We start from the raw sequence: 56752 nt of genomic DNA, 5'->3' as shown, positions 1-56752 counted from the left end.
ATAGAATTCCAGGATCCCGGAACGGTCCTTGACGATGGCCTCGTAAACCTGCGGCAGGAACTCATCCTCCAGCGCGCAGTCGCCCTGCTGCGTCGCTTCCGTCACCACCGTCTGGAAGCCGGTGCCCAGATCGGTGACCAGAGCCGCTGGAATACGGTCCGCCTGCGCCTTGCGCAGGGCATCGAAGGTCCGGCGCTTCACGTTACCGCCTCCACATAGACCTGGAGTTTGCCGCCACAGGCAAGACCAACCTCCCAAGCCATCTCATCCGTAACGCCGAAGCTGAGCATCCGTGGTTCCTGCTCCGCCATGACGGCCTGCGCCTCGTGCACCACAGCGCCCTCGATGCAGCCGCCGGAGACGGAACCGGCCATACCGCCCTGATCGTTGATCGCCATCAGGCTGCCGACCCGGCGGGGGGCGGAGCCCCAGGTGGCCACGACGGTGGCAAGCGCGACCTGCCGGCCCTCGGCAAGCCAGCGCTCCGCCTGCTCCAGGATCTGGGCGGCGTCTGCGGATTGCGTGCTCATTCCTCTGTCCTTCTAGGCTGCGGCCATCCGGCGCCAGCCTTCCAGGTCGCCATCCATCCGGCGTGGGCCGGGATCGGCCAGCGCGTCGGCCAACTGCTCCAGGCTACGCAGATTATGCACCGGGCGGAAGGCGTCTACATGGGGGAGGATCGCCCTGGCTCCGTTGGTCCTAGGCTGGAACCCCTCCCAACGCAACAGCGGGTTCAGCCAGATCAGGCGGCGGCAGCTCTTATGCAGCCGCTCCATCTCGCGTTCCAGCCCTTCGGCTCCGTTCCGGTCCAGCCCGTCGGTGATCAGCAGGACCACGGCCCCTTGGCCCAGGACGCGGCGTGACCAGAACCGGTTGAAGTCGCCAAGGCAGGCCCCGATGCGGGTGCCGCCGGACCAGTCCTGTACCTGCGCGCCCACCTTGGCCAGGGCGGCATCCACGTCGCGGGTGCGCAGGGAGCGGGTGATGTTGGTCAGGCGGGTTCCGAAGACGAAACTGTGGACCCGGTCGCGGTCGCTGGTCAGCGCGTGCAGGAAGTGCAGCAGCATGCGGCTGTACTGGCCCATAGAACCGGAGATATCGCAAAGGACGACCAGCGGCGGCATCCTGGTTCGGGCACGCTTCGGTACAAGGTCGATCACATCGCCTCCCGCCCTAAGTGATCGTCTCAAGGTGGCGCGGAGATCGATCCGGCTGCCGGACTGGCTGGGCTGGAAGCGGCGGGTCGGCGCCTCCATCCGGGGCAGGCGCATGGCGGCAATAGTCCGTTTTGCCGCCTCCACTTCCCCCGCCGACATCTTCTCGAAATCCAGGCTTTGCAGCCGTTCCTCGTCGGAGACTGTCAGAGTGGCATCCACCTTCACCTCCTCCGTTCCGGGCTGGTCCTGCGGCAGATCGGGCTGACGACCGCCGCGGAGCGCATCCGCCACCCGGCGGGACAATTCCGCTGAGTCGGGAGCCAGCTCCGCCCTTACGGAGGGAAGCAGCAGGTCCAGCATCCGTTCCAGGATCTGCGGATTGCGCCAGAAGATATGGAAGGTCTGATCGAACAGGTCGCGCTGGTCGCGGCGGGTGACGAAGACGCTGTGCAGCGCCCAGTAGAAATCCTGCCGGGATGAGAGACCCACCGCCTCCACGGCCTCCAGCGCCCGCAGCAGATGTCCCGGCCCAACCGGCAATCCCGCCGCACGGAGGGCTCGGGCGAAATGCATGAGGTTGGGGAGAAGGCGGGAAGGCATGTCGGCGTTACCGCATGCCGGCAGTCATCAATTCGGCCTTCACCTGTTCCAGGATGCGTGCCGCTTCCGATCCCTGGATCTTTGCGATGTCGTCCTGGTACTTCAGCAGGGTGCCCAGCGTGTCGTTGATGGTGGCCGGGTCGAGCTCCAATTTGTCGAGCTGGACCAGGGCGCTGGCCCAGTCCAGCGTTTCCGCCACGCCGGGCATCTTGAACAGGTCCTGCTTGCGAAGCGCCTGGACAAATCCAACGATCTGCGCTGCCAGCCGCTCATCCAGGCCAGGGGCCTTGCGGTGCAGGATGTCCAGCTCCCTGGCGGCCGTGGGATAATCCACCCAGGCATAGAAGCAGCGGCGCTTCAGGGCATCATGGATTTCCCGCGTGCGGTTGCTGGTCAGGATCACGATGGGCGGCTGCTCGGCCTTGATGGTGCCCAGTTCCGGCACAGTGACCTGCCAGTCCGACAGCACCTCCAGCAGGAAGGCCTCGAACGGTTCGTCCGCCCGGTCCAATTCATCGATCAGCAGCACCGGCGGGCCGGCGGGGTGGAGCCGCAGGGACTGAAGGATCGGCCGCTCGATGAGGAAGTCGGAGGCGAAGATGTTCCTCCCCAGCGCCGCCCTGTCCGCCCCGCCTGCTGCCTCCGCCAAGCGGATCTCAATCATCTGGCGGGGATAGTTCCACTCGTAGACGGCACTGGAGACGTCCAGCCCTTCATAGCATTGCAGCCGGATCAGGTGGCGCCCCAGGGTTTTCGCCAGGACTTTTGCGATCTCCGTTTTTCCGACCCCTGCTTCGCCCTCCAGGAACAATGGCCGATTGAGCTTCAGCCCCAGGAACACGGCCGTGGTCAACGACCTGTCGGCCACATAGTCCCCGGACTGGAGCAGGGCCATGGTCTCATCGACGGAGGCGGGAAGGGCGCTGGGCATGCATTTAGCCGTAGGTCGCATGGAGCGGAGCGGAATGCGACGTTGCTGTGGGAAGGGGAAGGTCGCGCCCCGCTCCCCGCAACATCCGAATTAGATTGTCGCCACCGCCCGTTTTGTCATCACGCGGACCAGATGGGCGCGGTACTCGCCGCTGGCATGCAGGTCGCTGTTCAGGTTGTCCGGGTCCAGCATCAGGCTGTCCAGCGCGTCGGGCGACCAGTTGGCGGTGAGGGCCTGTTCGGCCTCTCTCCAGCGGAAGGCGGTCGGGCCGGCGCCGGTGATGGCGACGCGGATTCCTCCGGCCGTCCTGGCCACGAAGGCTCCAGCCATGGAGTATCGGCTGGCGGGATTCGCGAACTTCACGTACTTGGCCTGCTCCGGCCGGGGAAAGTGGACGGCCTTGATGATCTCATCCGGTTCCAGCGCCGTCTCGAACATGCCGGTGAAGAAGGCGTCGGCAGCCACCTCCCGTTTGCTGGTCCGCACAGTCGCTCCCAGCCCCAGCAGCGCGCCGGGATAATCGGCCGCCGGATCGTTGTTGGCGATGGAGCCGCCCAGCGTACCGCGGTTGCGGACCTGCGGGTCGCCGATCATGCCGGCCAGTTCGGCCAATGCAGGGATCACGCGGCGAACGGCTTCGCTGAAATGCACGGCCGCATGCGGCGTCATCGCGCCGATTGTGATGCCGCCGGCCTCCTCCGTGATGCCCTTCAGTTCCGCGATGCCGGACAGGTCGATAACCCCGCTGGGCATGGCCAGACGCTGCTTCAGCGTCGGGATCAGAGTCTGGCCGCCGGCCAGCAGCTTCGCATCCTCATCCCCCGCCAGCATGGCGGCGACATCTGCGACGGAGGAGGGGCGGTGATAGTCGAAGGCGTACATGGGTCTCTCCTCACTCCGCGGCCTGGGGAACACGGGCGGACTGGATGGCGCGCCAGACCTTCTCCGGCGTTGCCGGCATGTCGATGTGCCGGATACCGAAGGGACTCAGCGCGTCGACCAACGCGTTCATGATGGTGGCGGAGCCGCCGATCGTCCCGGCCTCTCCGCAGCCCTTCACGCCCAGCGGATTGTGGGTGCAGAGCGCGTGCTCGTTCGTCACCACCCTGAAGCTTGGGACATCGTCCGCCCGCGGCATGCAATAATCCATGTAGGAGCCGGTCAGGAGCTGCCCCGAATCCGGATCGTAGACGGCATGTTCGAACAGGGCCTGACCGATGCCCTGGACAATGCCGCCATGGACCTGCCCCTCGACCACCATCGGATTGATGATGCGGCCGAAATCGTCCACGGCCATGAAACTCAGAATCTGCGTCTTGCCGGTGTCCGGATCGATCTCCACCTCGGCGATCTGGACGCCGTTGGGATAGGTGAAGTTCTTCGGATCATAGAAGGCCTGCTCGTCCAGCCCGGGCTCCAATTCTTCCAGCGGGTAGTTGTGCGGGACGTAAGCGGCCATGGCGACATCGGCGATGCCGACGGACTTGTCCGTGCCGGCCACGGTGAAGCGTCCGTCCCGGAACTCGATGTCGGCGGCGGCGGCCTCCATCAGGTGGGCGGCAATCTTCGTGGCCTTGGCCACCACCTTGTCCACCGCCTTGACGATGGCGGAGCCGCCGACGGGCAGAGAGCGGGAGCCATATGTGCCCATGCCCATGGCAACCTTCGCCGTGTCGCCATGCACCACCTCCACCTTGTCGAAAGGTACGCCCAGCCGGTCCGCCACGATCTGGGCGAAGGTGGTCTCATGGCCCTGGCCGTGGCTGTGGGCACCGGTGAAGACCGTGACCGAACCTGTCGGGTGGAACCGGACCTCCGCCGATTCATAAAGGCCCGCCCTAGCGCCAAGCGCTCCCGCCACATTGCTGGGGGCGAGGCCGCAGGCTTCGATATAGGAGCAGAGGCCAAGACCACGCAGCTTGCCCCTGCGCGCACTTTCCTCGCGCCGCGCGGGGAAGCCGGCATAGTCGGCGAGCTTCAGGGCATGCTCGAGATTGGCGGCGAAATCCCCGCTGTCATAGGTCAGCGCCACCGGCGTGGCATAGGGCATCGCCTCCTTCGGGATCAGGTTGCGGCCGCGGAGTTCCGCCCGGTCGATCCCCATCTCCCGCGCCGCCGTATCCACCAGCCGCTCCAGCAGGAAACAGGCCTCCGGCCGCCCGGCCCCACGGTAGGCATCCACCGGAACCGTGTTTGTGAAAAGCGCCTTCACTTCGGCGTAGATCGCCGGCGTGGTGTACTGGCCGGCGAGCAGCGTGGCGTAAAGGTACGTCGGGATGGAGGTGGAGAAGGTTGAGAGATAGGCCCCCATATTGGCCTTTGTGGAGACCCTCAGCCCCAGGAACCTGCCGTCCGCGTCCAGCGCAAGTTCGGCGCGCGTGACATGATCCCTGCCATGGGCGTCGGACAGGAAGGCTTCGGACCGTTCCGATGTCCATTTGACTGGGCGGCTTAGCTTGCGGGCGGCCCAAGTGACAATGGCCTCCTCCGCATAATGGTAGATCTTGGCGCCGAACCCGCCGCCCACATCGGGGGCCACAACCCTGAGCTTGTGCTCCGGGATGTTCAGCACGAAAGCGCCCATCAGCAGGCGGATCACATGGGGGTTCTGGCTTGTGGTCCAGAGCGTGGTGTCGTCGGTCGCCCGGTCGTACTCGCCGATATAGGCGCGCGGCTCCATCGGGTTGGGGACGAGGCGATTGTTGACGATATCCAGACTGGTGATGTGGGCCGCCCTTGCGAACGCGACTTCCGTCGCCTCCTTGTTGCCGAGGTGCCAGTCGTAGCAGGTGTTCCGCGCGACACTGTCATGGACCAATGGCGCGAACTCGTCGTCGGCGTCCGCGACGGAGACGATAGCCGGCAGCTCCTCATACTCCACATCCACCATCTCGGCGGCGTCGCGGGCCTGGGCGCGAGTTTCTGCGATCACTACGGCTACTTGATCGCCGACATGGCGGACCTTGTCGGCCACCATCGGCGGATGCGGCGGCTCCGCCATCGGCGTGCCATCCTTATTGTGGATCAGCCAGCCGCAGGGCAGGCCGCCCACATTGTCGGCCGCCATGTCCCTGCCGGTATAGATCGCCACCACGCCGGGTGCCGCGCGGGCCGCCTCTGTATCGATGGAGAGGATGCGGGCATGCGCGTGCGGGCTTCGCACGATCCAGGCATGAAGCTGGCCGGGCCGGTTGATGTCGTCCGTATAGGTGCCGCGGCCGGTGAGGAAACGCAGATCCTCCTTGCGGCGGACGGCGGCGCCGATCCCGGTGGAGGCGGGGGTAGGGGCGTTCATCAGGCGTGTCCTCCCTGAAAGGACTTATGGCCCGGATGCCTCTTTGACGGGCTTTGGGGCCGGAGACGTTTGTCGTAGCCGGATCGCGTCGGCTATTCCGCTGCCAGCGGCTGCGCCTTCATGGCGTCGGCGCAGGCGAGCACGGCCCTCACGATGTTGTGATAGCCGGTGCAGCGGCAGATATTGCCCTCCAACCCCTCGCGGACCTCCTTCTCGGTCGGATCGGGATTGTGCTTCAGCAGGTCGATGGCGCTCATCACCATGCCCGGCGTGCAGAAACCGCACTGGAGCCCGTGATAGTGCCGGAAAGCCTCCTGCATGGGATGCAGCGTGCCGTCGGGCGCCGCGAGGCCTTCGATGGTCATGACATCGGCGCCATCGGCCTGGGCCGCGAGCATGGTGCAGCTCTTCACCGAGGCACCGTTCACATGAACGACGCAGGCGCCGCACTGGCTGGTGTCGCAGCCGATATGGGTGCCGGTCAGGCCGAGCTGGTCGCGCAGGAGCTGAACCAGGAGGGTGCGCCCCTCCACCTCCCGCGTCACTCTGGACCCATTGACGGTAAGGGTTACGGATATCGGCATCTTGTCCTCCCGGAACCTGATTCTTCAGGATCGCCGCGGAGGCGTTTCGCATGACGTCCCGGCTTGGTCCCGCCAGGTTCGGATGCCGCCAAATCCGCCGCGAAAATCCCTGGCTTTCAGCCTTTTGGAGAAGGGTACCGGCCACGCCAGGACGGGTCAAGGCCGCCCGAATCACTCCTCAGAGGATCATCCAAAGGGCGAGTGCGAGGACCACCACCAGCACCGGTATCCAGACCATCGGCCCAATGCTCGCACGTTGCCCCGTCACGTCCGGGCTACTGCGCATCGGGGCGGCATGAGCGTCGGAATACGCGCCCGACAGTTCCATGGGCGGCGCGTTTCCGCCCGTGATGCCCGGCGTGAGCGCATCGCCCGGAACCGCAGCGGCCGGTCCGGCGAAAGGCATGTCCGCGGGCTCCGGCCGCGGGGCCGGGGGAACAGTCATTCCATCGGGCCCTGGATCAGTCGTGTGCAGCATCGGATCTTCCTGATCCGGCCTTGTCGGCGTGACGCCCGGTGCAACGCCGCCCCCGACAACCGCGGAAAACTTCGCGAAGAAGTCGTCGGCCATCTTCCTGGCGGTGCCCTGGACCAAGCGGGAGCCGATCTGAGCCAGCTTTCCGCCCACCTGTGCCTCGGCCGTGTAGGTGAGCAGCGTGAATCCGGGTCCTTGCTCGGTAAGAGCTACGCGAGCGCCCCCTTTTCCGAATCCGGCCGCCCCGCCCTGGCCCTCGCCCGTGATGGTATAGCCGTTCGGCGGATCGAGATCGGACAGCAGCACCCGCCCGGTGAAGCGGGCATTCACCGGGCCGACCTTCACTTTCGCCTTCGCAGTGAACTCGGTATCGGAAACCTTCTCGATCTCCTCGCAGCCGGGGATGCACTGGCGCAGGATCTCCGGATCGTTCAGCGCCTTCCACACGGTCTCGCGCGGCGCGGCGATGTGGTACTCCCCCGACATGTCCATGGGCTTGTTCCTCCCGATTGGTGTTCACCAGACGGTAGATGTCCACTGCTCGGGCGGCAATCACCCTCCCGGAAGTTCCACCAACGGAGGAACGGTTGCGTCTGGAAGACTTTTCCAGGACATTAGCTGCGAAAACAATAGACTGGGCGCCCGTCGTCCGAGCCCGCCATTTCGGAGGGCAGGTTGCGGCGGGCGCCTCTCACTGGCTAGGGAGGTCCCCTGAGATGACTCAGATTTCACGGCGCGGATTCGGCGCGCTGACCCTCGGCGTATCCGCGGCGGCCCTGACCGGCGGCATTCCGGCCGCTTTTGCCCAGGACTTCATCACCGTTCTGACCGGCGGCACCAGCGGCGTCTACTATCCCCTGGGCGTGTCCCTGGCGAAGATCTATGCCGACAGCATCAAAGGCATCAACACCAACGCCCAGGCCACGAAGGCCAGCGTGGAGAACCTGAACCTGCTGCAGGCCGGCCGGGGCGAAGTCGGCTTCGCGCTGGGCGACAGCGTCGCCGATGCATGGGCGGGCAACAAGGAAGCCGGCTTCCCGCAGAAGCTGGACAAGCTCCGCGCGATCGGCGCGATCTATCCGAACTTCATCCAGATCGTCGCCCGCAAGGATAGCGGCATCCAGTCCCTGGCCGATCTGAAGGGTAAGCGCGTTTCCGTCGGCGCCCCGCGGTCGGGCACGGAGCTGAATGCCCGCGCGGTTTTCTCGGCCGCCGGCCTCAGCTACGACGATCTCGGCAAGCTGGAGTATCTGCCCTTCGCCGAATCGGTGGAGCTGGTGAAGAACCGGCAGCTCGACGCGACCCTCCAGTCCTCGGGCCTCGGCGTGGCCTCCATCCGCGACTTGGCGTCCCATAACGAGATCGTGATCGTTCCGGTCCCGCAGGATGTGGTCACCAAGATCGGCAATCCGGTCTACATCTCCGCGACGATCCCCGCCAACACCTATGACGGGCAGACCGAGGACGTGCCGACCGCTGCCGTCGTCAATATCCTCGTCACCCGCGAAGGGCTTGAGGACGATCTGGTTTACCAGATGACCAAGGCGATGTTCGAGCAGAAGGCCCAGCTGGTCGCCTCCCATAATGCGGCCAGCGCGATCGGGAAGGCCAACGCCGTTCAGGGCCTGCCCATCCCGCTGCATCCGGGAGCGGAGCGCTACTACAAGGAAGAAGGCGTGTTGAAGTAATCAGGCCTTCGTAACGCCGTGCCGGCCCGGAGCCATGTGGCTCCGGGCCTTGCCACATCCAGTCAGTCCGTCGCCAGAGGATGCCATCCGGAGATGAGCAATTTGGAACGGGAGGTCCTGTCTCCCGAGCAAGGGCCGCAGGAAAGCAGCATTTTGCATGTCGGGCCAACGGACAGGTCGACCACTACAGGATGGGTGATTTTCATCATCGCGGTCCTGTTTTCGATCTTCCAGATCTACACCGCGTCCTATACCCCGCTGTCCAGCTTGGTGACCCGGGCTCTCCATGTGGGATTTCTCCTGCTGCTGACCTTCGCGCTCAGCGCATCCCTCAAGAAGCGGGGCGGATCTGGATACTGGTTCGACTGGTTGCTCGGCATCGCGGGCTTCGGCGTGGCGATGTACCAGCTCATCTTCGAGCAGGATCTCTATTTGCGCTCGGGTCTTCCGAACACGACCGACATCATCATCGGCTGCATCAGCTTGGTGCTGGTCTTCGAAGCGGCACGGCGGATCATGGGGTTGGCGCTTCCGCTGATCTGCGCCGCCTTCCTGGCCTATTGCCTGTTCGGTCAGTACGCGCCAGGCGCCATCCGGACCCGCGGCTATGATTTCGAGCAGGTAATCGAATATATGAGCTACGGGACGGAGGGGATCTACGGCATCCCGATCTTCGTCTCCTCAACCTATATCTTCCTGTTCATCCTGTTCGGCAGTTTCCTGGAGCGGGCGGGCATGATCCGCCTCTTCACCGACTTCTCCATGGGCACGGTCGGACATACTCAGGGCGGCCCGGCCAAGGTCGCCGTCGTCTCCTCCGGGCTGATGGGCACTATCAACGGCTCCGGCGTGGCGAATGTGGTGACCACCGGCCAGTTCACCATCCCGCTGATGAAGCGGTTCGGCTACAGGCCTGCCTTCGCCGGCGCAGTCGAGGCTACCGCCAGCATGGGCGGCCAGATCATGCCGCCCGTCATGGGCGCGGTGGCCTTCATCATGGCGGAGACGATCAACGTCCCCTATGTGGAGGTGGTGAAGGCCGCCCTTATCCCGGCGCTTCTCTATTTCGGCACCGTTCTCTGGATGGTTCATCTGGAGGCCGGGCGGCTGGGCCTGCATGGGATGAACAAGGCCGAACTGCCGAACCCATGGAAGGCGGTGGTGCAGAACTGGTACCTGCTGATCCCGCTTGGCATGCTGGTCTATCTGCTGTTCAGCGGATACACGCCCCTGTTCGCGGGAACCATGGGACTGGGCCTTACGGTCCTGCTGATCTTCGGCTCCACCATCGCCTCCTGGCTCGGCGTCATGGCCTACCGGGTGATCTTCTGGATCGCGCTTGGCGTCGCCGCATCCGCTTTCTTCCAGTTCGGCATCACGGCCATCTACCTGCTGATCGGGCTGCTGATCGTGGTCAGCTTTGTGAAGCCGGGCGGGCGTATGACGCTGAGGGACGCTATCGACAGCTTGGCTGAAGGCGCCCGCAATGCGCTCAGCGTTGGTGTTGCCTGCGCCCTGGTTGGCGTTATCATCGGCACCATGACCCTCACGGGCCTGGGCAGCAACTTCGTCCGGGTGATCGTCAGTCTTGGCGGTGAAAGCCTGATCCTGAGCCTGATCCTGACCATGCTCACCTGTCTGGTGCTGGGCATGGGCATTCCGACGATCCCCAACTACATCATCACCAGTTCTCTCGTCGGGCCGGCGCTGCTGGAGCTGGGCGTTCCGCTGATGATCAGCCACATGTTCGTGTTCTACTTCGGCATCATGGCCGATCTGACGCCGCCGGTGGCGTTGGCTGCCTTTGCCGCCAGCCCGATCGCAAGGGCATCCGGCTTGGTCATCGGCCTGAACTGTATGCGTATCGCAATTGCCGGGTTCGTGGTGCCCTTCATGGCCGTCTATACCCCGGCGCTCATGCTTCAGGATGGCGGTCCGCTGGCCGAGGCAATCGGCTATTGGCCGGCCGTGGCCTATGTGGTCATCAAGGCGGTGTTGGCGGTCGGTCTTTGGGGGGCGGCTGCCATCGGCTTCCTGCTCACACGGCTCGCATGGTGGGAGCGGATCTGGGCGACCGTTGCCGCATTCATGATGATCGTTGCGCTGCCCATCACCGATGAGCTCGGTTTCGCCCTCGCAGCCGGTTTCATCGGCTGGACCTGGTGGCGGTCTCGCAGCCAGCGGACCGAACCGCCGACCGCCCAGTCGGTCTGAGGACGGGATGAGCGGGCCTGCTCTGTCCCTGTGCATCGCATTGATCGGCGGGGACCCTGTACGGGTCCCCGCCGTCGCATTCGAACTGCGCTGGACGCACTCAGTCGAAAAAATTGAATGGCAGGAGGATTGGCGGGCGACGCCCGCCGGTCTCAGAGTCGTGTCCGCACGTATCCGCGGCAGCGGCGCCGGAATGGAACCACCGGACGACGCACGGCTTGAGGATGGATGGTGGGTCTACACGCCCGGAATCGGGCCGCAGGAACGCGTTGTGCTGGCGGCGTCCGATTTCACGGCCGATCATATTCTGTGTGCAGGCGGAAGCTGCAAGGAACTGTCCGACTGGGTCCACCGGCCGGCAGGTGATGACCGGCCGGTGGAAATGTCTGTCTGCTCTAGATGAACATCAAGACGGTCAGCAGGATGAAAATCGGAATCAGGATGGCCACTGACCAGGCCATATAGCCGAAGAAGCTCGGCATCCGGATCTTCTGCTCCTCGCAGATCGACTTCACCATGAAGTTCGGCGCATTCCCGATATAGGTGTTGGCCCCCATGAACACCGCACCGGCAGAGATGGCGACCAGCACGTGGTTCAGCGGCCCCATCAGGGTCTGGGCGTCGCCGCCGGCCAGGTTGAAGAACACCAGATAGGTGGGCGCGTTATCCAGGAAGCTGGACAGGACGCCCGTAAGCCAGAAATACGCAGCCGGCACAGGGCTTCCGTCGGGCCCGGTGGTGAAGGCTGCAAGACCGGCCATTGCCCCTTCGGTTCCAGCCCGCAGAATGGCCAGCGCCGGGATCATGGTCAGGAAGATGGCGAAGAACAGGATCGCCACCTCTTGAATGGGCTCCCATGCAAAGGCGTTTTCCACCCGGATCGTAGGCTTTGTGATCTTCAGCGAGATAAGAGCGATGGTGATCAGCACCAGATCGCGCACGAGCCCGGACACCTTGAACTCCAGGTGCCATAGATGGACGGTGCCCGCGTTCCAGGTGCCGGTCGTCACCACCGCGATGATGACCGCTGCCAACAGGACGATGTTGCCAAGGCCCTGGATGCGGATGTTCCGCGGCATGCGTGACGGCTTGTCGCGCGACATGGCCTCCTTGTTCCAGGCCCGCAGGTCCAGCACATAGAACAAAGCCAGGAGAATGCCGGCGGTAACAGCCATGGGCAGGGCCATATGCTCCACCGTCCAGCCGAACTCCACCCCCTGTAGATAGCCGATGAAGAGCGGCGGGTCTCCCAGCGGGGTCAGGGCGCCGCCGACGTTGGAAACCAGGAAGATGAAGAACACAAAGACATGTGTCTTGTGATGCCGGCTGATATTGGCGCGCAACAGCGGGCGGATCAGCAGCATGCTTGCGCCGGTGGTGCCGATCATGCTGGCGGTTAGCGTGCCGAAGGCCAGGATGCCGGCATTCGTCTTCGGCGTCCCGATCAAGTTGCCGGAGATGTAAATCCCGCCCGAGACCACGAACAGCGTGAAGATCAGGATGATGAAGGGCAGGTACTCCAGCAGCAGCGTTTCCGCCACTGCGAAGCCGGCGATTTCCGCCCCCTCGACGACGGCGAAGGGAGCGATGAAGATCACGGCCCAGAACAGGGCCACCTTGCCGAAATTGTGATGCCAGAAGCTGGGCGCCATCAACGGCATGAGGGCGATGGACAATAGAATCCCGGCGAACGGGATCGTCCAGTACAGACTCAAATCCGCGCCGTGAATATGCGGGGCGGTTTCGCTGGCGAAGGCTGGGCCAGCCGCCAGGAAGGCAAGGCCGGCGGCCAGCGCCGCAGCCGATGGAAGACGCACGGGGCTCTCTCCACTCCAAGGGTAGGGCCCATGGGAAAGGCCGGCACCATGCGGAGCGGGCCGCCGCCATGGGCGCCGGACGGGAATCACCCCACGCGCCGTGGGGTGATATCGTTTCCCGTGCGGACAGTACAAAGTCAAGTCTCTGCTGCGGCGCGGCGAAGCGGGTACGACGGCATTCAGAGCGGACATTGACCAGATCGGGTGCCGGCTCTACTTCACGGATCATGCAGATCCCGAATCCGGCCGTCGGCCGCTCCGCGCAGCCCCCACTTGACCGGCCCATGTTCCTGGGCAGCGAGGTCTATCGCAATTCCACTTACGGGAAGAAGCATCCGCTTTCCATTCCCCGGGTCTCGACAGCGATTGACCTGTCGCGCGCCATGGGGTGGTTGCCCGACAGTTCCTATCTGGACAGTCCGATCGCTACTCCGGACCAGCTTGCCCGCTTCCATGAGCCTGACTACGTTGCGGCAGTGATGCGTGCGGAAGCGGAACAGAGGGTCGATGCAGACACCATGGCCCGCTTCAATCTCGGAAAGCTGGAAAATCCGGTGTTTCCTGAGATGTTCCGCCGGCCTGCCACGGCCTCCGGCGCTTCGATCCTCGCCGCCGACATGGTCCTGGGCGGCGGGATCGTCTACAGCCCTGCGGGCGGCACCCATCATGGCCGGCCCGGACGGGCCAGCGGCTTCTGCTATTTCAACGATCCGGTGCTCGGCATACTGCGTCTGCTGGATCGGGGACTGGACCGGATCTACTACGTGGACCTGGATGCCCACCACGGAGACGGCGTGCAGGACGCATTCCATGCGGATGAGCGGGTCTTCACCCTTTCCATCCATGAAGGCGCGCGCTGGCCGCATACCGGAAAGCTCGATGACCGGGCAGGGGGCATGGCAAGGAACCTGCCCATGCCGTCCGGCTTCAACGACACGGAGTTGCGCTTTCTGATGGAACAGGCCGTGCTTCCGCTGGGAGAGCTGTTCCGGCCACAGGCCATCGTGGTGCAATGCGGCGCAGATGCGCTTGCCGACGACCCGCTCAGCCGACTGGAGCTTTCGAACCGGGCACTCTGGCAGGCGGTGGCGGAGTTGGCGGCCCTGGCCCCTCGCGCCCTGGTGCTTGGCGGCGGCGGTTACAATCCGTGGTCCGTAGGTCGATGCTGGGCGGGAGTCTGGGCGACGTTGAACGGCATCGATCCGGACGTGCCGCCCAATGCGGAAGCGGAAGCAATCCTGCGGAGCATCACCTGGAACCGGCGGGAAGGGCGCAACCCGCCGGAACGCTGGTTCACCACCATCGCCGATGACCCCCATGAGGGACAGATCCGAGAAGAGGTGAGGGAGATCGCCGCCGCGGTGATGTCGCCGTGAGCGCTACCCGTTTACAGCCGCCTCCGCCTGCGCTAACGAATCCGCTATGAACAAGATCATCCGCCCGCTCCTCATCCTTATCGCCCTGCTGTTGCCCGCCCTTCCGGCCGGGGCGGAGCTGGCCCGCGATCGTCTCACTGTCGAAACCGCCAAGGGAGGCAGCCACGACTTCGAGGTGGAGATCGCCCGGACCCATGCGGAGCAGGCGCGTGGCCTGATGTACCGGGAAAGTCTGGCTGAGGATGCCGGCATGCTGTTCCTCTATGACGAACCGCAGCCGCTGAGCTTCTGGATGAAGAACACGCTGATCCCTCTGGATATCATCTTCATTGGCAGGGACGGGCGCATCCTGAATATCGTGACCGCCAAACCACTGGACCTTACGCCAGTAAGTTCGGAAGGACGCGGAACGGCGGTTCTGGAGATCAACGGAGGACTCGCGGCCAAGCTGGGCATCGCCGCGGGCGACCGGGTGGTGCATCCCCATTTCGGGACGGACGCACGCTGAACATCCGGACTTCAGGCGGGGGCCTGGAAAAATGTCACCCGCACAACAATCGGGTAGCTGGAAAGTCGGGCCGCGACTAGCTTCTGCCGTCCTCCGCCGGCGAGCGGCCGGTTCCAGTTCCGCCCGTGTGTCCGCATGTCCAGCAATACAGTTCTTTACGCCGCAGCAGTCCTGATCTGGGGTTCGACCTGGTTCGGCATCAAGTTTCAGCTCGGCATCGTGGACCCGGCGGTAAGCATCGCTTACCGCTTCACCCTGGCTGGCGTGCTGCTGCTGGTATGGCTGGCGGTCCGGCGGCAGCCGCTGATCCCTGCGCGGGCTGCCTGGTCGAACATCGCGCTTACGGGGCTGTTCAGCTTCTGCCTGAGCTACCTCTGCTCCTACGCCGCCACAGGGCTGCTGACCTCCGGACTGGTCGCCGTTGCGGGATCGGCCCTCAGCGTCATGAATGTCCTCAATTCCCGCATCTTTCTGGGCCAGCCGGTGAAGCCGCGGGTCCTGTTGGGCGGCAGCATCGGCGTGTTCGGGGTGCTGCTGCTGTTCCTGCCAAGCATCAGCCTTGAAGGGCTGGGCGGGGCAAGTGCCCTCGGCCTTGCCATCATCATGCTGGGCAACTACTTCGCATCTGCCGGCAACATGGCGGTCGCCAAGGCGCGGAAGGCCGAGGTGCCGCTGCTCCCGGCGACGGCCTGGGGCATGCTGGCCGGCGCGGGGCTGACCGCACTGACGGCGACGATGCGGGGCGCGGAGTTCACCTTCGACCCGTCGCCGGCCTATGTGCTGTCGCTGCTCTACCTGACGCTGTTCGGGTCGTTGGCGGCTTTCCTGTCCTACTTCACCCTGCTGGGACGGATAGGGGCCGACCGGGCGGGCTACGTGGCTGTCATGGTTCCGATCGTGGCGCTGATCATCTCCACCCTGTTCGAGGGGTACCAGTGGACCATGCTGAGCGTTCTGGGACTGGGCTTGGCGGTCGGTGGGAACCTGCTGGTGATGACGCCTCCCGGATGGCGTCTGCCGGGGCGGCTGGCAGCGGCAGTGAAGCCAGGGCAGCCCTGACGAACCGAAAGGGGCGGTCATGTGCGGCTATGCTTGCCGGCCGCGCCTGTCCTGGTGTATCTCCAACCCACGGACGGAGCGTAGCGCAGCCAGGTAGCGCATCTGCTTTGGGAGTGCGCCCGTGAGGCGTAGGAATCGTTGCCGGTTTGTCCGGTCCTAGCAATGGAGGTCTAGGTAAATCAGCGGCTTACCTGAGGGGGAAATCCCCAAGGGGACTAGCGCATGCCGCAACAAAGGAGGGGTGAGGCCCGGTGGTTGGGACAAGAAACCTCTTCAGATAGGCCAACTATGGTGAACCCTATACTGGGTAAAGGACAGTTGATCGTCGTGGAACAGCAGGACCAAGTGGGTATCCACCTATATCCCCACTTTCCGATCCTCCGGAAGAAGGTTCCCAAGTATTCCGGACTCCATCGAATCGGACGACAGGCCAATGAGGCACCAGCTTATCAACGAACGTCCCACCTACCGTTGGACCACGGTTCCTATGAGACGCGGGGATGGCCTAAAGGGAGTGATCCCCATGGTCACGGAATCATCGTAGTACCTGCCCTGTTCGAATGACAACGAAGTACCTACTTCCTTGAATGGAAAACAGGATACGGCCCCGGTAACGCGGAGAGAAAGGGAAGGATGATAGGTGTCGATGCCATAGACAAAGAGAGCCCGATCCGGATGGATCACAAGGGGCTATTGCGTCTACGGCAATTGGAAACCCTCAACGCGAATCCAACCTGGGTTAATCGCGACCTCTACCGCCTGATGTATCAGGAAGACCTGTACATCACGGCCTATGAGCGTATCAAGAGCAACCCCGGTAACATGACACCCGGTGTCGATGGATCTACTCTGGATGGCTTCTCTCTTGAAACCATCCGGACAACTATCGACTCGATGCGAGATGAGAGCTTTCAGTTCTCCCCCGGTCGAAGGATTAATATCCCGAAGGCCAACGGTAAACTACGCCCACTCACCATCGCTCCTCCGCGGGAAAAGGTCGTCCAGGAAGTCATCCGGATGATTCTGACCGCCATTTATGACGGTCAGGTTCACCCCAGCTTCCTCGACTCCAGCCATGGATTCCGCGCGAATAGGGGAACCCACACGGCTCTGCGAGAAATCAGTCTCTGGAAGAACGTGGTATGGTTCGTTGAAGGCGACATCAAAGGATGCTTCGACAACATCGACCACCACCGCCTGATAGAACTGGTTAAGAAGCGGGTCAGTGACTCCCGTTTCCTGAATCTCCTATGGAAAGCCCTAAAGGCTGGTCATATGGAATTCCGGAATACGTTCTCCATTAACCTATCTGGTACACCGCAGGGGAGTATTGTTTCGCCAATCTTGGCAAACATATACCTCCACGAACTGGACTGCTTCGTCACAAAACTAAAGACGGAGTACGAACGGGGCGAAAAGCGACGGCCTAACCCGTTTTACCGGCGAGTGGCCAATCAGATCGATTATTGGCGGAAGAAGGGAGACATTGATAAGGTCCGGGAACTGGAGAAGGCTCGCCGCCAACTCTCGGTTTATGATGTGAATGACCCCAATTACGTCCGTATCCAATACATCCGCTATGCGGACGATTGGATCATGGGAGTGACCGGTCCGAAGCATCTCGCCGAAGAACTGAAGTCGCGAATCAGGACGTTCCTTGCGGACGAACTGAAACTCGAACTCAGTGCGGATAAGACCTTCATCAGACATACCCGAACTGAAGAAGCCTTCTTCCTGGGCACGGTCATCCGTGGTCAGGGGGGCGAGGCGAATGTTTCAACCGTGAAGCGTAACGGTATGACATACCGCGCCCGCACCACCGGCTGGAACCTTAACCTCTTAGCCCCCATTGGAAGGATTGTGGACCGCTTGCGTGCTAAAGGATTCTGCGATCACGCCGGAAAACCCAAACACGTCAGTGGATGGATTCACCTCGACGATGGCGAAATCCTGGAGCAATACAATGCAGTGTTATGGGGAATTCTGAACTACTACTCCTTCGCGGCTAACTATAGCCGATTAGGAAGTGTCCAGTCTATTCTCCAGCTGTCCGCCGCTAAGACCCTCGCAGCAAAGCACCGTTCAGGCTCAATACGTCGATTGTTCCGTGTCAAAGGTTCCGCTCTAAAATTCGAGCGAAAGACCGATGACACTGTACACATCGCTTCTTTGAGACTGAATAGAGATTGGCGTAGGCAACCCGGTCGCTTCTTGGTCGGAGCCAACCCGACGGGTGATATTTACACGCAATTCACACGTAAATACACTCGTAGCAAACTCGGAATGGTGTGTGCCATTTGTGGGAGTTCTGATGGGGTGGAGATGCACCATCTCCGCCATGTTAGGAAGAGGAACCTGAAACTCAAGGGCATCAACGCCCTCATGGCCCAGGTGAACCGAAAGCAAATTCCTGTTTGCAAGGCGCACCATAGGGAGATACATGGAGGGCTATATGATGGCCAGGGGTTATCGGAACTCTCCCTGACTCATATGGACTGGGTGTAGCGCAGCCTGGTAGCGCGCCTGCCTTGGACGCAGGAGGTCGCGAGTTCGAATCTCGCCACCCAGACCACCATTGGGACTAGCAATCGACACTGGAGAGCCGTGTGCTTGGAAACTTGCACGCACGGTTCGGAGGAAGACCATTGATAGGGTGTTTGCGAGAGATGACTTTGGTCACTCCCTCTGCTAACTACTCCTCGGTGGTCGATCCTACGCAGAGGGCCCCCGGTTCGAATCCGGGCGCTCCGACCACCATATTCGTTGACGATGGAAGTGACGGGTTTGCCATGAGGGTGCGGATCTATCAGCCCAGCAAGACCGCGATGCAGTCCGGCCGTGCCAAGACTCATTCATGGCTGCTGGAATATGAGATCGAGACGCCCCGCCGGCCCGAGCCGCTTATGGGCTGGATCAGCTCCGGCGACACGCTGAACCAGGTGAGGCTGCGCTTCAAGACGAAGGAAGATGCCATCGCCTTCGCCGAGAAGAAGGGCTGGGACTATGATGTCGCCGCCCCGCAGGAGCGTAAGGTTCTGCCCAAGAACTATGCCGACAATTTCCGTACCGACAGGCCACGCATCGGACGGTTCTGACGTCCGTCAGGACGACCGGATCAGCCATCCGGGCGTTTCCTTCCACGCAGATCAGGCCCCTTAGCTCAGCTGGATAGAGCACTCGCCTTCTAAGCGAGCGGTCGCAGGTTCGAATCCTGCAGGGGTCGCCATTTTCCATGACCCGGGCGGTGGAAAGATGAAAGCGGGTACGGGCGTGCGCTTCGTTATCCAGGTTCTGATCGCTTGTCTGCTGGTCGGGCTCTTCCTGTCCTGGTTTTCCATCGATCCCAGAACGATCCTTCAGGATAGCTGGAAAGCGATCAAGGACGTGGCAGGGCTGGCGGTCGATTTCGTGGACTGGGCCATTCCCTATATCCTGACCGGCGCGGTGGTCGTGGTGCCCGTGGTGGCTGTTACCGCCGGGCTTAAACTTCTACGCGACCGGCGCCCGCCGCCACCGCCGCCGGCCAGCGAATAGACGGCTCAGCCGCCGGCACCGCCCACGCCTTCTGCGATGGTCGCAGTGATCAGCCGCGCCCCCTTCTGGAAGTTCATGGTGACCATCAGCGTTGCCCGCCCCTTGATCAGATGCACGGCTTTGTCGGCATCCACGGGCAGCGGAACGTTCCGGGACATGCAGAAGGCGACCAGGGCGGCCTGAAGCTCCTGCTCGCCGATCTTCAACTCGGGGCCGGTTGTTACCCGTATACGCGCCGTCAGCCCGCCCTCACTGGGAACCAGGTCAACGGCGCTGATATCCCCCTCGGGAAGCGTGTCGCGGAGCTTGCGCCGCCGGTCGAGAATGGCGGTGACGACCTCTCGGTCGGTGAAGACAATGCAGCGCAACTCCTTCATCGGAGAGCCCCTTCCTGAATAGAAGAAGCAACCTAAGCCGAAATTGCGGATATCGCCAGAGACATCGCCAATGACCGGTCCGGCAGAGCCGACTCTGCGGCGAGGCAGGTCCGGCTCAAACGGCGCGCCTTCGGCAGAAAGAATGCGAACACAGAAGAAGGCCCAGCTTGAACCGGGCCTTCCTCAACCAATCTGGACGAATGCAGGGCTTCCATCCGGAGACAGGTCCCGCACGTCTTCCGGTAGGCTCAGTACTTGCGGATCAGCCCAACCAACCGGCCCTGGACGCTGACCCGGTCGGCACCGAAGACACGGGTTTCATAGTTCGGGTTGGCGGGTTCCAGCGCGATCGAGTTGCCCTTGCGGCGCAGCCGCTTCAACGTGACCTCGTTCTCATCCACAAGCGCCACGACGACGGAACCGTTCTCTGCCGTGTCGCAGCGCTGGATGATGACAGTGTCTCCATCCATGATTCCGGCCTCGATCATCGAATCGCCCGCAACCTCCAGCGCGTAATGCTCTCCCGTGGCGAGCATGGCTGCGGGGATATCGATGCTGCTCGAATTATCTCGCAGCGCCTCGATGGGGAGACCGGCGGCGATGCGGCCGTAGAGTGGAAGCGAAACGGCCTCCGCCTCTGGCTGGCTTTCCCGGCCGGTCAGAGCCCCACGGAAGTCGCCGCGGATGACGTTGGGACGGAATTTCGGCGTCGTCTCTGCCTTTGATGCGGGAGAAGCCACCTGGTCCGGAAGACGGGTCACTTCCAGCGCGCGAGCGCGGTGGGGGAGGCGGCGGATAAAGCCGCGCTCCTCCAGACCGGTGATCAGGCGGTGAATGCCGGACTTGGACTTGAGCCCAAGGGCATCCTTCATTTCATCGAAGGAGGGAGACACGCCGCCGGCCTGCAGCCGCTCATGAATAAAAAGCAGCAGCTCCTGTTGCTTGCGTGTCAGCATTTCGCCTCTCCCGGCCGGTGGACCACAAAATCTAGAACAAACCTGGAATGTACCGCCTCTGTTCTAGTCTTGTTCGCAACGTTCGTCAAGGGCGGCTGCTTGAACTACCCCGGACGGCTCAGCATCGTTCGGGTCACAGATCGTCGAGGGGGATGATGACGGCTTCCGAACCGGCAGGAGCTGCCGGGGCGAGTGGAGGGCGGACGATCAGGCAGTCTGCCGCGGCAAGCCTGCTCAGCATGCTGCTGTCCTGCTGCGGGAAGGGGGTCGCGATGTCCGTTCCATCGCTATCGCGCTGCGACGTTGCCCGCATGTAATCCTCCCGTCGGTCATTCGCCGGCAGGTCCGCACCCAACCGGGCGCGACGGGTCACGGGCCCGGTCTCGGCCAAGCCCTGCATGGCCATGAGCAGCGGACGGGCGAATAGAACGGAACAGACCAGGGACGAGACCGGATTGCCGGGTAGGCCGATGACCGGCATCTCGCTAATGCGGCCGAACATCAGGGGCTTGCCGGGGCGAAGGGCGATTTTCCAGAAATCCAGTTCCATTCCCTGGGTGCCGAGAACGCCCCTGACCAGATCATGTTCTCCGACGGAAACGCCCCCGGTCGTCAGCAGAAGATCGCATCCGGCAGCGCCCCGCATATGCTCGAGCAAGCTGTCCGGCGTATCGCGGGCAACGCCCAAATCCACGGGTTCGCCTCCACTGCGGCGGACGAGGGCGGCCAGGGTAAGGCCGTTGGAACTGACAATCTGCCCTGGTCCCAGCGGCTCACCGGGCATGTTCACCTCATCCCCGGTGGCCAGAATAGCGACGCGCGGGCGGCGGCGGACCATCAGCCAGGGCACGTTCATGGCGGCCGCCAAGGCCAGCCCACGGACGCCGACACGTTGGCCCGTCCTCAAGCCGATATTTCCCTGCCGGAAATCCAGCCCCTCCTTACGTATCCACCGTCCAGGACCGGAGCCTTCCCGGATCACGACGCTGCCGCCCAGTTCCTCACAATCCTCCTGGATGACGACCGTGTCCGCGCCGGCGGGGATCTGGCCGCCGGTGAAGATGCGTACCGCCTCGCCGGGGCCGACTGACCCCGTGAAGGGCCGGCCGGCAGGAGATTCTCCAATGCGGCGCAGAGTCACCGGAAGAACGGAAATATCCGCCGTCCTGACAGCCCAGCCGTCCATGGCGGAGACATCCGCGGGAGGCTGTGAGAGTCGGGCGACGACATCCGCAGCAAGCACCCTGTCGAGCGCGTCGGGGAGGGCCACCTGCTCCGCCGGGAGAAGCCGAGCCTGGGCAAGGATGCGGGCACGGGCCTCCGCGACGGAAATCATGGGGCGTCCGTAGCACCTGCGGCATTCCAGGTGCCGCTCTTTCCGCCGGATTTGTGGACCAGACGTATGTCACCGATGCTCATCCAGCGGTCCACCGCCTTGCACATGTCGTAGATGGTAAGGGCAGCAACGCTGACAGCGGTCAGCGCCTCCATCTCCACGCCGGTCCGGCCCTTCAGCTTCACGGTGGCTTCAATGTCGACTGCGCTGTCCTCTTCAGCCAGCTCGAACTCCACCGCAGCCTTGGAGATGGCCAGCGGATGACAGAGCGGGATCAGGTCCGAGGTCTTCTTGGCGGCCATGATGCCGGCCAGACGCGCCACAGCCAGCACGTCGCCCTTCTTCATTCCGCCGTCACGGATCAACGCAAAGGTTTCCGGCCGCATCGAGACCCGACCGCGCGCCGTCGCCACACGCTCCGTCTCATCCTTGGCGGACACGTCCACCATGGCGGCATTGCCCTGGGCGTCGAAATGGGTGAGGCGGGAATCCTGCTGGTCTGTCATTGCTTTACGCCGCGTCATGCAGGCTGGCGGAGAGGAGGGTGCGGGTCGCTGCGGCCACATCGGGCTGCGACATCAGACTCTCACCTACCAGGAAGCGGCGGGCACCCGCCTTCGCGAGACGCGTCACGTCGTCTGGAGAATGTATCCCGCTCTCCGCCACCAAGGCGCGGCCGGCCGGAACCATGACGGCCAGTTTCTCCGTCGTGGAAAGGTCGACAGACAAGGTCTTGAGATTCCGATTATTTACGCCCAGCAGGCCGGTAGGGAGCTTGAGGGCGCGCTCCATCTCCTCCGCATCGTGAACTTCAATCAGGACGTCCATACCGTGCGCCACGGCGACATCATGGAGCTCGGATGCCTGTGCGTCACTGAGCGCGGCCATGATCAGCAGAATGCAGTCCGCGCCCAGAACACGGCTTTCAACGACCTGGTAGGGGTCGATCATGAAATCCTTGCGGAGGGCCGGAAGGTCCACCGCGTCCCGCGCCTCGGCAAGGTAGCCGTCATTGCCCTGGAAGTAGGGAATATCGGTGAGCACAGAAAGGCAGGTGGCGCCGCCCTCCTTGTACGCGCGGGCCAGCGTCGCCGGGTGGAAGTCGGCGCGGATCAGGCCCTTGCTGGGGCTGGCCTTCTTGATCTCGGCGATCAGGGCCCAGCGACCCTCGGCAACCGATCTTTCCAATGCCTGGGCAAATCCGCGCGGAGCAGACTGTGTGCGGGCCAGCGCTTCCAGGTCGGCCAGGGATCGGCGCGCCTTGCAGGCGGCGACATGCTCTGCCTTATGGGCGCAGATACGGGCCAGCACGTCGGGCGGACGGGGCGCGGTCATTCTTCGACTGCCTGCGTATGGGTGATGGCAATAAGCCGGTCCAGCGCGGCGCGCGCGGCGCCGCTGGCGATGGAATGGGCGGCAAGCTCCACGCCGCTCTTCAGGTCGGCGGCCTTGTCGGCGACGATCAAGGCGGCGGCGGCGTTCAGCAGGACGATGTCACGATAGGCGCCTTCCGCTCCGGAAAGAATCGCGCGCAGTGCTTCGGCGTTGGTTTCGGCATCCCCGCCGCGGAGATCCGCCGGACTTGCCTGGGGCAGACCTGCATCTTCCGGAACGATCCGGAAAGTAGTGATCCGTCCATCCTTCAGGGCGGCGACGCTGGTCGGGCCGGTGGTCGTGATCTCGTCCAGTCCGTCGGAGCCATGGACAACCCATGCCGCCTCCGACCCCAGACGCTGCAGCACCTGCGCAATCGGCTCCACCCAGCGGGCGTCGAAGACGCCCAGGAGCTGGCGCTTGGCAGCTGCGGGATTGGACAGCGGACCCATCAGGTTGAAGATGGTCCGCGTTCCGAGCTCCACCCGCGTCGGAGCGACGTTGCGCATGGCGGTGTGATGGCGGGGAGCCATCAAGAAGCCGATATTGGCCTCCCATAACGCATGCCGCACAAGGCTGAAATCAGCCTCCACATTCACGCCCAGCGCCGTGAGCACGTCGGCGGCGCCGGACTTGCTGGACACTGCGCGGTTGCCGTGCTTGGCCACCGGAACACCGCTTCCGGCGACGACGAAAGCCACGGCCGTGGAAATATTGTAGGTGCCGGCAGCATCGCCGCCGGTGCCGCAGGTATCGATGGTGCCCGCCGGCGCTTCAACCTGCACCGCCTTGGCCCGCATAGTGCGCGCGGCCCCGGTGATCTCCTCTACCGTCTCGCCGCGCACACGCAGAGCCATCAGGAACCCGCCCATTTGGGACGGGGTCGCATTGCCGGACATGATGATGCCGAATGCGTGCTCCGCCTCCTGCTCGGTGAGCTGTGCGCCCGTGGCAACCTTGCTCAGCAAGGCTTTGAAATCGCCCATATCTCCGGTCATCGCAAGCCTCAGGCCGCAGCGCCGGACGCGCGGCTCGCCACGTTGCGTCCGCCGCGGGTCACGTCCAGGAAATTGTCCAGGATCTTGTGCCCATGATCGGACGCAATGCTTTCCGGATGGAACTGCACGCCATGGATCGGCAGTTCCTTGTGCATGAGGGCCATGATCATGCCATCCTCCAACTCGGCTACCGGCTCCAGGCAGTCGGGGAGGGTCTCTCGCTCAACGATCAGGGAGTGGTACCGGGTAGCGCGGAAGGGGCTCGGCAGTCCGCGCATCGTGCCATGACCCTGATGGACCACCGGGCTGACTTTGCCATGCATCGGCACCGGTGCACGCACCACTTTGCCGCCGAAGGTCTGCCCGATTGCCTGGTGACCAAGGCAGACGCCCATGAGCGGCACCCGGGCCTCCGCCGCCGCGGCGATCAGCGGCAGGCAGATGCCGGCCTTGTCCGGGTCGCAGGGGCCAGGTGAGAGCACGATGCCTTCCGGCTGCATAGCCAAAGCTTCAGCCACATCCAGCGAGTCATTGCGGCGGACGACCACTTCGGCCCCGAGTTCGCCCAGATAGTGGACGAGGTTCCAGGTGAAGCTGTCGTAATTGTCGATCAGAAGCAGCATCGTACGGATTCCAAGCGTCGCGGCTGGCTACGGTACAGGCAGACCCCCGTGATTTCCATAGGTTCGCCGGCTCGTAACCTTGCGGTTAATGCACACGTGTAGCATGACTGGATGCATGGCAAGGGGAAGAGCGGGGCGATGAACATCGGGACCGCGGCCAAACGCTCCGGCGTTCCGGCCAAAACCATCCGATATTACGAGAGCGTGGGGCTGATCCAGGCTGCCGGCCGGCGGGAGAACGGATACCGCGACTATGGCGACCAGGATGTGGAGACATTGCGCTTCATCCACCGTGCGCGCTCGCTTGGGTTTTCGGTGAAGGAGGTAGCGGACCTTCTGGCGCTCTGGCAGGACCGCAACCGCGCGTCCGCCGATGTGCGCCGGATGGCGGAACGGCATGTGGCGGAGGTCGATGCGCGGATCGAAGAGTTGCGCAGCCTGCGCGGCACTCTGACCCGCCTAATCGATCAGTGTCACGGGGATGAGCGTCCCGACTGTCCGATCCTGGAGACGCTGTCTACCGGCCGTGACTGCCACAGCTCCCGCGGTTCCGCGGACGGTCACTCATGACCGCGCGTCGTCTGCCACCGAAACGCCGCCCAGCGAAGTCCAGTAAGTGTGCTTCCGCCGGATCGCAGAAGATCGCTATCGGCGCTCTGCTGGCGTTTGCCGGCCTTGTCGTCGTGCTCGCGTTGTTCGGCGGCGAAGGGCTTGGTCCGGAAACGGCGTCCACGCCGGCATCGCGCGTCGCCACCGCCATACCCCCCCAGCCAGTGAGCCGGCCCGGCCCAGCGCCGTCACCTCCACGCGCCGCGGCACCAGCACCGGAGAAGCACCGTGAGGCGGAGCCGACGCGGCCCGCAGACGATGCGGCAGGGACCCAGAAACCGCCTCCGGTTTCCGCGGCCAAGCCTGCGCAGCAGGTTGCCGCCTTACGTCCGCCCGCACCCGAACGTCAGCCGGAGCAGGTGAAACCGGCGCCGGTCGAGGGGCGGCCACGGATCGTCATCGTCATCGACGATATGGGGCTGGACCGGCGCCGGAGTAGCCGGATCGTGGAGCTGCCCGGTCCCCTGACCCTGGCTTGGCTTCCCTACGCCAAGCAACTGCCGGTGCAGACCGAGGCGGCACGTAAGGCGGGACATGAGTTGATCGTGCATGTGCCCATGCAGCCGGACGGCCCCAACGATCCCGGCCCGAATGCCCTGATGACAGGCTTGCCCGAAGCGGAGATACGGCGGCGGCTCGGAATCGGCCTGTCTGCCTTCCATGGATATGTCGGCATCAATAATCACATGGGCAGCCGCTTTACTGCCGATGCGGCAGGGATGAACGTTGTGCTGGATGAGCTTGCGCAACGCGGGCTGCTGTTCCTGGACAGTCGCACCACGGGAGCATCCGCCGTCGCCAGCATCGGTTCCCACCACAGCCTGCCCCTGGCAGCCCGCGACGTCTTCCTGGATCATGAGCAGACGCCGGCCTTCCTGGCGCAGGCCCTGGCCAGGACCGAAGCCATTGCCCGGCAGAATGGCGTCGCAATTGCCATTGGTCACCCGCACGACGTGACCGCCGCGGCCCTTGAGGCGTGGTTGCCGACGTTGGAGAAAAAGGGATTTCAACTGGTTCCAGTCAGCGCCGTGGCGAAGGTGCAGCGCCCGGCCTCCTGAGCGGTTGAACAACTGGAATCGCACAGGAGGAAATGGAATGAGTGTTGCGTACAAGGTCGGCGGCATGACCTGCGATGGTTGCGCCAACGCCATCAGCCGCGCCATCGAGGGACGCTCGAATTCCACCCGCGCATTGGTGGATTTGAAGGCCGGAATTGTCCATGTCGAAGGTTCCGCCTCCGAGGAAGAGGTGAGGGAAGCGATCGAGGATGCCGGCTTCGACTTCAATGGTGCGGCATAGAGGTTGGTAGGCTTCGGATAGCGGCGTGCCGCAGGCATTCGGAATGCCGCTATCCGTGCTGTTAAAGGTTCCCGGATTCCCGGCGTTCGGCGGCGAAGCGCACCGCTTCCTCGGCAGCCTTGAACAGGGCCTTGGCTTTGCTCACCGTCTCCTGATATTCGGCCTCGGGCTCGCTGTCCGCCACAACCCCGCCGCCGGCCTGCACGTACATCGTCCCGTCCTTGATCACCGCCGTGCGTAGGGCGATGCAGGTATCCATGGTCCCGTTTGCGGCGAAATAGCCGATACAGCCGCCATAGATGCCCCGACGGGTCTTCTCCAACTCGTCGATGATCTCCATAGCCCGGATTTTCGGCGCGCCGGAGACGGTTCCAGCCGGGAATCCGGCGGACAGGGCATCGATAGCTGTGAAGCTGGGATCGACCTCTCCCTCCACATTGGAGACGATGTGCATGACGTGGGAATAGTACTCGATGGTGAAGCGCTCGGTGACCCGCACGGTCCCAGTCTTTGCTACACGGCCCACATCGTTGCGGCCCAGGTCGAGCAGCATGAGATGCTCAGCCAGTTCCTTTGGATCGGACAGCAGATCTTCGGCCAGCACCTTGTCCTCGGCCGCGTCCTTGCCGCGGCGGCGAGTGCCCGCGATCGGGCGGATGGTGACCGTGTTATCGCGTAGCCGGACCAGGATTTCCGGGCTGGAGCCGACTACCGCCACATTGCCGAAATCAAGGAAGAACAGGAACGGGGAGGGGTTCAGGCGCCGCAGGGCCCGGTACAGGGCGAATGCCGGAAGCTGGAACGGCACGGAGAAGCGCTGACTCGGCACCACCTGGAAGATGTCGCCGGCACGGATATACTCCTTCGCGCGCTCCACAATGGCGTCATACTCTTCCCGCGTGGTGTTGGACGTCGGAGCCGGCAGCGCGGAGACATCCATTGTGGTCTCATGCGCGGCCGGAACGGGACCCTCAAGCGCAGCCACGGCTTCAGCTAATCGCTCACAGGCCTGCTGATAGGCATGGTCTGGATCGTGGCCCGGCGCTGGCCGGACCGGGGTTACCACGGTGATGACATTGTCGATGCCGTCGAAGATCGCCATGACCGTCGGACGGATCAGGACGGCATCATCCAGATTCAGCTCATCCGGATTGCCATCCGGAAGCCGCTCCATCAACCGGACCATATCGTAGCCCAGATAGCCGAACAGGCCCGCAGACATGGGCGGCAGCTCACGCGGCAGATCGATGCGGGACTCGTCCAGCAGCGATGCGAGCGCCTTCAATGGCGGTTCGTGACACGGCTCGAACAGGCTCGGGTCGGACGCAGCTTGCCGGTTGATCTCTGCCTTGGTGCCGCGGCTCCGCCAGATCAGATCGGGCTTCAGCCCGATCAGCGAATAACGTCCGCGCACGGACCCGCCTGTGACGCTTTCCAGAAGGAACGCGTTGGGGCGTCCCTGTGCCAGTTTCAGAAAGGCGGAGACAGGCGTGTCCAGGTCGCTGACCAGCCGGGTCCAGACCACCTGGGACGTTCCGGCCGCGTAACCTTCCTTGAATGCCGACGCCTCAGGGTAAGTGCGCACCGTTCTACTCCTGCTGACGGAAGAGGCTGTCGATCACGGCCCGGTTTTCCTGCACGTCGTAGCGGCCGCGCAGACCCGTCAGATACTGGGTGATGATATCGTCGGCAATTGCGTCCTTGGCGGCGGTCCGAAGCTGGGCGACCTGCGCAGCGCCGAGGACCGGATCAGCGGGGACGATCTCCACCAGGCGAGCGACGGACTGGCCCTCCGCAGTCGGAACGGCAGCGACCTCCCCGGTTCCGAGCTCGAACAGCTTTTCGCGAAGCGCCGGCGCGATTGGCCCCGTCAACTGTCCCTCACGGGTCAGCGGCTCGGTGCGCACATAGGTCGCGCCGGGCAACTCGGCCGCGAGGTCAGCGGGGTCGGCGCCTTCGCGCAGGCGAGTGGCCAGTTCCTCGGCCTTTGCCGCTGCTGCCTCGTTCCGGCGCTCGGCCTTCCAATCTGCGATGACTTGGTCACGAACCTCGCCCAGCGGACGCAGGGCGGGCGGCTCCACGTTTTCGACCTGAATGGCGAAATAGCTGCTCTCGCCGGATTCGACCAGGTTGCTCGTCTCGCCGGACTGGAGGGTAAAGGCGCGCTCCAGCACCTGAGGCAGATTAGCGGGACCCTCTGCCTGCACGCCGTCCTTCGTCCTGCCCTGGGCGTCCACGCCCTGCAGGCGCACCACGTTAGCACCCACGGCTTCGGCCGCTTCGGGCAGGGTCGCGCCTGAGGCCAAGCGGTCATCCATCGTATTGGCCACCTCGAAAAGCCGATCGATGGCCTTCTCGCGTCGGACGTCGGCGGTCAGTTGCTCACGCACCTGCTCCAGCGTCTGCTCGCCGCCGGGAGCGACACTCCGCACCGTGAAGACATGCCAGCCGAAGGGGCTTTCCACCGGGCCCCCGATAGCGCCGACCTCTGCCGCGAACACTGGCTCCACCAGCTCTTCCGTCAGGCCTTCGCGGGTGGTCTCCGGCAGCTCGACCGTTTCCAACCCCGCGGCGGCAGCGGCGTCCTCCAGCGTCTGACCACCGGCGGTCGCCTCAATGATCCTGCGCGCTGTTTCCTCGTCGGCGGCGACGACCTGCACCAGATCGCGCTTTTCCGGGGTAATGAATTCGTAGCTGCGCGCCTCATAGGCTTCCTGCAGCTCCTCGTCCGACACGGAAATGCCGTCCGTCAAGTCCTCGGCCGACAGGGTGGCGACCATCAGGGTGCGGAATTCAGGGGCCGTATAACGGGTGGAATTCTGCTCATGATAGGCGGTCAGCGCGGCATCGTCCGGGGCCGCCGGTTCCGGCAGCGCAGAGGCGGGTACGTTGATGACGTCAGCGATCCGACGCTCCCCGCGATAGAGGAACAGCGCGCTGGCCAGCGCCTCCGGGGCCGTCGCCCCGCTGCCGACCGCGCCCACGAGCTGGCTCCGGGCCACATCGCCGCGAATCTGGTCGACGAACGACTGCTCGGTGAAGCCGTTCTGCCGAAGCACGTACCGCATCACATCAGGATCGAACTGCCCGAACTGGTTCTGGAAGGCGGGCACATTGCGCACCTGCTCCACGACGGCCTCATCCCCGACGCGAAGTCCAATATCCGCAGCGGCCTGGGTCAGCAGCGCACGCTGGACAACCTGTCGCACCGTCTGGTCCACCAGACCGAGCTGGATGGCCTGGGCATCGGTGAACTGAGGGCCGAAGACCTGGCGCAGGCGGTTTACCTCGCGGCGGAACTCCGTGCTGAGTTGTTCCGGCGGGATGGCGACGTCGCCGACCTCGACAGCATTCCGGCTGGTCCAGCCGGACGTCACGTCGCCGATGCCCCAGACGCCGAAGCTGAGGATCAGGAGCAGGAACAGGATCTTGACGACCCAGGAGCCGGCGGTGCTGCGGAGAGTTTGGAGCATGGGAGGTGACTTGCGATCTCAGATCAGAAGGAAAGAGCCGGCCCTGAAGCCAGACGCATCGGGTCCGCCGAAAGCGGCGCATCATAGAAGCGGCCTGCCGGTGCGGCAAGCCACACCCGGTATAGGAGCGGTGCGGGTGGAATTCCAGCCCTGCGGCTGGTAAGGGATGCGCGGAATGCGCAGGAATAATCGATAAGGACGATGAGGAGGAACGGAATGGCAGCGCGGCGCCCACTGATCGCCGGAAACTGGAAGATGAACGGCCTCCGCGCCGACGGGACGGCTTTGGCCGCAGCCCTGGTTCAGCGGCTGAAAAAAGCCGACACGGCGCGATTCGACATGCTGATCTGTCCGCCCGCTACGCTGATCGCGCCTGTGGGGCAGGTCCTCGAAGGTTCAATCCTGGCGCTCGGCGGCCAGGACTGCCATGCGGCGGAGAAGGGCGCCCATACCGGCGACATTAGCGCCGCCATGCTGGCCGATCTGGGGTGTCGCTATGTCATCGTCGGCCACTCCGAACGCCGGCAGGACCACGGCGAAAGCGACGCAACGGTCCGCGCAAAGGCTGCAGCAGCTCACAAAGCCGGCCTGATCGCCATTGTCTGTGTCGGCGAGACCGAGGGGCAGCGTGATGCGGGCGAGGCCGAGTCCGTCGTCACGGGACAGCTCAAGGGCTCCATCCCGGACGGAGCCACGGCGGAGAATACCGTCATCGCCTATGAGCCGGTCTGGGCAATCGGTACAGGCCGTACGCCGACCAATGCGGACATAGCCGCCATGCACGCCAATATCCGCACCAGCCTGTCCGGGCTCGTTGCAAGCGCCGACGGCGTGCGCATTTTATACGGCGGGTCGGTGAAGCCGGGCAACGCGGCTGAAATTCTGGCGATTGACGATGTGGACGGGGCGCTGGTCGGCGGCGCCAGCCTGAAGGATGAAGACTTCTGGGGCATTGCTGCATCTTGTCGCTAGCATCCGGCGCGCTGAGCGGGTAAACAACCCGCCCGACGACATGATTTGTGACAGGGCCGGTTGCCCCGAGAGGCAGCCGGTTCCTATGCGTGTTCGCAGGAACATGTTGGCTTGATGCCCGGATGACGGGCGGTTGAACGGGTCTTTCGAGGGAACGGGTATGGAAACGGTGGTTCTGGTCATCCACCTGCTGATCGCCATGGCGCTGGTCGGTGTGGTTCTCATCCAGAAGTCCGAAGGCGGCGGTCTCGGCATGGGCGGCGGCAACATGGGCGGCATGATGACCACCCGCGGAAGCGCCAATCTGCTGACCCGCGCCACCGCTCTCCTGGCCGCAGCTTTCTTCGCCACCAGCCTGATCCTTGCGATTCTGGCCGGCAACGCGTCGCGCACGGATTCGATCTTTGATCGAGTGCCCGCCGCCGCGCCGGAAGCGCCTTCGGAGGCGCCCGCTCCGGCGCCGGCCGAACCCTCGGTCCCCGTCGGGGAATGAGTCGTAGGGCGGCAATACACGTCAGAGGCGGCGCTCGAGCCGCCTCTTCTTTTTGGGGGGCCGGCAGAAGTCTGGCCCGGGTTTCTCGATTCGGATAGACTGGGCTTCCATGACGCGCTTCATCTTCATCACCGGCGGCGTGGTTTCTTCCCTGGGCAAGGGGCTGGCTTCCGCCGCGCTCGGGGCCTTGCTGCAGGCCCGCGGCTATAAAGTCCGCCTGCGCAAGCTGGACCCGTACCTGAACGTCGATCCCGGCACGATGAGCCCGTATCAGCACGGTGAGGTCTTCGTCACCGATGACGGTGCGGAGACTGACCTGGATCTGGGCCATTATGAGCGCTTCACCGGCGTTCACACCCGGCAGTCGGACAACGTGACCACCGGTCGGATTTACTCCACCGTGATCGCGAAGGAACGCCGGGGCGAGTATCTGGGCGGCACCGTGCAGGTGATTCCGCACATCACGGACGCTATCAAGGAATTCATCCAGGCCGACCTGACGGACGAGGATTTCGTCCTCTGCGAGGTGGGCGGCACGGTGGGCGATATCGAATCGCTTCCCTTCCTGGAGGCCATCCGCCAGTTCGGGAACGAGGTGGGGCATGAGCGAGCCCTGTTCGTTCACGTCACCCTGCTGCCCTACATCCCGGCTGCGGGCGAACTGAAGACCAAACCGACCCAGCACTCCGTGAAGGAGCTGCTGTCCGTCGGTATCCAGCCCCAGATGCTGCTCTGCCGAGCCGACCGGGAAATCCCGGACAATGAGCGCCGTAAGATCGCCCTGTTCTGCAACATCCAGAAGGAGCGCGTGATCGCCGCCCTGGATGTGGACACTATCTATCAGGTGCCGATCAGCTATCACGAGCAGGGTTTCGACGATCAGGTGCTGAAGGCCTTCGGCCTGCCGGTGCAGGGCGAACCCGATCTCTCCCGCTGGGAAGAGATCGTCCGCCGCGTCCGCCATCCGGAGGGCGAGGTCACGATCGCCGTGGTCGGCAAGTACACGAGCCTGCTCGATGCCTACAAGTCGCTGGGCGAAGCGCTGACCCACGGCGCTATCGCCAACAATGTGAAGGTCAAGCTCGACTGGATCGATGCCGAAATCTTTGAGAGCGGGCAGGCGATCCAGCGGCTGGAAGAGGTCGACGGCATCCTTGTTCCGGGCGGCTTCGGCGAGCGCGGGACGGAGGGGAAGATCAAGGCCGCCCAGTTCGCGCGTGAGCACAAGATTCCCTATTTCGGCATCTGCTTCGGCATGCAGATGGCAGTGATCGAGGCCAGCCGACATCTGGCCGGCCTGGACCATGCCGGCTCCAGCGAGTTCGGCAAGCCCGACCCGGCCGTGGTCGGCCTGATGACCGAATGGGTGAAGGGCAACCAGCTTGAGAAGCGCATCGCCGGCGGCGACCTCGGCGGCACCATGCGGCTGGGCGCCTATGCCTGTCACCTGGTGCCCGGCACGAAAGTGCGCGACATCTACGGCGCCGACGTGATCGAGGAGCGGCACCGCCACCGCTACGAGGTCAATATCGATTTCAAGCAGAAGCTCGAGAATGTCGGGATGAAGTTCTCCGGCCTGTCTCCGGATGGCGTGCTGCCGGAGATTGTGGAACTGCCGGATCACCCCTGGTTCATCGGCGTCCAGTTCCATCCGGAGCTGAAGTCCAAGCCGTTCGAGCCTCACCCGCTGTTCACCAGCTTTATCCGGGCAGCGATCGAGCAGAGCCGTTTGGTCTAAGGCGATAGGTCGCGAGGGCGGAGCGGATCGCGACCAACTCCGGGCTGCGGATACGTCGCAATCCGCTCCGCTCCTTGCGACCTATAGGTGCCGCCATGAATTCCCCCCGCGCCGTCGCGGTCCGCGATGTGCAGATCGCCAATGACAAGCCCTTTGTTCTGATCGCCGGGCCGTGCCAGCTCGAATCCCGCGATCATGCGCTGGAGATGTCCTCCGCCCTGGTGGAGCTGACACACAGGCTGGGAATTCCGCTGATCTACAAGTCCAGCTTCGACAAGGCGAACCGCACCAGCGTCTCCGCCGCCCGCGGACTGGGCATGGACAAGAGCCTGCCGATTCTGGCCGAAATCCGCGAGAAGTTCGGAATTCCGGTCCTCACCGACATCCATACGCCAGAGCAATGCGCACCGGTGGCGGAGGCGGTGGACGTGCTGCAGATTCCGGCCTTTCTCTGCCGCCAGACGGACCTGCTGCTGGCGGCCGGTGAGACCGGCAAGCCCATCAACGTGAAGAAGGGCCAGTTCCTGGCCCCCTGGGACATGAAGAACGTGGCGGCCAAGATCGCTTCCACGGGCAACCATAACGTCCTGCTGTGCGAACGGGGCGCCAGCTTCGGCTATAATACGCTGGTCAGCGACATGCGGTCCCTGCCGATCATGGCCCAGACTGGCTACCCGGTTGTGTTCGACGCCACGCACAGCGTGCAACAGCCGGGCGGGCAGGGGACCAGCAGCGGCGGACAGCGGGAGTTCGTCCCTGTTCTGGCCCGCGCCGCCATAGCCATCGGCGTTGCCGCCGTTTTCATGGAAACCCATCAGGACCCGGACTGCGCGCCGAGCGACGGTCCGAACATGGTCCCGCTGACGCAGATGGAGACTGTGCTCTCCACCCTCCTGGCGCTGGACCGTATTGCAAAGGCCGATCCCGTCGCCATCTGACCGGGACCATTTCGACCGACGAGGCCTGAACGATGTCCCTGAGTGTCCCCTCGATTGGCGCATCCGTACCCCGTCGCGGCAGCGCCCTGTCCCGATGGGCCGGCCGCACCATGCTCCGGCTGGGTGGCTGGAGCTTCGAAGGGGAAGTGCCGGACGTTCCGAAGTTCATCTGCATCGGCGCGCCGCATACGTCAAATTGGGACTTCTATGTCGTGATGGGTGCCGCGCTGGCACTTGGTATCGATATCAAGATCATGGGCAAGCACACGCTGATGAAGCCGCCGCTTGGTGCATTGATGCGCTGGTGCGGGGTCTTCGGCGTGGATCGCCGGAAGGCAGGCGGTGTGGTCGGTCAAGTTGCCGAACGCTTCCGTAATGCCGACAAGCTCGCCATGGCCATCGCGCCGGATGGCTCTCGCAGCGAGAGCCAGCACTGGAAGAGCGGATTCTGGCATATCGCGCGCGCCGCCGGAGTTCCCATTCTGCCCTGCGCGTTGGATTACGGTCGTCGTAAGGTACGGTTCGGCGAACTGCTCTGGATGACGGAGAGCATTGCGGCCGATCTGGCCCGCATTTCCGACTTCTACATAGGCACCAAAGGTGCGAAGCGCACGATGGATCGGCCGCTCACCACCAAGGAAACGGAAGCATTGGCTGCATAGGCCAGTCGAGCGGTAAGCCTTCCGGACGCCACGCTTCCCCTTGCTCCCGGCGGTTACGGCGGCTATGGGGATGGCCTGACCGTGCGCGTCCGGACCATCCTCCGGGCGGCGATGCGTCCTACAAGGAGGAGAGCGCAGCCAATGTCCGCCATCATCGACATCACCGCCCGCGAGATTCTCGACAGCCGCGGCAATCCCACCGTCGAGGTGGAGGTTCGGCTGGAAACCGGGGCGCTCGGCCGTGCGGCCGTTCCGTCGGGGGCTTCCACCGGCGCGCACGAGGCCGTCGAACTGCGCGACGGCGATAAGGACCGATATCTCGGCAAGGGCGTGCGCAAGGCCGTCGAGGCGGTGAATGGCGAAATCTTCGACACACTGGCCGGCCTGGAGTCGACCGAGCAGGTCGCCATCGACCGCACCATGATCGAATTGGACGGAACGCCGAACAAGTCGCGCCTGGGTGCCAACGCCATCCTCGGTGTCAGCCTGGCTACCGCCCGCGCGAGCGCTGAAGAGCTGGAGCAGCCGCTCTACCGTTACGTCGGCGGGACCAATGCCCGTATCCTGCCCGTGCCGATGATGAACATCATCAATGGCGGCGCGCATGCGGATAACCCGATCGACATTCAGGAATTCATGGTCATGCCGGTGGGGGCGGAGAGCTGCGCCGACGCCATCCGCATGGGCGCCGAAATCTTCCACGCGCTGAAGAAGAAGCTGAAGGACGCGGGCCATAACACGGCTGTGGGCGACGAGGGCGGCTTCGCGCCGAACCTGAAATCCACGACCGAGGCGCTCGACTTCATCATGCGGGCGGTCGAAGCGGCTGGTTACAAGCCCGGCGACGATGTTCTGCTGGCTCTCGACGCCGCGTCCACCGAGTTCTTCAAGAACGGCAAGTATGAGCTGGAAGGCGAGGGCAAGAGCCTCGATCCGGCCGGCATGGCCCGTTACTGGGAGGAGCTGATCGGAAAGTATCCAATCGTCTCCATCGAGGACGGCATGGCCGAGGATGATTGGGAGGGCTGGAAGGCTCTGACCAATGCCATCGGTTCCAAGTGCCAGCTCGTCGGCGACGACCTGTTCGTGACGAACCCGGCGCGCCTGTCCGACGGGATTTCCAAGGGCCTGGCCAATTCCATCCTGGTCAAGGTCAACCAGATCGGCACCCTGACCGAGACCCTGGAAGCGGTGCGCATCGCCCAGACCAACGGATACACCGCCGTCATGTCCCACCGCTCCGGCGAGACCGAGGATTCCACTATCGCGGATCTGGCGGTGGCAGCGAACTGCGGGCAGATCAAGACCGGTTCGCTCTCCCGGTCCGACCGGATCGCCAAGTACAACCAGCTGATTCGGATCGAGGAGGGGCTGGGTTATGCCGCCGTCTATCCGGGGCGCAGCGCTCTGAAGCGCGGCTGAGGACGCCAGGAGACTTCACCAACGCTAGGTATTGGGGCAGCCCGCCGGGCTGCCCCTTTTTCTTGTGCGATTTCAGTTAGGGCTTCGGACAATTCTTGTCGAACGCGTTTTCTATTTGACGGCCTGGATAGCCCATGATTCCATGCCGACATGATCGCCGCACGCCCCTTCTTCAATGGAATCAATCGCCTGCTCCGCCAGATCGTGGGGCCGGTCCTCGGGGCGTTTGTGGTGGCCTACTTCGCCTATCATACGGTTCAGGGCGACCGCGGCCTCGTCGCGCTGACGCATCTGCAGGGCGAAGTGGAGGAGGCGGAGCGCGTGCTGGAGCAGGTGCGATCCGAACGTATCGAGCTGGAGCGCCGTACCACCCTGCTGCGGCCCGACAGCCTGGACCCGGATATGTTGGAGGAGCGGGCGCGCGCCCAGCTCAACCACACGCATCCGGATGATCTGGTGATCCTCCTTCCGGGACGGCCTGACCCGCATCCGGCGCAGAGCGTCCCCTGATTTCCTACCTAAGCCGCTGAAAACGCTTCGATTAGCCTGTTCAAGGTTAATCCCAAAAATGCGTGCCAAAACAGCGTATTGCACTGCACACAGCTTGCAATGAGTTTCGCAGGGCGCTAGCACTAGCGGCACGTTGCGGCGCGACGCCTGTTGCCTGCGCGAACATTCTTTGAGGGAGGAGCGAGTGGCCACGTCCCGACGCCGCGCCAAGCCCGCGGCACCGCAAGCCGCATCCCTGCCTGGCCCGGATGAACTGATCCATTATTACCGTGAAATGCTGCTGATCCGCCGCTTCGAGGAGAAGGCGGGGCAGATGTACGGCATGGGCCTGATCGGCGGCTTCTGTCACCTCTATATCGGTCAGGAGGCCGTGGTTGTTGGCATCCAGGCTGCGCTGCAGCCCGGTGACAGCATCATCACCAGCTACCGCGACCACGGCCACATGCTGGCCTGCCAGATGGACCCCAAAGGCGTGATGGCCGAGCTGACCGGCCGCCGCGGGGGCTACTCCAAGGGCAAGGGCGGCTCAATGCACATGTTCAGCCGCGAGAAGAAGTTCTTCGGCGGGCATGGCATCGTCGGCGCCCAGGTGCCGATCGGAACCGGTCTGGCCTTCGCCCACAAGTACAACAAGGATGGCGGCATCAACGTCTGCTACATGGGCGACGGTGCGGTCAACCAGGGCCAGGTCTACGAAAGCTTCAACATGGCGGCGCTCTGGAAGCTGCCGGTTCTCTACATCATCGAGAACAACAAGTACGCCATGGGCACCTCCCAGGCGCGTGCCTCGGCCGGTGAGCTGTGCAATCGCGGCAGCGCCTACGGCATTCCGGGCAAGGCCGTGAACGGCATGGACGTGCTGGACGTGAAGGCCGCCGCCGATGAGGCTGTGAAGTACATCCGTTCCGGCAACGGCCCCATGATCCTCGAGATGAAGACCTACCGCTATCGCGGCCACTCCATGTCCGACCCGGCGAAGTACCGGACGAAGGAGGAGGTCAACAAGATGCGGTCGGAAAGCGACCCCATCGACAATCTGAAGAAGCGGCTTTTCGACGACGGCGTCGCCGACGAGGAGAAGCTGAAGGTCATCGACCGCGAGGTCAAACAGGTGGTCACCGAGGCTGCCGAGTTCGCCACCCAGAGCCCCGAGCCCGATCCGTCCGAACTGTGGACGGACGTGCTGGTGGAATCCTGAGCCGACGACATCCGGAGGAACCGACGAATGCCCGTACAGGTCCTGATGCCGGCCCTGTCGCCGACCATGACGGAAGGCAAGCTGGCCAAGTGGCTGAAGAAGGAAGGGGACGAGGTCAAGTCCGGCGATGTGCTGGCCGAGATCGAGACCGACAAGGCCACCATGGAGGTGGAGGCCGTGGACGAGGGGACGCTGGCCAAGATCCTGGTGCCGGAAGGCACCGATGGCGTGGCGGTGAACACCCCCATCGCCACGCTGGTCGGCGAGGATGAGAGCCCGACGGAGAGCCTCGCCCAGACCGAGGAGATCACGCCCAAGAGCGTGCCGCTGCAGCAGCCGAAGGGCGACGACAAGCCGGCCCCGGCTACCCTGCCGGACAGCCCGCCCAAGGGGCCGGCCGCACCGCCAGCGACCGACGAGGACAAGTACTTCGCCAATGTGCAGACGCAGACCGTCCGCGAGGCGCTGCGTGATGCCATGGCGGAGGAGATGCGCCGCGACCCCACCGTCTTCCTGATGGGCGAAGAGGTCGCGGAGTATCAGGGCGCCTACAAGGTGTCCCAGAACCTGCTGCAGGAGTTCGGGCCGGAGCGCGTGATCGATACGCCGATCACCGAGCACGGCTTTGCTGGCCTTGGTGTCGGCGCTGCGTTCGGCGGCCTGCGCCCGATCGTGGAGTTCATGACCATGAACTTCGCAATGCAGGCGATGGACCACATCATCAACTCCGCCGCCAAGACGTTGTACATGTCCGGCGGCCAGATGGGCTGCCCCATCGTGTTCCGCGGTCCGAACGGCGCCGCGGCGCGGGTGGGGGCGCAGCACAGCCAGGACTTCACGAGCTGGTACGCCAATGTGCCGGGCCTGAAGGTGGTCGCACCCTATACGGCGGCCGATGCCAAGGGGCTGCTGAAGGCGGCGATCCGCGATCCGAATCCGGTCATCGTGCTGGAAAACGAGATCCTCTACGGTCACTCCTTCCCGGTGCCGACCGATCCGGACTTCATCATCCCGATCGGCCGCGCCAAGGTGATCCGCCAGGGCACCGACGTGACCATCACGGCCTACTCGCTGATGGTGGCCCATGCCCTGGCCGCGGCTGAGCGGCTGGCGGAGGAGGGCATCTCCTGCGAGGTCATCGACCTCCGCACCATCCGCCCGCTGGATGTGGAGACGGTGGTCAATTCGGTGAAGAAGACCAACCGTCTGGTCAATGTGGAGGAAGGCTGGGCCTTCGCCGGCCTGGGTGCGGAGATGTCCGCGCTGATGATGGAGCACGCCTTCGACTATCTGGACGCGCCGGTCGTGCGCGTGCATGCGAAGGACGTTCCGCTGCCTTACGCCGCCAATCTGGAGAAGCTGGCGCTTCCCCAGCCCGACGACGTCGTCAAGGCCGTCAAGGCCGTCACCTACCGTCGCTGAGCGCCGGACCGCCCGGGAGGAACGAGTATGCCGATCGAGATCCTGATGCCGGCCCTGTCGCCCACCATGACGGAGGGCAAGCTGGCCCGGTGGCTGAAGAAGGAAGGGGACGAGGTCAAGTCCGGCGATGTGCTGGCCGAGATCGAGACCGACAAGGCCACCATGGAAGTGGAGGCCGTGGATGAGGGCAAGCTGGGCAAGATCCTGATCGCCGACGACACCGACGGTGTCGCGGTGAACACGCCCATCGCCCTGCTGCTGGAGGAGGGGGAGGATGAATCCGCCCTTTCCGCCGGCAAGCCCGCCCCGAAGCCGGCTGCCGCTCCGCAGCCGGAGAAGGTCGAGGTTCAGGCCGCGGTTCCGTCCTACGGCCAGCCCGGTCCGCAGGACAATGCCGTGGCGCCGAAGAGCGATGTCGGTCCCACGGCATCCGCCCAGCCGGCCCATGGTGGCGGCGACCGCGTGTTCGCCAGCCCGCTTGCCCGCCGCATGGCGGAGCAGTCTGGCCTGGATCTGTCCGGCGTGCAGGGTTCCGGCCCGAATGGCCGGATCGTGAAGGCGGATGTCGAGACGGCGCTGAAGGGCGGCAAGCCGGCCCAGGCGGCGAAGGCCGCCCCGGCTCCGGCACAGCAGCCGGCGCCCGCCGGGATCGGCACCTCTCCGTCGCCGGCCGCCCTGCCGCGTGGCGTCAATGCCAAGGACACCGCCGACAAGCTGGGCATGAAGTACAAGGTCCTGCCCAACTCCGGCATGCGCAAGACCATCGCCAAGCGCCTGACGGAGGCCTGGCAGACGATCCCGCACTTCGCCCTCACGGTGGATTGCGAGGTCGATGCCCTGCTTGCCCTCCGCAAGGAGCTGAACGAGCGGTCTGGCGAGAAGGTGTCCGTCAACGACTTCGTCGTGAAGGCGGTGGCACTGGCCCTGCGCAAGGTGCCGGCCGCCAACACCTCCTGGCACGAGGACGGCACTCTCCAGTACGAGAATGTCGACGTCTCCGTGGCCGTGGCGACAGAGGGCGGGCTGATCACCCCGATCGTCAAGAACGCCGACCAGAAGGGCCTGGCCACCATCTCCGCCGAGGTGAAGGCGCTCGCCCAGAAGGCCCGCGATGGCAAGCTGAAGCCGGAGGAGTTCCAGGGAGGCACCTTCAGCGTGTCCAACCTCGGCATGTTCGGCATCAAGAACTTCACCTCCATCATCAACCCGCCGCAGAGCTGCATCATGTCGGTGGGTGCGGGTGAGAAGCGGCCGGTGGTCAAGGGCGATGCCCTGGCCGTCGCCACCGTGATGACCTGCACGCTCACCGTCGACCACCGGTCGGTCGACGGAGCCGTGGGGGCGGAGTTCATGAAGGTCTTCAAGCAGATGATCGAGGACCCGATCACGATGATGCTGTAAGGCGGGACTATGAGCGGTCCCGCCGCCCCATCTGCCGCTCTCCGGCCCGCAGGGCCGGAGGATATCTGCCTCGTCCTCCGCTTCGTGCGGGAACTGGCGGAGTACGAGAAGCTGGCGGACCAGGTGGTAGCGACGGAGCAGGATTTCCGGGCGGCGCTGTTCGGGGAAAACCCGAAGGCGTTCGCCCTGATCCTGGAGGCGGATGGCGAACCTGCTGGCATCGCCATCTGGTTCTATAATTTCTCCACCTTCCTCGGGCGGCACGGCATCTATGTTGAGGATGTCTATGTCCGGCCGGAATTCCGCGGACGCGGACTCGGCAGGATGGTGTTCGAGCATCTGGCCCGCCGTTGTGTTGAGGAAGGGCTGGGCCGCCTGGAATGGTGGGTTCTCAACTGGAACGAACCGGCGATCCGGTTCTACCGCGGCATCGGCGCCGAGCCGATGGATGAATGGACCGTGCAGCGGGTCACGGGCGACGGATTGCGGCGCCTGGCCGGGCTGTAAGCGCGAAGGAGCGAACCATGGCCGACACCAACTACGACGTCCTTGTCATCGGCGCCGGACCCGGCGGGTACGTGGCGGCCATCCGCGCGGCCCAGCTCGGCATGAAGGCCGCCGTGGTGGAGCGGGAGCATCTGGGCGGCATCTGCCTGAACTGGGGCTGCATCCCGACAAAGGCGCTGCTGCGCAGCGCCGAGGTGGCGCACCTGATCCAGCATTCGAAGGATTACGGCATCACGGTCGAAGGCAAGGTCACCATGGACCTGCCGGCCATCGTGAAGCGCTCCCGCGGCGTGGCGGGCCAACTCTCCGCCGGCGTGAAGGGACTGCTGAAGAAGAACAAGGTTGCCGTGATCAACGGCAGCGCCAAGCTGTCCGGCAAGGGCAAGGTGACCGTCACTGGCCAGGACGCCGGCGACTACCAAGGCAAGCACATCATCATCGCCACCGGTGCGCGCGCGCGCGTGCTGCCGGGTCTTGAGCCCGACGGCAAGCTGGTCTGGACCTACCGCGAGGCCATGGTTCCGGAGAAGATGCCGAAGAGCCTGCTGGTCATCGGCACCGGCGCAATCGGCGTGGAGTTCGCCAGCTTCTATCGCAACATGGGCGTCGAGGTGACGCTGGTGGAGGTGATGGACCGCATCCTCCCCGTGGAGGATGAGGAGATCAGCGCGCTGGCCGCCAAGCAGTTCACCAAGCAGGGCATCAAGATCCGCGCCAACACCAAGGTGGTGAAGCTGGACAAGGGTGCCGACAACGTCACCGCCACGCTGGATGTGGGCAACGGCAAGACCGAGCAGGTCACCGTGGACCGCGTCATCTCCGCCGTCGGCATCGTCGGCAACAGCGAGAATCTCGGCCTTGAGAACACCAAGGTGAAGGTCGAGCGCGGCCACATCGTGACCGACGCCTACATGCGCACGGACGAGCCCGGCGTCTATGCCATCGGCGATGTCTGCGGCGCGCCCTGGCTGGCCCACAAGGCGAGCCACGAGGGCGTGATCTGCGTGGAGAAGATCGCCGGGCTTGAGGTCCATCCCATCGATGTCCGCAACATCCCGGGCTGCACCTACTCCCTGCCGCAGGTGGCCAGCGTCGGTCTGACGGAGAAGAAGGCCAAGGAGGCCGGTTACGAGGTCCGTGTCGGCCGCTTCCCCTTCATCGGCAACGGCAAGGCCATTGCGCTCGGTGAGCCGGAAGGGTTGGTGAAGACCGTGTTCGACGCCAAGACCGGTGAGCTTCTGGGTGCCCATATGATCGGCGCGGAGGTGACCGAGCTGATCCAGGGCTACACCGTCGCCAAGACGATGGAGACCACGGAGGCGGAGCTGATGCACACCATCTTCCCGCACCCGACCCTGTCCGAGATGATGCACGAGTCGGTCCTGGCCGCCTACGGGCGCGCCATCCATTACTAGGCCTGCGTTCCGGCTCTGCGCGCGGCTGTGCGGCCGCTGTGCCGGGCTTGGAAGCGCATCCGAACAGCATGGCAAGGCGGGCCGGACTTCCCGGTCCGCCTTGCATCATTCGCGGGGGAGGGTGGCGGATCGCCCCGCTTGGCCCGGGCAGCCTCTACCCCTATGTTTCACCTTACACAGCAAGGTGTTCTGTACCATGCCGATCAGCCCCGACCGCGTCCGCCATCCCGAAAAGGCCAACCGCCCGGACAACCCGATCCAGCGAAAGCCGGAATGGCTGCGGGTAAAGGCGCCGACCAGCCGCGAATACGCCGAGACGCGCGATCTCATGCGCGGGCTGAAGCTGAATACGGTGTGCGAGGAGGCGGCCTGCCCGAACATCGGGGAGTGCTGGAAGAAGAAGCACGCCACCTTCATGATCCTGGGCGCCATCTGCACGCGCGCCTGCGCCTTCTGCAACGTGGCGACCGGCCGGCCCGACCTGCTGGACCCGCATGAGCCGGAAAAGGTGGCGGAGGCCGTGGGCCAGCTCGGCCTGGAGCATGTGGTCATCACGTCCGTGGACCGGGATGACCTGCCCGATGGCGGGGCGGAGCATTTCGCCCGCACCATCACCAATATCCGCGCCACTTCCCCCGGAACGACGATCGAAATCCTGACGCCCGACTTCATGAAGAAGAAGGGCGCGGTGGAGGTCGTGGTCGAGGCACGTCCGGACGTGTTCAACCATAATCTGGAAACCGTCCCGCGCCTCTATCCCGGCATTCGTCCAGGTGCGCGTTACTTCACGTCCCTGAGCCTGTTGAACCGGGTGAAAGAGCTGGACCCGTCCATGTTCACCAAGTCGGGAATCATGGTCGGGCTCGGCGAGACGAAGGAGGAGGTGCAGCAGGTGATGGACGATCTCCGCGCCGCGGATGTCGACTTCCTGACCATCGGCCAGTATCTGGCGCCGACGCCGAAGCATGCGCCGGTGGACCGGTTCGTGACGCCGGACGAGTTCGCGAGCTATGCCAGCATCGCCCGCGGCAAGGGCTTCCTGATGGTGTCCAGCTCGCCGCTGACCCGCAGCTCCTATTTCGCCGGAGACGATTTCAAGAAGCTTCGCGCCGCGCGCGATGCCCGGCTGGCAGGCCGCGCCGCGCCGACCGAGGCGGAGGCCGTCGCCGCCGAGTAGGGCGACACGCAGAAACGGGACACGCATGCCAACCCACGCCGAACAGCGGGTACTGCCCTACACCCCTGACCAGCTCTTCCGCCTGGTGGCCGAGGTCGAGCGGTATCCGGAGTTCCTGCCCTGGGCCGTCGCCGCGCGCATCCGCAAGCGCGAGGGCAATGTGATCTGGGCGGATCTGGTCATCGGGTTCAAGATGATCCGGGAGCGCTTCACCTCGAAGGTGACGCTGAACGAGCCGGAACGGAGGATCGATGTGGAGTATGTGGAAGGGCCCTTCCACTATCTGAACAACCACTGGATCTTCGAGCCGCATCCGGATGGTTGCCTCGTCGATTTCTGCGTGGATTTCGAGTTCCGGAACAAGGTCCTGCAGAAGATCATCGGCGCCCTGTTCAACGAGGCGGTGAAGCGCATGGTCGCCGCCTTCGAGACGCGCGCGCATCAGCTTTATGGAACGCCCGGCGCCCCCAGGGCGGCGGCACGCTCGGTCTAAGCCGGTTATCCGGCGCCGGCAACGGGTTTGCGGGACTTCAGTCCCGCATGCGCCAATCTGCTGGCGCCTGCCGCCTGTCTCCTGCCATCAGGCGGCCGCCATGCGGCTCCAGACAGATATCGATCAAGGACTGAACGCCTGCGGAATCGCCCGTGGCGAAAAGTTGGGTGAATGCCTGCTCGAAAGCCGCTCCCAGCATGGGATCGTGGCGCATCAGGGCGCGCGCCAGACCCTTGCCGCTTCCGCTCCAGACGCCGGCCGCACGGACGGTGAAATCCGTCAGCTCCATATAAAGCCGGGCGCCGAGAGCGAGACGCTCTGCGGCACTCCGCTCAGGGATCAGGTCGGCGCCAAGATCGCTGATGGCATAACGGCGGGTGCGCGACTCCTCATCGGACAGAGGGGGCGGGCCGGCCTCCAGCACCGCTTCGGCCTGGCGTTTCAGCTCCTCAATGATGTCAGGCGTTCCGGCGATGGGAAGACCGTTCGCGACCATACGGGCGAGGCTCGGCTTGCCCTGTTTGCGATCCTGCTCCCAGAACCATGCCAGCGTGTCTGGGTCGTGCAGGAACAGCTCCACCGTGACGCCCTGACGCTCATGGGTTTCGCGGGCAGCGGCCTCGACGTGCCCATAGATGATCACCGCGTCGATGTCGGAGCCCGCCGTCGCCTGTCCACGGGCGACGGAGCCCGCCAGGAAGGCTGCTATGACGTCCGGCGACTCCGTCCACTCATGCAGGATGTCGTCCGCCAGCTCGAGCGTTGGGATGACGGGGCTCATGCCTGCTCCTCGCCAGCTAGGAGCATTGCCATCTCCAAGGCCCGCTGAACCGAGGCAAGGCGGACGGAGTCGCGGTCACCGGTGAATAGATGCCGCTCCACCAGTGCCGATCGACCTCGTCGGGCGGCGCCCAGATAGACCAGACCCACCGGCTTCGTCGCCGTGCCGCCCGTCGGGCCGGCGATGCCGGTGACGGACAGGGCGATATCCACACGGGTGCGGGCCAGGACGCCCAGCGCCATCTGACGCGCTACCGGCTCGCTTACCGCCCCATGGGTGGCAATAAGTATGGTCGGTACGCCCAGCAACTCCGCCTTGGCCTCGTTCGTGTAGGTGATGAAGCCGCAGTCCACCACGCTGGATGACCCGCCGACCGAGGTCAGGCAGGCGCAGATCAGCCCGCCTGTACAGCTTTCGGCCGTTCCCAGCGTCAATCTGGATTTCCGGCAGGCATCGAGAACCCGCTCGGCGAGTCCGGTCAGGGCAGGGGAGAACATCGGAGCCGTCCTCAGCCCGCGGAGAAGGGCAGGCGGACGGTGGCCGCGGCCTGGGCGGCGATGCCCTCCCGCCGGCCGGTGAAGCCCAGCCCTTCGGTGGTCGTGGCCTTCACGCTGACACGGCCGGGATCGATGCCGAGAATTTCCGCCATGCGCGCCACCATGGCCGGGCGGTGGGGACCAACCTTGGGCCGTTCGCAGATCAGCGTGACGTCCACATGGGCGATAACGCCGCCTCGTGCTCGCACCAGTTCGGCGGCATGGGCCAGGAACTGGGAACTGTCCGCTCCTTTCCAGCGCGGGTCGGAGGGGGGGAAGTGAGTACCGATATCGCCGTCGCAGATCGCGCCCAGGATGGCATCGGTCAGAGCGTGGAGCCCGACATCGGCGTCGGAGTGGCCTTCCAACTTCTGCGTGTGGGGCACCTTCACGCCGCAGAGCCAGACATGATCGCCATCCTCGAACTTATGGACGTCGAAACCGGTGCCGGTGCGGATGTCGGACAGTTCGGCCATGATCAGGCGCTCCGCCCGCGCCAGATCGTAGGCGTGGGTCACTTTCAGATTGTCGGGATTGCTCTGCACCAGCCGTACCTCAAGCCCGGCCTCCTCCGCCACGGCGGCATCATCGGTGAGGTCCAGGCTGCGGGCGGCGCGGTGCGCGGCCAGTATGTCCAGGAAGCGGAACCCCTGGGGCGTGCGGGCCCGCCACAGACCCATCCGGTCAATTGTGGACACCACCTCACCACCCCGCTCCCGCTTCAGCGTATCGGCCAGCGGGGTTGCGGCGATGGCTGCCGGCACTTCGACCAGCGCGTCGACAACGCGGGTAATCGTATCCCCGTCGACCAGGGGACGGGCGCCATCATGAATGAGCACCAGATCGGGCGCGCCATCCGCCTTCAGCGCCTCAAGGCCGTTCCGCACGCTTTCCTGCCGGGTGGCACCGCCGGCAACCGGTTCCGGGAGGTCCAGACCGGCCATGGCTTGGTCGTAAAGATGCCGGTGCTCGGGGCTGATCACGACGCGCACGGCTGTGATCCGCGGATGACGGCGGAACGCCTCGACGGACCGGCGCAGCACGGCTTGGCCGGCCAGGGGCAGGTACTGCTTGGGGATATCGGTCCCGAACCGCGCGCCGCGACCAGCGGCGACGATAAGGGCGACGCATGCAACCATGGTGTTCTGTATCTCCTGCCGGATCGGGCGCGGAGCCTAGCTCTATCCGTGCCGCACGCCAATCCCGGACATGCCCCTGCGCCGGTGAAATGCCGGCGGTCCCGCAACCCGGATTGACCAACCCGGGCCTATGCACCACTTGGACGGGTTCACCGGCGGGGCATCGGGCGGGTGGCGAATTCGCGCACCTCCCATTCTAAGGCACAGGCTTGCAAAATTCCTGCGGCGTGTTAGCGTTCCGCCTAAAAATCGAGCAGTTCGCAAAGGTGCCTAACTGATGGGCAATTCTGTGTTGCAAAGCCGCCTTAAGCCGATCCAGATCGGGCCGGTGAAAATCGACGATCCGGTGATTCTGGCGCCTATGTCGGGCGTCAGCGACATGCCGTTCCGTCGCTTGGTGAAGCGCACGGGCGCCGGCCTCGTCGTGTCCGAGATGATCGCCAGCCAGGCGATGATCCGCGCCACGCGCGAAAGCATGCTGAAGACCGAGTGGCACCCGGACGAGGCGCCGATCTCCATGCAGCTCGCAGGCTGCGAGCCGGAGGTGATGGCGGAGGCTGCCAAGCTGAATGCCGACCGCGGCGCGGCGATCATCGACATCAATTTCGGCTGCCCGGTGAAGAAGGTGGTGAACGGCTATGCCGGCTCCGCCCTCATGAAGGACGAGCCGCTGGCCGGACGCATCCTGGAGGCCACGGCCAAGGCCGTCTCGGTGCCTGTGACCATGAAAATGCGCAAGGGATGGGATGAGAACAATTTGAATGCGCCGCGTCTGGCGAAGATCGCGGAAGAAGTCGGGATCAAAATGCTGACGGTGCACGGCCGCACCCGGTGTCAGATGTACAACGGCACCGCCGACTGGAAATTTATCCGCAAGGTCAAGGACGCGGTATCGATCCCGGTCATCGCCAACGGCGACATCAATACGTTCGAGGATGTTGTCCGCTGCCTGGACGAGTCCGGGGCGGATGGGGTGATGATCGGGCGGGGGACCTATGGCCGCCCATGGTTCGTCGCCCAGGTGATGCACTTCCTGCGCACCGGCGAGGTGACGCCGGAGCCGGCGCTGCCCGAACAGCTCCAGATCGTGCTGGAGCATTACGAGAGCATCCTGAACCACTACGGCGTGGACGCAGGGCTGAAAATCGCCCGGAAGCACGTCGCCTGGTATTCCAAAGGGCTTCCCGGTTCCGCCGAGTACCGAAGCACCATCATGACCACGGAGGACCCTGCGCGGGTCAAGCAGACCATCGCGGATTTCTACCGGGCGCTGATGGACCGCGGCATCATGGAAAGGAACTCCGGGGAGCGGTCAGCGGCAGAGAAGATGGCAGCATGATGCGCCGCGCCGCTGCCACGCTGCTGCGCCGGCCGGGCCGGGACGAACCGCTGGACCCGGCCGGCATCCTGTCCGCTTTGCCGGAGCCCGTGCTGGTCGTCGATAATGACGGGCTCGTCCGGTTCCTGAATCTTCAGGCACAGGCGTTCTTCGACGTCAGCGCGTCCCGCATGATGGGGGAGCCGCTGACGGACCTGATCCCGGCGGACAGTCCCGTCCTGCAACTGATCGAACAGGCGCGGGCCACGCATTCCCGCGTCTCCGAATATGGGGTTACGCTCGACACACCGCGGATCGGGCAACATTCCATCACGGTTCAGGCCGCTCCGCTGGCCGATCCGCCGGATCTGGTGGTCCTGACCCTGCACGAGCGCTCTATCGCGCGGAAGATCGATAGCCAGTTGAGCCACAGGGGGGCCGCCCGCTCGGTGGTCGCGATGGCCGCCATGCTGGCGCACGAGGTCAAGAACCCGCTTTCGGGTATCCGGGGCGCCGCCCAGTTGCTTGAGGAGAATGCGTCCGAAGACGACCGGATGCTGACGCGGCTGATCTGCGACGAGGCGGACCGGATCGTCGCCCTGGTGGACCGGATGGAGGTCTTTTCCGACATCCGGCCCTTGGAGACCACCGGGGTCAATATTCATGCCGTGCTGGAGCATGTGCGCCGCGTGGCGCAGAGCGGCTTCGCCCGGCACATCCGTTTCGTAGAGAAGTACGACCCTTCGTTGCCGCCGGTGCTCGGCAACCGCGACCAGCTTGTCCAGATATTCCTGAATCTGGTGAAGAACGCGGCGGAGGCGTGTCCGGAGCAGGGTGGGGAGATCATCCTCTCCACTGCCTATCAGCACGGTGTCCGCTTGGCCGTCGCCGGGTCGGAAAGCCGGGTCCATCTGCCGCTGCTCGTCAGCGTCCAGGATAATGGCGAAGGAATCCCCGAGGACATCCGCCCCCACCTCTTCGATCCATTCGTCACCACCAAGCTGAACGGCACCGGGTTGGGGCTGGCGCTGGTGGCGAAGATCGTCGGCGACCACGGCGGCGTCATCGACTTCGAAAGCGCCCCACGGCGCACTGTATTCAAGTTGTCGCTGCCGATGGCTGCCGACGTACCCGTGACAGAAGAGGGGCCGTGAAAATGGGGGCATCAATCCTGGTTGCCGACGACGATCGCGCGATCCGGACGGTCCTGACGCAGGCGCTGGCCCGCTTGGGCCATGACGTCCGCACGGCCGGCAATGCCGCCACGCTCTGGCGTTGGGTTGAGGAGGGACAGGGAGACCTTGTCATCACCGACGTGGTGATGCCGGACGAGAACGGGCTGGACCTGATCCCTCGCATCAAGCGCATCCGCCCCGACCTGCGCATCATCGTGATGAGTGCGCAGAACACCCTGCTGACGGCCGTTAAGGCGGCGGAACGCGGCGCGTTCGACTATCTGCCGAAGCCCTTCGACCTGAAGGAACTCGTCGGAATGGTTCAGCGGGCGCTGACCACGCCGACGGCTGCGGCGGAAGTCCCGCTCTCCGCGGCCGAACCGGAGGAGGAACAGCTTCCCCTCATTGGCCGGTCGCCGGCCATGCAGGAGATTTACCGGGTACTGGCGCGCCTGATGGGCACGGACCTGACCGTGATGATCACTGGCGAATCCGGCACCGGTAAGGAGCTCGTGGCTCGGGCCCTGCATGATTACGGCAAGCGGCGCAATGGGCCCTTTGTCGCCATCAACATGGCGGCGATCCCGCGGGAACTGATCGAATCCGAACTTTTCGGTCATGAGAAGGGGGCTTTCACCGGCGCGACCATGCGTTCCACCGGCCGGTTCGAGCAGGCCCAGAGCGGCACGCTGTTCCTGGACGAGATCGGCGACATGCCGCTGGAGGCCCAGACCCGTCTGCTCCGCGTACTGCAGGAGGGGGAGTACACTACGGTCGGCGGGCGGACCCCGATCAAGACCGATGTCCGGATCATCGCCGCCACCCACCGCGATCTGCGGACGCTGATCCGTCAGGGGCTGTTCCGCGAAGACCTGTTCTACCGCCTGAACGTGGTGCCGATCCGTCTGCCGCCCCTACGGGAGCGGACAGAGGATGTGCCGGCCCTGGCCCGTCACTTTTTCCAGACGGCCGCGGCCGAGGGGCTCCCGCTGAAGAGCTTGGATAACGCCGCGCTGGAACGGATGAAGCGCTATCGCTGGCCGGGCAATGTGCGCGAGCTTGAAAACCTTGTCAGGCGACTGGCCGCCCTCTACTCGCAGGAGGTGATCGGCCTGGATGCCATCGAGCAGGAGCTGACGGATGCCACCCCGTCGGCTGCCCAGGCTCCGGAGCCTGCCAACGAGGGGCTGGGCGCTGCGGTGGAGCGGCACCTTCGCGAGTACTTCGCGGCCCACAAGGACGGGGTCCCGGCCGCCGGTCTCTATGACCGCATCCTGCGGGAGGTGGAGAGGCCCTTGCTATCGCTGTCCCTGGTCGCCACGAAGGGCAATCAGATAAAGGCCGCGCATATGCTTGGGCTCAACCGCAACACCCTTCGGAAAAAGATTCGCGATCTGGAAATCCAGGTGGTACGCGGACTGAAATAGCGAAGGGCACGGATCAGCGCCCCGCCTGCCTGATACCGCAGAAGATCACGCCCGCCCACGGCGTTGCACTGGCGCAAGGTGTAGCAATCTGGTAACAGTCCAGATCGGGCGTGCTTCCTACGATGGTTCGCCCGACCGGGATCGTTTGGGAACCAGGGTAGCCCCTTGCCGGATCGAAACACTGACTCCGCTGCCGCCACAGGTGATGCGACCCGTGGGCGTATGCAACGAAGGGCCGCGGAGCCGTGAGCATGAGCGATACACAGGCCGGAGCCGGCCCGTCGCCTTGGTGGCGGCGGGTCTCCGCATGGTCCGGGCGGTACAATCTCGGAAACAGGCTGGCCGTGGTGCTGGCCCTGGCGGCCATCGCTTCGGGCATGGCGACCTACACCGCCATGATGGATCTGCCGCCCTTCGGCAACGATCCCAATACGGTCAGTCTGCTTCTCACTCTTAATCTCGTGCTGCTGCTCCTGCTCGGCGTTGTGACGGCACGGCGCATTGTGATGCTGTGGCTGGAACGCAGGCGCGGGCTGGCCGGGGCCAAGTTGCATGCACGGCTGGTCGCGATCTTCTCACTGCTCACGGCGTTGCCCGCCATCATCATGGCGACCTTTGCCGCCATATTCTTCTATGTCGGAGTTCAGTCCTGGTTCAGCGAACGGGTCAGCACGGCCGTGAACGAAGCGCTGGCCGTGGCCGAGGCCTATCTGAAGGAACATCAACGGACCATTGAGGCCGATCTTCTGGCCGCTGCGGCGGACCTGCAGCGGCAAGGAGGGCAGTTCATCCTGCTTGAGCCGGAGCGGCTGAGGCAGCTCTTGTTCCTGCTGGCCATCGATCGGAACTTTACGGAAATCGTCGTCTTCGATGGCCGCGGGCAGGAAATGGCCCGGCACGGGCTGCTGTTCAGTTTCCGGCCGGATCAGGTGCCCACCAGCGATCTGGACCGCGCCCGTGCCGGAAATGTCGTGGTCGGTGACGAAGGCGATCGGGTCACGGCGCTGGTCCGTCTCGATCCCGAGTTCGACACCTTCATGTATGTGGGCCGCCCGGTGGAGGCCCAGGTCCTCGCCTCGATGGAGTCCACCCAGAGCGCGGTGAACGAATACCGGGAGCTGGAGGGAAAGCGCTTCGACCTGCAGACACGCCTGACGCTGATTTTCCTTGTCGTCGCGATGCTGTTGCTGATGGGTGCGATCTGGGCAGGTCTGAACTTCGCCACATATCTGGTGCTGCCGATTGGTGCTCTGATCGGCGCTGCCGAACGGGTGAGCGACGGTGACCTGACGGCCCGGGTGCCGGAAGCCGCGGGCGATCAGGACGACGAGCTGTCGACACTCTCCAAGGTTTTCAACCGCATGACCGGCCAGTTAGAGAGTCAGCGGGGCGAACTGATGGAGGTCAACCGCCAGCTCGATCTCCGCCGCCGCTTCACGGAGGCGGTGCTGGCCGGGGTTTCGGCGGGCGTAGTCGGGCTGGACCAGGACGGCCGGGTCAATCTCCCCAACCTGTCTGCAGTGGAGCTCTTGAATGTCGGTGGTCCTGAGGAGCTGATCGGCCGCCCGCTTGAGGAGGTCGCGCCGGAAATGCAGGAGCTGATGGACAGCATCCGTCGCCGGCCCGGCAAGCTTGTGGAAGGGCAGGTCCAGATCCGCCGCGGCAGCCATGTGCGTACCCTTCTGGTCCGGGTGGCGGCGGAGGTGGTCGGGGGCGACATCCGCGGCTTCGTCGTCACCTTCGACGACGTGTCGGAACTGCTGCTGGCCCAGCGCAAGGCCGCGTGGGCGGATGTCGCGCGACGCATCGCGCACGAGATCAAGAACCCGCTGACACCCATCCAGCTTTCGGCGGAACGGCTGCGCCGCAAATACCTGAAGGAAATCTCCAGCGATCCGGAGACCTTCAAAGCCATGACCGACACCATTGTGCGCCATGTCGACGATATCGGCCGCATGGTGGATGAGTTCTCCGCCTTCGCCAGGATGCCGCAGCCGGTGATGAAACCCGTGGCGATCCAGGAACTATGCCGGCAGGCTGTCTTCCTCCAGGCCACGGCCCATGGCAGCATCAGGTTCGAACAGGATCTGCCCGCGACGCCGCTGGTGACCGTCTGCGATAGCCGTCAGGTCGGGCAGGCGCTGACCAACCTGCTGAAGAACGCGATAGAAGCCATCGAAGGGCGGGACGAGGCCGGGGGCGGCAGCCAGCCGCCCGGTTTTGTCGCCGTGCGGGTCCGCGCGGTCGATGACCATGTGGTGATCTCGGTGGAGGACAACGGAAAGGGACTGCCGGTCGATGAGCGCGACAGGCTGGTCGAACCCTATGTGACGACCCGGGCCAAGGGCACTGGGCTCGGATTGGCGATTGTGAAGAAAATCATGGAAGACCACGGAGGGGCGCTGACGCTTGAGGATCGGTCGGGCGGTGGCGCCCGGGTGAGCCTCGTGCTGCCGCGCACCCTAACCGCGACGGTCACCGAGCCGGGGCAGTCCGCCCCGCAGCCGGAGACCGTAGTGGCCGGGCGGAAGGGCTGAAAGCATGGCACACGACATTCTGATCGTCGATGACGAGACCGACATCCGGATGCTGATCGCCGGCATCCTGGAAGACGAGGGCATGAAAACGCGGGAAGCGGCTGACGCCGACCAGGCGATTGCCGCTGTTGCCGCACGCCGGCCCAGCCTCGTCATCCTGGATATCTGGCTCCAGGGAAGCCGCCTGGATGGCCTTCAGATCCTGGATGAGCTGAAGCGCGACCATGCGGACGTGCCTGTCGTGATGATCAGCGGCCATGGCAACATCGAAACTGCTGTCGCCGCCATCAAGAAGGGCGCCTACGACTTCATCGAGAAACCGTTCAAGGCCGACCGGCTGATCCTTCTGGTGGAGCGTGCGATCGAGGCGGCGCGTCTCCGTCGCGAGAACCGGGAGCTGCGGGGCCGCGTCGGCGTGGATGGAGAACTCGTCGGCAAGAGCATCCCGATCAATCAGCTCCGCCACGCGGTAGAGAAGGTGGCGCCGACCGGTTCACGCGTCCTGATCAGCGGTCCACCCGGCAGCGGCAAGGAGATCGTGGCGCGGATGATCCACGCTCGCTCCCGCCGGGCCGATGCGCCTTTCGTCGCGCTGAACTGCGCCACCATGCGTCCGGATCGGATGGAGGTGGAGCTGTTCGGGACGGAACACCCGGTGGATGGCGGCGGGCGCAAGGTCGGCACCTTCGAGCAGGCGCATGGCGGTACGCTGTTCCTGGACGAAGTCGCGGACATGCCGCTGGAAACCCAGGGCAAGATCGTGCGCGTCCTGCAGGAGCAGACTTTTGAGCGGGTCGGCGGCTCCAGCCGGGTCGAGGTGGATGTGCGGGTGATCGCCAGCACCAATCATGACCTCACCGCGGAAATCGAACTGGGAAGGTTCCGTCAGGACCTGTTCTATCGTCTGTCCGTCGTGCCGCTGAAGGTGCCGCCCCTGCGCGACCGCCGCGATGACATTCCACTGCTGGCCCGCCATTTCATGCAGAAGACTGCGGAGGCGCAGGGTCTGCCGCTCCGCACCTTCGGCGAGGATGCTATGGCGGCGCTCCAGGCCTATGATTGGCCCGGCAATGTGCGGCAGCTCCGCAATGTGGTCGAATGGCTGCTGATCATGGTGTCCGGCTCACCGACGGAGCCGATCCGCGCCGACATGCTCCCGCCGGAGATCGGCGCGATCACCCCGACCGTTCTGAAGTGGGAGAAGGGCGGCGAGATCATGGGGCTTCCGCTGCGTGAGGCGCGCGAGGTCTTCGAGCGGGAATACCTCCTGGCCCAGGTCACGCGGTTCGGCGGCAACATCTCCCGCACGGCAGCCTTCGTCGGGATGGAACGCTCCGCCCTGCACCGCAAGCTCAAGTCCCTGGGCGTGCATGGTTCCGAAAAAAACGGTGCGCGGGTCGGGGTGGAATAGACGCCGTCCGCCGCGCCATGGACAGGCTTCCAGTCCTGGCAAGGCTCGGGCATGATGCGGGCGGCATTGCTCACAGTGCCGCCCGATTGGCATTAACGTGGTGATCCACGCATGAAAGTCATTGTTTGCGGCGCAGGTCAGGTCGGGTCGAACATCGCCCGGTACCTTGCGTCGGAAGGCAACAACGTCACCGTCATCGACCAGTCGGCAGAGCTGATCCAGAAGATCAGCGACACGCTGGATGTCCAGGCCATGGTCGGCTTCGCCTCCCACCCCAACGTGCTGGAGCAGGCGGGGGCGGCGGATGCCGATATGATCATCGCGGTGACGCTGGCGGACGAAGTGAACATGGTGGCCTGCCAAGTGGCGAACAGCCTGTTCAACGTGCCAACCAAGATCGCCCGCGTGCGCCACCAGAGCTATCTGCAGCCGATCTGGGCAGACCTGTTCAGCCGCGACCACCTGCCCATCGACGTCATCATCTCTCCGGAGATCGAAGTGGCTCGGGCGGTCGCCCGCCGCCTTCAGGTGCCGGGCGCGTTTGACATGATCCCGCTGGCCGACGGCAAGGTGCGGGTAGTCGGCGTCGTCTGCACGGAGAGCTGCCCGATCATCAACACGCCGCTGCGCCAACTCACCGGCCTGTTCCCGGACCTCAACATCGAGGTGGTGGCCATAGTCCGGAACGAGAAGCCCATCATCCCCTCCGGCGACGACCAGATGCTGGCCGGGGACGAGGTTTATTTCGTTGCCGATACGAACCATGTGGGCCGCGCGATGGCCGCTTTCGGCCATGAGGAGCCCGAAGCCCGCCGGGTGATCATCATCGGCGGTGGAAATATCGGCCTGTGTCTGGCCGAGGAGATCGAGGAGAAGCACGCCCAGGTCTCTGCCCGCATCATTGAGGTAGACCGCAAACGCGCCCAGTATGTGGCGCAGCGTCTGTCGCGGACCATGGTGCTGCACGGCGACGGCCTCGACCCGGACATCCTGGAAGAGGCTAATGTCCGCGCCAGCGAGACGGTGGTGGCCGTTACCAACAATGACGAGGGCAACATCCTCGCCTCCCTGCTGGCCAAGCGGTATGGCTGCGAGCGGGCAATTACGCTGATCAACAAGACCACATACCAGCCACTGGTCCACCCGCTGGGCATCGACGCGGTGGTCAGCCCGCGCTCCATCACCGTATCGTCGATCCTCCAGCATGTCCGGCGCGGACGCATCAAGGCGGTGCATTCCCTGCGCGAGGGCTTCGCCGAGGTGATAGAAGCGGAAGCGCTGGAGACATCCGCGCTGGTGAACCAGCCCCTGCGGGACATCCGGCTGCCGGCCGGGGTCATCGTCGGGGCGATCGTGCGCGGAAGCGAAGTAATCATTCCGCGCCCCTCCACCGTGGTGAAGCCGAACGACCGCGTCATCATCCTGGCGGAGGTCGGGCAGGTGAAGAAGGTGGAGAAGATGTTCGCCGTGCGGCTCGAGTTCTTCTGAACTCCGATTGCCGCTTCAAACCTCTCGAAGCTCCCGGAGCCTGTCCGTCCATGCCCCGCATCGCCTATGTCGACGGCAGGTACGTGCCGCATGACAGTGCCACGGTCCATATCGAGGATCGCGGCTTCCAGTTTGCCGACGGCGTCTATGAGGTCGTCACCGTGGTCAACGGCAGGCTGGCGGACGAGGAAGGTCATCTGGCACGCCTCGCCCGCTCCTTGGATGAACTCCGCATCGCTTGGCCGGTCACGCCGCAGACGCTGAAAATGATCATGCGGCAGATGGTCGTCCGGAACCGCATGGCCGATG

Annotated in this window: 54 protein-coding genes and 2 tRNA genes (2 of these 56 running past the window's edge); 35 read left to right on the top strand and 21 right to left on the bottom strand. The window is 64.4% G+C overall.

From position 1 onward, the window contains the following. From DOL89_RS06660 to DOL89_RS25930, 8 genes are all read right to left on the bottom strand, one after another. A protein-coding gene (locus DOL89_RS06660; RefSeq protein ID WP_119678429.1) for an XdhC family protein crosses the window boundary here: on the bottom strand, positions 1 to 201 show its beginning. The gene continues 513 nt to the left of window position 1, outside the view; 201 of the gene's 714 nt are visible here — the first part of the coding sequence; the start codon lies at positions 199 to 201; the stop codon falls past the left edge of the window. Next, the gene (locus tag DOL89_RS06655) at positions 198 to 530 is read right to left on the bottom strand and encodes an XdhC family protein (protein WP_119678428.1); all 333 of its coding nucleotides are present in this window, start codon (positions 528 to 530) and stop codon (positions 198 to 200) included. Before DOL89_RS06655 ends, DOL89_RS06660 begins: the two co-directional genes overlap by 4 nt. 12 nt (positions 531 to 542) lie before the next feature. Continuing rightward, the gene (locus tag DOL89_RS06650) at positions 543 to 1757 is read right to left on the bottom strand and encodes a vWA domain-containing protein (RefSeq protein WP_119678427.1); all 1215 of its coding nucleotides are present in this window, start codon (positions 1755 to 1757) and stop codon (positions 543 to 545) included. Between the two features lie 7 nt (positions 1758 to 1764). Next, a complete protein-coding gene (locus DOL89_RS06645) occupies positions 1765 to 2688 on the bottom strand; it encodes an AAA family ATPase (protein ID WP_119678426.1) in 924 nt (307 codons plus the stop codon). Positions 2689 to 2778: 90 nt separating this feature from the next. After that, positions 2779 to 3570, bottom strand: coding sequence for an FAD binding domain-containing protein (locus DOL89_RS06640; RefSeq protein WP_119678425.1), 792 nt, complete (start codon positions 3568 to 3570; stop codon positions 2779 to 2781). Between the two features lie 10 nt (positions 3571 to 3580). After that, on the bottom strand, positions 3581 to 5983 hold the full coding sequence (locus DOL89_RS06635) for a xanthine dehydrogenase family protein molybdopterin-binding subunit (RefSeq protein ID WP_119678424.1): 2403 nt from the start codon (positions 5981 to 5983) through the stop codon (positions 3581 to 3583). A gap of 92 nt (positions 5984 to 6075) precedes the next feature. Continuing rightward, positions 6076 to 6567 carry a (2Fe-2S)-binding protein gene (locus DOL89_RS06630; protein ID WP_119678423.1) on the bottom strand — a complete coding sequence of 164 codons (492 nt, stop codon included), beginning with the start codon at positions 6565 to 6567 and terminating at the stop codon, positions 6076 to 6078. Between the two features lie 178 nt (positions 6568 to 6745). Further along, entirely contained in the window at positions 6746 to 7534 is a 789-nt protein-coding gene (locus DOL89_RS25930) for an SRPBCC family protein (RefSeq protein ID WP_205574652.1), read from the bottom strand. Positions 7535 to 7758: 224 nt separating this feature from the next. On the opposite strand from DOL89_RS25930, the gene DOL89_RS06620 reads away from it, so the two are divergent. The 3 genes from DOL89_RS06620 (at position 7759) to DOL89_RS06610 (ending at position 11347) form a co-directional block, all read left to right on the top strand. Then, on the top strand, positions 7759 to 8730 hold the full coding sequence (locus tag DOL89_RS06620) for a TAXI family TRAP transporter solute-binding subunit (RefSeq protein WP_119678422.1): 972 nt from the start codon (positions 7759 to 7761) through the stop codon (positions 8728 to 8730). A 93-nt stretch (positions 8731 to 8823) separates the two neighbouring features. Further along, positions 8824 to 10944: a TRAP transporter permease gene (locus tag DOL89_RS06615; protein ID WP_119678421.1), complete on the top strand. Its 2121-nt coding sequence runs from the start codon at positions 8824 to 8826 to the stop codon at positions 10942 to 10944. Between the two features lie 7 nt (positions 10945 to 10951). Beyond that, positions 10952 to 11347: a DUF1850 domain-containing protein gene (locus tag DOL89_RS06610; RefSeq protein WP_162937364.1), complete on the top strand. Its 396-nt coding sequence runs from the start codon at positions 10952 to 10954 to the stop codon at positions 11345 to 11347. On the opposite strand, the gene DOL89_RS06605 is transcribed toward DOL89_RS06610, so the two are convergent. Continuing rightward, positions 11340 to 12761, bottom strand: coding sequence for a sodium:proton antiporter (locus tag DOL89_RS06605; protein WP_225889929.1), 1422 nt, complete (start codon positions 12759 to 12761; stop codon positions 11340 to 11342). The genes DOL89_RS06610 and DOL89_RS06605 overlap by 8 nt on opposite strands. Positions 12762 to 12988: 227 nt before the next feature. Here DOL89_RS06605 and DOL89_RS06600 point away from each other — a divergent pair, with 227 nt between their 5' ends. From DOL89_RS06600 to DOL89_RS06565, 8 genes are all read left to right on the top strand, one after another. Continuing rightward, the gene (locus DOL89_RS06600) at positions 12989 to 14137 is read left to right on the top strand and encodes an acetoin utilization protein AcuC (protein WP_119678419.1); all 1149 of its coding nucleotides are present in this window, start codon (positions 12989 to 12991) and stop codon (positions 14135 to 14137) included. A gap of 46 nt (positions 14138 to 14183) precedes the next feature. Then, complete coding sequence (locus tag DOL89_RS06595) at positions 14184 to 14645, top strand: DUF192 domain-containing protein (protein WP_119678418.1); 462 nt, start codon at positions 14184 to 14186, stop codon at positions 14643 to 14645. A gap of 135 nt (positions 14646 to 14780) precedes the next feature. Next, complete coding sequence (locus tag DOL89_RS06590) at positions 14781 to 15704, top strand: DMT family transporter (RefSeq protein WP_119678417.1); 924 nt, start codon at positions 14781 to 14783, stop codon at positions 15702 to 15704. A gap of 633 nt (positions 15705 to 16337) precedes the next feature. Continuing rightward, entirely contained in the window at positions 16338 to 18209 is a 1872-nt protein-coding gene (locus DOL89_RS06585; RefSeq protein ID WP_205574651.1) for a reverse transcriptase/maturase family protein, read from the top strand. Next, positions 18200 to 18276 (top strand) — tRNA-Pro (locus tag DOL89_RS06580). Before DOL89_RS06585 ends, DOL89_RS06580 begins: the two co-directional genes overlap by 10 nt. A gap of 217 nt (positions 18277 to 18493) precedes the next feature. Continuing rightward, complete coding sequence (locus DOL89_RS06575; protein WP_119678416.1) at positions 18494 to 18799, top strand: ETC complex I subunit; 306 nt, start codon at positions 18494 to 18496, stop codon at positions 18797 to 18799. 54 nt (positions 18800 to 18853) lie between these two features. Further along, a tRNA-Arg gene (locus tag DOL89_RS06570) sits at positions 18854 to 18930 on the top strand. Positions 18931 to 18956: 26 nt separating this feature from the next. Further along, positions 18957 to 19238, top strand: coding sequence for a DUF6460 domain-containing protein (locus DOL89_RS06565; RefSeq protein ID WP_225889928.1), 282 nt, complete (start codon positions 18957 to 18959; stop codon positions 19236 to 19238). Between the two features lie 5 nt (positions 19239 to 19243). On the opposite strand, the gene DOL89_RS06560 is transcribed toward DOL89_RS06565, so the two are convergent. From DOL89_RS06560 to DOL89_RS06530, 7 genes are all read right to left on the bottom strand, one after another. Further along, the gene (locus DOL89_RS06560; RefSeq protein WP_119678415.1) at positions 19244 to 19615 is read right to left on the bottom strand and encodes a hypothetical protein; all 372 of its coding nucleotides are present in this window, start codon (positions 19613 to 19615) and stop codon (positions 19244 to 19246) included. 248 nt (positions 19616 to 19863) lie between these two features. After that, on the bottom strand, positions 19864 to 20571 hold the full coding sequence (gene lexA, locus DOL89_RS06555; protein WP_119678414.1) for a transcriptional repressor LexA: 708 nt from the start codon (positions 20569 to 20571) through the stop codon (positions 19864 to 19866). Positions 20572 to 20704: 133 nt separating this feature from the next. Continuing rightward, the gene (locus DOL89_RS06550) at positions 20705 to 21907 is read right to left on the bottom strand and encodes a molybdopterin molybdotransferase MoeA (protein WP_119678413.1); all 1203 of its coding nucleotides are present in this window, start codon (positions 21905 to 21907) and stop codon (positions 20705 to 20707) included. Continuing rightward, the gene (moaC, locus tag DOL89_RS06545) at positions 21904 to 22413 is read right to left on the bottom strand and encodes a cyclic pyranopterin monophosphate synthase MoaC (protein WP_119678412.1); all 510 of its coding nucleotides are present in this window, start codon (positions 22411 to 22413) and stop codon (positions 21904 to 21906) included. Before moaC ends, DOL89_RS06550 begins: the two co-directional genes overlap by 4 nt. 4 nt (positions 22414 to 22417) lie before the next feature. Next, positions 22418 to 23242, bottom strand: a complete 825-nt coding sequence (gene trpC / locus DOL89_RS06540) for an indole-3-glycerol phosphate synthase TrpC (protein ID WP_119678411.1) — start codon at positions 23240 to 23242, stop codon at positions 22418 to 22420. Then, positions 23239 to 24279 (bottom strand): anthranilate phosphoribosyltransferase, encoded by a 1041-nt coding sequence (gene trpD, locus DOL89_RS06535; RefSeq protein WP_119678410.1) that lies wholly within the window; start codon positions 24277 to 24279, stop codon positions 23239 to 23241. Before trpD ends, trpC begins: the two co-directional genes overlap by 4 nt. An 8-nt stretch (positions 24280 to 24287) precedes the next feature. Then, on the bottom strand, positions 24288 to 24902 hold the full coding sequence (locus DOL89_RS06530) for an anthranilate synthase component II (protein WP_119678409.1): 615 nt from the start codon (positions 24900 to 24902) through the stop codon (positions 24288 to 24290). Between the two features lie 138 nt (positions 24903 to 25040). On the opposite strand from DOL89_RS06530, the gene cueR reads away from it, so the two are divergent. From cueR to DOL89_RS06515, 3 genes are all read left to right on the top strand, one after another. Beyond that, positions 25041 to 25472 (top strand): Cu(I)-responsive transcriptional regulator, encoded by a 432-nt coding sequence (gene cueR, locus DOL89_RS06525; protein ID WP_119678408.1) that lies wholly within the window; start codon positions 25041 to 25043, stop codon positions 25470 to 25472. Between the two features lie 398 nt (positions 25473 to 25870). After that, positions 25871 to 26569, top strand: coding sequence for a divergent polysaccharide deacetylase family protein (locus DOL89_RS25475; RefSeq protein ID WP_225889927.1), 699 nt, complete (start codon positions 25871 to 25873; stop codon positions 26567 to 26569). A gap of 37 nt (positions 26570 to 26606) precedes the next feature. Further along, positions 26607 to 26810: a heavy-metal-associated domain-containing protein gene (locus DOL89_RS06515; protein WP_119678406.1), complete on the top strand. Its 204-nt coding sequence runs from the start codon at positions 26607 to 26609 to the stop codon at positions 26808 to 26810. A 61-nt stretch (positions 26811 to 26871) separates the two neighbouring features. On the opposite strand, the gene trpE is transcribed toward DOL89_RS06515, so the two are convergent. Both trpE and DOL89_RS06505 read right to left on the bottom strand, forming a co-directional pair. After that, entirely contained in the window at positions 26872 to 28395 is a 1524-nt protein-coding gene (gene trpE / locus DOL89_RS06510) for an anthranilate synthase component I (protein WP_119678405.1), read from the bottom strand. Positions 28396 to 28399: 4 nt separating this feature from the next. Then, positions 28400 to 30283 carry a SurA N-terminal domain-containing protein gene (locus DOL89_RS06505; protein ID WP_119678404.1) on the bottom strand — a complete coding sequence of 628 codons (1884 nt, stop codon included), beginning with the start codon at positions 30281 to 30283 and terminating at the stop codon, positions 28400 to 28402. Positions 30284 to 30499: 216 nt separating this feature from the next. Here DOL89_RS06505 and tpiA point away from each other — a divergent pair, with 216 nt between their 5' ends. The 14 genes from tpiA to DOL89_RS06435 all read left to right on the top strand — a co-directional run bounded on the left by tpiA (position 30500) and on the right by DOL89_RS06435 (position 44631). Continuing rightward, positions 30500 to 31255, top strand: coding sequence for a triose-phosphate isomerase (tpiA, locus tag DOL89_RS06500; RefSeq protein WP_119678403.1), 756 nt, complete (start codon positions 30500 to 30502; stop codon positions 31253 to 31255). 160 nt (positions 31256 to 31415) lie between these two features. Then, positions 31416 to 31748, top strand: coding sequence for a preprotein translocase subunit SecG (gene secG / locus DOL89_RS06495; protein WP_119678402.1), 333 nt, complete (start codon positions 31416 to 31418; stop codon positions 31746 to 31748). Positions 31749 to 31857: 109 nt separating this feature from the next. Next, the gene (locus DOL89_RS06490) at positions 31858 to 33486 is read left to right on the top strand and encodes a CTP synthase (RefSeq protein ID WP_119678401.1); all 1629 of its coding nucleotides are present in this window, start codon (positions 31858 to 31860) and stop codon (positions 33484 to 33486) included. A gap of 95 nt (positions 33487 to 33581) precedes the next feature. Further along, on the top strand, positions 33582 to 34424 hold the full coding sequence (kdsA, locus tag DOL89_RS06485; RefSeq protein ID WP_119678400.1) for a 3-deoxy-8-phosphooctulonate synthase: 843 nt from the start codon (positions 33582 to 33584) through the stop codon (positions 34422 to 34424). A 32-nt stretch (positions 34425 to 34456) separates the two neighbouring features. After that, on the top strand, positions 34457 to 35086 hold the full coding sequence (locus DOL89_RS06480; protein WP_119678399.1) for a lysophospholipid acyltransferase family protein: 630 nt from the start codon (positions 34457 to 34459) through the stop codon (positions 35084 to 35086). Positions 35087 to 35227: 141 nt separating this feature from the next. Continuing rightward, on the top strand, positions 35228 to 36508 hold the full coding sequence (gene eno / locus DOL89_RS06475; protein WP_119678398.1) for a phosphopyruvate hydratase: 1281 nt from the start codon (positions 35228 to 35230) through the stop codon (positions 36506 to 36508). A gap of 150 nt (positions 36509 to 36658) precedes the next feature. Then, positions 36659 to 37018, top strand: a complete 360-nt coding sequence (locus DOL89_RS06470; RefSeq protein WP_119678397.1) for an FtsB family cell division protein — start codon at positions 36659 to 36661, stop codon at positions 37016 to 37018. Between the two features lie 184 nt (positions 37019 to 37202). Further along, positions 37203 to 38216 carry a pyruvate dehydrogenase (acetyl-transferring) E1 component subunit alpha gene (pdhA, locus tag DOL89_RS06465; protein ID WP_119678396.1) on the top strand — a complete coding sequence of 338 codons (1014 nt, stop codon included), beginning with the start codon at positions 37203 to 37205 and terminating at the stop codon, positions 38214 to 38216. A 27-nt stretch (positions 38217 to 38243) separates the two neighbouring features. After that, positions 38244 to 39638, top strand: a complete 1395-nt coding sequence (locus tag DOL89_RS06460; protein ID WP_119678395.1) for a pyruvate dehydrogenase complex E1 component subunit beta — start codon at positions 38244 to 38246, stop codon at positions 39636 to 39638. A gap of 27 nt (positions 39639 to 39665) precedes the next feature. Next, positions 39666 to 41039 carry a pyruvate dehydrogenase complex dihydrolipoamide acetyltransferase gene (locus tag DOL89_RS06455; protein ID WP_119678394.1) on the top strand — a complete coding sequence of 458 codons (1374 nt, stop codon included), beginning with the start codon at positions 39666 to 39668 and terminating at the stop codon, positions 41037 to 41039. Positions 41040 to 41048: 9 nt separating this feature from the next. Next, on the top strand, positions 41049 to 41546 hold the full coding sequence (locus DOL89_RS06450; RefSeq protein WP_119678393.1) for a GNAT family N-acetyltransferase: 498 nt from the start codon (positions 41049 to 41051) through the stop codon (positions 41544 to 41546). A 17-nt stretch (positions 41547 to 41563) separates the two neighbouring features. Continuing rightward, positions 41564 to 42961 (top strand): dihydrolipoyl dehydrogenase, encoded by a 1398-nt coding sequence (lpdA, locus tag DOL89_RS06445; RefSeq protein WP_119678392.1) that lies wholly within the window; start codon positions 41564 to 41566, stop codon positions 42959 to 42961. A gap of 196 nt (positions 42962 to 43157) precedes the next feature. Beyond that, positions 43158 to 44138 (top strand): lipoyl synthase, encoded by a 981-nt coding sequence (gene lipA, locus DOL89_RS06440; RefSeq protein WP_119678391.1) that lies wholly within the window; start codon positions 43158 to 43160, stop codon positions 44136 to 44138. A 25-nt stretch (positions 44139 to 44163) separates the two neighbouring features. Then, positions 44164 to 44631, top strand: coding sequence for a type II toxin-antitoxin system RatA family toxin (locus DOL89_RS06435; RefSeq protein ID WP_119678390.1), 468 nt, complete (start codon positions 44164 to 44166; stop codon positions 44629 to 44631). A gap of 37 nt (positions 44632 to 44668) precedes the next feature. Here DOL89_RS06435 and DOL89_RS06430 read toward each other — a convergent pair whose 3' ends face one another. The 3 genes from DOL89_RS06430 to DOL89_RS06420 are packed head-to-tail and all read right to left on the bottom strand — an operon-like array spanning position 44669 to position 47087. Continuing rightward, on the bottom strand, positions 44669 to 45412 hold the full coding sequence (locus DOL89_RS06430) for a nucleotidyltransferase domain-containing protein (protein WP_119678389.1): 744 nt from the start codon (positions 45410 to 45412) through the stop codon (positions 44669 to 44671). Further along, positions 45409 to 45909, bottom strand: a complete 501-nt coding sequence (locus DOL89_RS06425; protein ID WP_119678388.1) for a CinA family protein — start codon at positions 45907 to 45909, stop codon at positions 45409 to 45411. The genes DOL89_RS06430 and DOL89_RS06425 overlap by 4 nt, the downstream gene beginning before the upstream one ends. Before the next feature lie 11 nt (positions 45910 to 45920). Further along, complete coding sequence (locus DOL89_RS06420; protein ID WP_119678387.1) at positions 45921 to 47087, bottom strand: bifunctional 2-C-methyl-D-erythritol 4-phosphate cytidylyltransferase/2-C-methyl-D-erythritol 2,4-cyclodiphosphate synthase; 1167 nt, start codon at positions 47085 to 47087, stop codon at positions 45921 to 45923. A 277-nt stretch (positions 47088 to 47364) separates the two neighbouring features. Here DOL89_RS06420 and dusB point away from each other — a divergent pair, with 277 nt between their 5' ends. From dusB to DOL89_RS06385, 7 genes are all read left to right on the top strand, one after another. Continuing rightward, complete coding sequence (gene dusB, locus DOL89_RS06415) at positions 47365 to 48426, top strand: tRNA dihydrouridine synthase DusB (protein WP_119678386.1); 1062 nt, start codon at positions 47365 to 47367, stop codon at positions 48424 to 48426. Next, a complete protein-coding gene (locus DOL89_RS06410) occupies positions 48423 to 49559 on the top strand; it encodes a two-component system sensor histidine kinase NtrB (protein WP_162937363.1) in 1137 nt (378 codons plus the stop codon). Before dusB ends, DOL89_RS06410 begins: the two co-directional genes overlap by 4 nt. A 2-nt stretch (positions 49560 to 49561) precedes the next feature. Beyond that, a complete protein-coding gene (ntrC, locus tag DOL89_RS06405; protein ID WP_119678385.1) occupies positions 49562 to 51007 on the top strand; it encodes a nitrogen regulation protein NR(I) in 1446 nt (481 codons plus the stop codon). Positions 51008 to 51258: 251 nt separating this feature from the next. After that, a complete protein-coding gene (locus tag DOL89_RS06400) occupies positions 51259 to 53544 on the top strand; it encodes a sensor histidine kinase NtrY-like (RefSeq protein ID WP_119678384.1) in 2286 nt (761 codons plus the stop codon). Positions 53545 to 53548: 4 nt separating this feature from the next. Then, on the top strand, positions 53549 to 54955 hold the full coding sequence (gene ntrX / locus DOL89_RS06395; protein ID WP_119678383.1) for a nitrogen assimilation response regulator NtrX: 1407 nt from the start codon (positions 53549 to 53551) through the stop codon (positions 54953 to 54955). 111 nt (positions 54956 to 55066) lie between these two features. After that, a complete protein-coding gene (trkA, locus tag DOL89_RS06390) occupies positions 55067 to 56443 on the top strand; it encodes a Trk system potassium transporter TrkA (protein WP_119678382.1) in 1377 nt (458 codons plus the stop codon). 50 nt (positions 56444 to 56493) lie between these two features. Further along, positions 56494 to 56752 carry the start of a D-amino-acid transaminase gene (locus DOL89_RS06385; protein WP_119678381.1) on the top strand. It continues 623 nt past the right edge of the window, so 259 of the gene's 882 nt are visible here — the first part of the coding sequence; its start codon is at positions 56494 to 56496; its stop codon lies off the right edge, out of view.

The organism is Indioceanicola profundi (assembly GCF_003568845.1).
Classification (GTDB): domain Bacteria; phylum Pseudomonadota; class Alphaproteobacteria; order Azospirillales; family Azospirillaceae; genus Indioceanicola; species Indioceanicola profundi.
Note: the sequence above shows the minus strand (reverse complement) of the source record. Positions and strands in the feature narration are given on the sequence as shown.

Coding starts and splice junctions, on each gene's coding strand:
- DOL89_RS06410 (WP_162937363.1), top strand. CDS start 48,423: ATGATGCGCCGCGCCGCTGCCACGCTGCTGCGCCGGCCGGGCCGGGAC.
- DOL89_RS06575 (WP_119678416.1), top strand. CDS start 18,494: ATGAGGGTGCGGATCTATCAGCCCAGCAAGACCGCGATGCAGTCCGGC.
- DOL89_RS06435 (WP_119678390.1), top strand. CDS start 44,164: ATGCCAACCCACGCCGAACAGCGGGTACTGCCCTACACCCCTGACCAG.
- DOL89_RS06470 (WP_119678397.1), top strand. CDS start 36,659: ATGATCGCCGCACGCCCCTTCTTCAATGGAATCAATCGCCTGCTCCGC.
- DOL89_RS06420 (WP_119678387.1), bottom strand. CDS start 47,087: ATGGTTGCATGCGTCGCCCTTATCGTCGCCGCTGGTCGCGGCGCGCGG.
- trpD (WP_119678410.1), bottom strand. CDS start 24,279: ATGACCGGAGATATGGGCGATTTCAAAGCCTTGCTGAGCAAGGTTGCC.
- DOL89_RS06615 (WP_119678421.1), top strand. CDS start 8,824: ATGAGCAATTTGGAACGGGAGGTCCTGTCTCCCGAGCAAGGGCCGCAG.
- DOL89_RS06645 (WP_119678426.1), bottom strand. CDS start 2,688: ATGCCCAGCGCCCTTCCCGCCTCCGTCGATGAGACCATGGCCCTGCTC.
- kdsA (WP_119678400.1), top strand. CDS start 33,582: ATGAATTCCCCCCGCGCCGTCGCGGTCCGCGATGTGCAGATCGCCAAT.
- trpC (WP_119678411.1), bottom strand. CDS start 23,242: ATGACCGCGCCCCGTCCGCCCGACGTGCTGGCCCGTATCTGCGCCCAT.
- DOL89_RS06505 (WP_119678404.1), bottom strand. CDS start 30,283: ATGCTCCAAACTCTCCGCAGCACCGCCGGCTCCTGGGTCGTCAAGATC.
- DOL89_RS06585 (WP_205574651.1), top strand. CDS start 16,338: ATGATAGGTGTCGATGCCATAGACAAAGAGAGCCCGATCCGGATGGAT.
- DOL89_RS06610 (WP_162937364.1), top strand. CDS start 10,952: ATGAGCGGGCCTGCTCTGTCCCTGTGCATCGCATTGATCGGCGGGGAC.
- DOL89_RS06565 (WP_225889928.1), top strand. CDS start 18,957: ATGAAAGCGGGTACGGGCGTGCGCTTCGTTATCCAGGTTCTGATCGCT.
- DOL89_RS06650 (WP_119678427.1), bottom strand. CDS start 1,757: ATGCCTTCCCGCCTTCTCCCCAACCTCATGCATTTCGCCCGAGCCCTC.
- eno (WP_119678398.1), top strand. CDS start 35,228: ATGTCCGCCATCATCGACATCACCGCCCGCGAGATTCTCGACAGCCGC.
- DOL89_RS06490 (WP_119678401.1), top strand. CDS start 31,858: ATGACGCGCTTCATCTTCATCACCGGCGGCGTGGTTTCTTCCCTGGGC.
- DOL89_RS25930 (WP_205574652.1), bottom strand. CDS start 7,534: ATGGACATGTCGGGGGAGTACCACATCGCCGCGCCGCGCGAGACCGTG.
- moaC (WP_119678412.1), bottom strand. CDS start 22,413: ATGACAGACCAGCAGGATTCCCGCCTCACCCATTTCGACGCCCAGGGC.
- DOL89_RS06620 (WP_119678422.1), top strand. CDS start 7,759: ATGACTCAGATTTCACGGCGCGGATTCGGCGCGCTGACCCTCGGCGTA.
- tpiA (WP_119678403.1), top strand. CDS start 30,500: ATGGCAGCGCGGCGCCCACTGATCGCCGGAAACTGGAAGATGAACGGC.
- ntrX (WP_119678383.1), top strand. CDS start 53,549: ATGGCACACGACATTCTGATCGTCGATGACGAGACCGACATCCGGATG.
- DOL89_RS06655 (WP_119678428.1), bottom strand. CDS start 530: ATGAGCACGCAATCCGCAGACGCCGCCCAGATCCTGGAGCAGGCGGAG.
- cueR (WP_119678408.1), top strand. CDS start 25,041: ATGAACATCGGGACCGCGGCCAAACGCTCCGGCGTTCCGGCCAAAACC.
- dusB (WP_119678386.1), top strand. CDS start 47,365: ATGGGCAATTCTGTGTTGCAAAGCCGCCTTAAGCCGATCCAGATCGGG.
- DOL89_RS06630 (WP_119678423.1), bottom strand. CDS start 6,567: ATGCCGATATCCGTAACCCTTACCGTCAATGGGTCCAGAGTGACGCGG.
- DOL89_RS06480 (WP_119678399.1), top strand. CDS start 34,457: ATGTCCCTGAGTGTCCCCTCGATTGGCGCATCCGTACCCCGTCGCGGC.
- DOL89_RS06560 (WP_119678415.1), bottom strand. CDS start 19,615: ATGAAGGAGTTGCGCTGCATTGTCTTCACCGACCGAGAGGTCGTCACC.
- DOL89_RS06460 (WP_119678395.1), top strand. CDS start 38,244: ATGCCCGTACAGGTCCTGATGCCGGCCCTGTCGCCGACCATGACGGAA.
- DOL89_RS06590 (WP_119678417.1), top strand. CDS start 14,781: ATGTCCAGCAATACAGTTCTTTACGCCGCAGCAGTCCTGATCTGGGGT.
- lpdA (WP_119678392.1), top strand. CDS start 41,564: ATGGCCGACACCAACTACGACGTCCTTGTCATCGGCGCCGGACCCGGC.
- lexA (WP_119678414.1), bottom strand. CDS start 20,571: ATGCTGACACGCAAGCAACAGGAGCTGCTGCTTTTTATTCATGAGCGG.
- DOL89_RS06450 (WP_119678393.1), top strand. CDS start 41,049: ATGAGCGGTCCCGCCGCCCCATCTGCCGCTCTCCGGCCCGCAGGGCCG.
- DOL89_RS06530 (WP_119678409.1), bottom strand. CDS start 24,902: ATGCTGCTTCTGATCGACAATTACGACAGCTTCACCTGGAACCTCGTC.
- DOL89_RS06550 (WP_119678413.1), bottom strand. CDS start 21,907: ATGATTTCCGTCGCGGAGGCCCGTGCCCGCATCCTTGCCCAGGCTCGG.
- DOL89_RS06640 (WP_119678425.1), bottom strand. CDS start 3,570: ATGTACGCCTTCGACTATCACCGCCCCTCCTCCGTCGCAGATGTCGCC.
- DOL89_RS06635 (WP_119678424.1), bottom strand. CDS start 5,983: ATGAACGCCCCTACCCCCGCCTCCACCGGGATCGGCGCCGCCGTCCGC.
- secG (WP_119678402.1), top strand. CDS start 31,416: ATGGAAACGGTGGTTCTGGTCATCCACCTGCTGATCGCCATGGCGCTG.
- DOL89_RS06595 (WP_119678418.1), top strand. CDS start 14,184: ATGAACAAGATCATCCGCCCGCTCCTCATCCTTATCGCCCTGCTGTTG.
- DOL89_RS06600 (WP_119678419.1), top strand. CDS start 12,989: ATGCAGATCCCGAATCCGGCCGTCGGCCGCTCCGCGCAGCCCCCACTT.
- DOL89_RS06400 (WP_119678384.1), top strand. CDS start 51,259: ATGAGCGATACACAGGCCGGAGCCGGCCCGTCGCCTTGGTGGCGGCGG.
- DOL89_RS06425 (WP_119678388.1), bottom strand. CDS start 45,909: ATGTTCTCCCCTGCCCTGACCGGACTCGCCGAGCGGGTTCTCGATGCC.
- trkA (WP_119678382.1), top strand. CDS start 55,067: ATGAAAGTCATTGTTTGCGGCGCAGGTCAGGTCGGGTCGAACATCGCC.
- DOL89_RS06455 (WP_119678394.1), top strand. CDS start 39,666: ATGCCGATCGAGATCCTGATGCCGGCCCTGTCGCCCACCATGACGGAG.
- DOL89_RS06430 (WP_119678389.1), bottom strand. CDS start 45,412: ATGAGCCCCGTCATCCCAACGCTCGAGCTGGCGGACGACATCCTGCAT.
- DOL89_RS06515 (WP_119678406.1), top strand. CDS start 26,607: ATGAGTGTTGCGTACAAGGTCGGCGGCATGACCTGCGATGGTTGCGCC.
- ntrC (WP_119678385.1), top strand. CDS start 49,562: ATGGGGGCATCAATCCTGGTTGCCGACGACGATCGCGCGATCCGGACG.
- lipA (WP_119678391.1), top strand. CDS start 43,158: ATGCCGATCAGCCCCGACCGCGTCCGCCATCCCGAAAAGGCCAACCGC.